The 53,688-nt window shown below is 66.9% G+C and carries 56 protein-coding genes (2 of these 56 running past the window's edge); 27 read left to right on the forward strand and 29 right to left on the reverse strand.

What is annotated here, in order from left to right:
* Positions 1 to 617, reverse strand: the 5' portion of a protein-coding gene (locus AC6CIE_RS18350) for a 16S rRNA (uracil(1498)-N(3))-methyltransferase (RefSeq protein WP_498093244.1). The gene continues 115 nt to the left of window position 1, outside the view; only the first 617 of its 732 coding nucleotides appear in the window; it begins with the start codon at positions 615 to 617; its stop codon lies off the left edge, out of view.
* Positions 618 to 824: 207 nt separating this feature from the next.
* Here AC6CIE_RS18350 and tkt point away from each other — a divergent pair, with 207 nt between their 5' ends.
* The 4 genes from tkt to AC6CIE_RS18370 all read left to right on the forward strand — a co-directional run bounded on the left by tkt (position 825) and on the right by AC6CIE_RS18370 (position 7,055).
* A complete protein-coding gene (gene tkt, locus AC6CIE_RS18355) occupies positions 825 to 2,861 on the forward strand; it encodes a transketolase (protein WP_498093246.1) in 2,037 nt (678 codons plus the stop codon).
* Positions 2,862 to 2,876: 15 nt separating this feature from the next.
* Positions 2,877 to 3,887, forward strand: a complete 1,011-nt coding sequence (gap, locus tag AC6CIE_RS18360; RefSeq protein WP_056570971.1) for a type I glyceraldehyde-3-phosphate dehydrogenase — start codon at positions 2,877 to 2,879, stop codon at positions 3,885 to 3,887.
* Positions 3,888 to 3,980: 93 nt separating this feature from the next.
* Positions 3,981 to 5,177 (forward strand): phosphoglycerate kinase, encoded by a 1,197-nt coding sequence (locus AC6CIE_RS18365; protein ID WP_175138191.1) that lies wholly within the window; start codon positions 3,981 to 3,983, stop codon positions 5,175 to 5,177.
* Between the two features lie 189 nt (positions 5,178 to 5,366).
* Positions 5,367 to 7,055: a SulP family inorganic anion transporter gene (locus AC6CIE_RS18370; RefSeq protein ID WP_498093248.1), complete on the forward strand. Its 1,689-nt coding sequence runs from the start codon at positions 5,367 to 5,369 to the stop codon at positions 7,053 to 7,055.
* Between the two features lie 83 nt (positions 7,056 to 7,138).
* On the opposite strand, the gene fabI is transcribed toward AC6CIE_RS18370, so the two are convergent.
* From fabI to AC6CIE_RS18405, 7 genes are all read right to left on the reverse strand, one after another.
* A complete protein-coding gene (fabI, locus tag AC6CIE_RS18375; RefSeq protein ID WP_175138193.1) occupies positions 7,139 to 7,912 on the reverse strand; it encodes an enoyl-ACP reductase FabI in 774 nt (257 codons plus the stop codon).
* Positions 7,909 to 9,093, reverse strand: a complete 1,185-nt coding sequence (locus AC6CIE_RS18380) for an acetate/propionate family kinase (protein WP_498093250.1) — start codon at positions 9,091 to 9,093, stop codon at positions 7,909 to 7,911. The genes fabI and AC6CIE_RS18380 overlap by 4 nt, the downstream gene beginning before the upstream one ends.
* A gap of 68 nt (positions 9,094 to 9,161) precedes the next feature.
* The gene (locus AC6CIE_RS18385) at positions 9,162 to 10,106 is read right to left on the reverse strand and encodes a phosphate acetyltransferase (protein WP_218343129.1); all 945 of its coding nucleotides are present in this window, start codon (positions 10,104 to 10,106) and stop codon (positions 9,162 to 9,164) included.
* A 5-nt stretch (positions 10,107 to 10,111) separates the two neighbouring features.
* A complete protein-coding gene (locus AC6CIE_RS18390) occupies positions 10,112 to 12,787 on the reverse strand; it encodes a DUF3141 domain-containing protein (RefSeq protein WP_498093252.1) in 2,676 nt (891 codons plus the stop codon).
* 152 nt (positions 12,788 to 12,939) lie between these two features.
* Complete coding sequence (locus AC6CIE_RS18395) at positions 12,940 to 13,347, reverse strand: VOC family protein (protein WP_498093254.1); 408 nt, start codon at positions 13,345 to 13,347, stop codon at positions 12,940 to 12,942.
* A gap of 25 nt (positions 13,348 to 13,372) precedes the next feature.
* The gene (gene yfcF, locus AC6CIE_RS18400) at positions 13,373 to 14,005 is read right to left on the reverse strand and encodes a glutathione transferase (RefSeq protein ID WP_239212817.1); all 633 of its coding nucleotides are present in this window, start codon (positions 14,003 to 14,005) and stop codon (positions 13,373 to 13,375) included.
* A gap of 131 nt (positions 14,006 to 14,136) precedes the next feature.
* Positions 14,137 to 14,466 carry a DHCW motif cupin fold protein gene (locus tag AC6CIE_RS18405; protein ID WP_498093256.1) on the reverse strand — a complete coding sequence of 110 codons (330 nt, stop codon included), beginning with the start codon at positions 14,464 to 14,466 and terminating at the stop codon, positions 14,137 to 14,139.
* Between the two features lie 204 nt (positions 14,467 to 14,670).
* Here AC6CIE_RS18405 and AC6CIE_RS18410 point away from each other — a divergent pair, with 204 nt between their 5' ends.
* The 5 genes from AC6CIE_RS18410 to AC6CIE_RS18430 all read left to right on the forward strand — a co-directional run bounded on the left by AC6CIE_RS18410 (position 14,671) and on the right by AC6CIE_RS18430 (position 17,810).
* The gene (locus AC6CIE_RS18410; RefSeq protein WP_218343317.1) at positions 14,671 to 15,612 is read left to right on the forward strand and encodes a DnaJ C-terminal domain-containing protein; all 942 of its coding nucleotides are present in this window, start codon (positions 14,671 to 14,673) and stop codon (positions 15,610 to 15,612) included.
* Positions 15,613 to 15,614: 2 nt separating this feature from the next.
* On the forward strand, positions 15,615 to 15,929 hold the full coding sequence (locus tag AC6CIE_RS18415) for a chaperone modulator CbpM (RefSeq protein WP_175124564.1): 315 nt from the start codon (positions 15,615 to 15,617) through the stop codon (positions 15,927 to 15,929).
* Positions 15,930 to 16,087: 158 nt separating this feature from the next.
* The gene (locus tag AC6CIE_RS18420; RefSeq protein WP_370632998.1) at positions 16,088 to 16,810 is read left to right on the forward strand and encodes an AzlC family ABC transporter permease; all 723 of its coding nucleotides are present in this window, start codon (positions 16,088 to 16,090) and stop codon (positions 16,808 to 16,810) included.
* Entirely contained in the window at positions 16,807 to 17,154 is a 348-nt protein-coding gene (locus tag AC6CIE_RS18425) for an AzlD domain-containing protein (RefSeq protein WP_218343133.1), read from the forward strand. The genes AC6CIE_RS18420 and AC6CIE_RS18425 overlap by 4 nt, the downstream gene beginning before the upstream one ends.
* Positions 17,155 to 17,198: 44 nt before the next feature.
* Complete coding sequence (locus AC6CIE_RS18430; RefSeq protein WP_175138198.1) at positions 17,199 to 17,810, forward strand: glutathione S-transferase family protein; 612 nt, start codon at positions 17,199 to 17,201, stop codon at positions 17,808 to 17,810.
* Positions 17,811 to 17,819: 9 nt separating this feature from the next.
* Here AC6CIE_RS18430 and AC6CIE_RS18435 read toward each other — a convergent pair whose 3' ends face one another.
* The 4 genes from AC6CIE_RS18435 to AC6CIE_RS18450 form a co-directional block, all read right to left on the reverse strand.
* Positions 17,820 to 18,476 (reverse strand): DsbA family protein, encoded by a 657-nt coding sequence (locus tag AC6CIE_RS18435; RefSeq protein WP_286940159.1) that lies wholly within the window; start codon positions 18,474 to 18,476, stop codon positions 17,820 to 17,822.
* A 108-nt stretch (positions 18,477 to 18,584) separates the two neighbouring features.
* Positions 18,585 to 20,060: an inorganic phosphate transporter gene (locus AC6CIE_RS18440; RefSeq protein WP_175125856.1), complete on the reverse strand. Its 1,476-nt coding sequence runs from the start codon at positions 20,058 to 20,060 to the stop codon at positions 18,585 to 18,587.
* Between the two features lie 83 nt (positions 20,061 to 20,143).
* Positions 20,144 to 20,269, reverse strand: a complete 126-nt coding sequence (locus AC6CIE_RS18445) for a hypothetical protein (RefSeq protein WP_255595213.1) — start codon at positions 20,267 to 20,269, stop codon at positions 20,144 to 20,146.
* The gene (locus AC6CIE_RS18450) at positions 20,266 to 21,390 is read right to left on the reverse strand and encodes a D-alanyl-lipoteichoic acid biosynthesis protein DltD (RefSeq protein ID WP_498093259.1); all 1,125 of its coding nucleotides are present in this window, start codon (positions 21,388 to 21,390) and stop codon (positions 20,266 to 20,268) included. Before AC6CIE_RS18450 ends, AC6CIE_RS18445 begins: the two co-directional genes overlap by 4 nt.
* A 350-nt stretch (positions 21,391 to 21,740) precedes the next feature.
* Here AC6CIE_RS18450 and mog point away from each other — a divergent pair, with 350 nt between their 5' ends.
* The 3 genes from mog (at position 21,741) to AC6CIE_RS18465 (ending at position 23,720) form a co-directional block, all read left to right on the forward strand.
* On the forward strand, positions 21,741 to 22,373 hold the full coding sequence (mog, locus tag AC6CIE_RS18455; RefSeq protein ID WP_481146769.1) for a molybdopterin adenylyltransferase: 633 nt from the start codon (positions 21,741 to 21,743) through the stop codon (positions 22,371 to 22,373).
* A 136-nt stretch (positions 22,374 to 22,509) separates the two neighbouring features.
* Positions 22,510 to 22,848, forward strand: a complete 339-nt coding sequence (locus AC6CIE_RS18460; RefSeq protein WP_279975375.1) for a hypothetical protein — start codon at positions 22,510 to 22,512, stop codon at positions 22,846 to 22,848.
* A gap of 5 nt (positions 22,849 to 22,853) precedes the next feature.
* Positions 22,854 to 23,720, forward strand: a complete 867-nt coding sequence (locus AC6CIE_RS18465; protein ID WP_498093262.1) for a peptidoglycan DD-metalloendopeptidase family protein — start codon at positions 22,854 to 22,856, stop codon at positions 23,718 to 23,720.
* A gap of 77 nt (positions 23,721 to 23,797) precedes the next feature.
* Here AC6CIE_RS18465 and AC6CIE_RS18470 read toward each other — a convergent pair whose 3' ends face one another.
* The 7 genes from AC6CIE_RS18470 to AC6CIE_RS18500 form a co-directional block, all read right to left on the reverse strand.
* Complete coding sequence (locus AC6CIE_RS18470) at positions 23,798 to 24,085, reverse strand: hypothetical protein (protein ID WP_175125861.1); 288 nt, start codon at positions 24,083 to 24,085, stop codon at positions 23,798 to 23,800.
* Positions 24,086 to 24,244: 159 nt separating this feature from the next.
* A complete protein-coding gene (gene infA, locus AC6CIE_RS18475) occupies positions 24,245 to 24,508 on the reverse strand; it encodes a translation initiation factor IF-1 (protein WP_056570934.1) in 264 nt (87 codons plus the stop codon).
* 534 nt (positions 24,509 to 25,042) lie between these two features.
* A complete protein-coding gene (locus AC6CIE_RS18480) occupies positions 25,043 to 25,582 on the reverse strand; it encodes an SRPBCC family protein (protein ID WP_175125862.1) in 540 nt (179 codons plus the stop codon).
* 36 nt (positions 25,583 to 25,618) lie between these two features.
* Positions 25,619 to 26,071 carry a GFA family protein gene (locus tag AC6CIE_RS18485; protein ID WP_218343138.1) on the reverse strand — a complete coding sequence of 151 codons (453 nt, stop codon included), beginning with the start codon at positions 26,069 to 26,071 and terminating at the stop codon, positions 25,619 to 25,621.
* A gap of 246 nt (positions 26,072 to 26,317) precedes the next feature.
* Positions 26,318 to 26,824 carry a GAF domain-containing protein gene (locus AC6CIE_RS18490; protein ID WP_286898019.1) on the reverse strand — a complete coding sequence of 169 codons (507 nt, stop codon included), beginning with the start codon at positions 26,822 to 26,824 and terminating at the stop codon, positions 26,318 to 26,320.
* Complete coding sequence (locus AC6CIE_RS18495) at positions 26,821 to 27,795, reverse strand: Bug family tripartite tricarboxylate transporter substrate binding protein (protein WP_175125865.1); 975 nt, start codon at positions 27,793 to 27,795, stop codon at positions 26,821 to 26,823. The genes AC6CIE_RS18490 and AC6CIE_RS18495 overlap by 4 nt, the downstream gene beginning before the upstream one ends.
* 57 nt (positions 27,796 to 27,852) lie before the next feature.
* Complete coding sequence (locus tag AC6CIE_RS18500) at positions 27,853 to 29,688, reverse strand: gamma-glutamyltransferase family protein (RefSeq protein WP_286940153.1); 1,836 nt, start codon at positions 29,686 to 29,688, stop codon at positions 27,853 to 27,855.
* 112 nt (positions 29,689 to 29,800) lie between these two features.
* On the opposite strand from AC6CIE_RS18500, the gene AC6CIE_RS18505 reads away from it, so the two are divergent.
* Positions 29,801 to 30,769 (forward strand): LysR family transcriptional regulator, encoded by a 969-nt coding sequence (locus tag AC6CIE_RS18505; protein WP_498093266.1) that lies wholly within the window; start codon positions 29,801 to 29,803, stop codon positions 30,767 to 30,769.
* A 186-nt stretch (positions 30,770 to 30,955) separates the two neighbouring features.
* Positions 30,956 to 31,390, forward strand: a complete 435-nt coding sequence (locus tag AC6CIE_RS18510) for a hypothetical protein (protein WP_175125868.1) — start codon at positions 30,956 to 30,958, stop codon at positions 31,388 to 31,390.
* 42 nt (positions 31,391 to 31,432) lie between these two features.
* Here the strand turns inward: AC6CIE_RS18510 and AC6CIE_RS18515 are convergent, their stop codons facing one another.
* Positions 31,433 to 31,819 (reverse strand): hypothetical protein, encoded by a 387-nt coding sequence (locus AC6CIE_RS18515; RefSeq protein WP_452001460.1) that lies wholly within the window; start codon positions 31,817 to 31,819, stop codon positions 31,433 to 31,435.
* A gap of 137 nt (positions 31,820 to 31,956) precedes the next feature.
* Positions 31,957 to 33,270, reverse strand: coding sequence for a dicarboxylate/amino acid:cation symporter (locus AC6CIE_RS18520; RefSeq protein WP_498093268.1), 1,314 nt, complete (start codon positions 33,268 to 33,270; stop codon positions 31,957 to 31,959).
* Positions 33,271 to 33,541: 271 nt separating this feature from the next.
* On the opposite strand from AC6CIE_RS18520, the gene AC6CIE_RS18525 reads away from it, so the two are divergent.
* Both AC6CIE_RS18525 and fba read left to right on the forward strand, forming a co-directional pair.
* On the forward strand, positions 33,542 to 34,441 hold the full coding sequence (locus tag AC6CIE_RS18525; protein ID WP_175125871.1) for an SMP-30/gluconolactonase/LRE family protein: 900 nt from the start codon (positions 33,542 to 33,544) through the stop codon (positions 34,439 to 34,441).
* 216 nt (positions 34,442 to 34,657) lie between these two features.
* Entirely contained in the window at positions 34,658 to 35,722 is a 1,065-nt protein-coding gene (gene fba / locus AC6CIE_RS18530; RefSeq protein ID WP_056326713.1) for a class II fructose-bisphosphate aldolase, read from the forward strand.
* A 105-nt stretch (positions 35,723 to 35,827) separates the two neighbouring features.
* On the opposite strand, the gene AC6CIE_RS18535 is transcribed toward fba, so the two are convergent.
* A complete protein-coding gene (locus AC6CIE_RS18535; RefSeq protein ID WP_239215972.1) occupies positions 35,828 to 36,280 on the reverse strand; it encodes a GFA family protein in 453 nt (150 codons plus the stop codon).
* Between the two features lie 244 nt (positions 36,281 to 36,524).
* On the opposite strand from AC6CIE_RS18535, the gene AC6CIE_RS18540 reads away from it, so the two are divergent.
* From AC6CIE_RS18540 to AC6CIE_RS18565, 6 genes are all read left to right on the forward strand, one after another.
* Positions 36,525 to 37,406, forward strand: a complete 882-nt coding sequence (locus AC6CIE_RS18540; RefSeq protein WP_175125873.1) for a phosphoribosylaminoimidazolesuccinocarboxamide synthase — start codon at positions 36,525 to 36,527, stop codon at positions 37,404 to 37,406.
* 188 nt (positions 37,407 to 37,594) lie between these two features.
* Positions 37,595 to 37,753, forward strand: coding sequence for a DUF5993 family protein (locus AC6CIE_RS18545; RefSeq protein ID WP_175138208.1), 159 nt, complete (start codon positions 37,595 to 37,597; stop codon positions 37,751 to 37,753).
* 10 nt (positions 37,754 to 37,763) lie between these two features.
* Positions 37,764 to 38,336, forward strand: coding sequence for a disulfide bond formation protein B (locus tag AC6CIE_RS18550; RefSeq protein WP_498093271.1), 573 nt, complete (start codon positions 37,764 to 37,766; stop codon positions 38,334 to 38,336).
* A gap of 103 nt (positions 38,337 to 38,439) precedes the next feature.
* A complete protein-coding gene (gene purE / locus AC6CIE_RS18555) occupies positions 38,440 to 38,961 on the forward strand; it encodes a 5-(carboxyamino)imidazole ribonucleotide mutase (RefSeq protein ID WP_175125876.1) in 522 nt (173 codons plus the stop codon).
* 5 nt (positions 38,962 to 38,966) lie between these two features.
* Positions 38,967 to 40,157: a 5-(carboxyamino)imidazole ribonucleotide synthase gene (locus AC6CIE_RS18560; RefSeq protein ID WP_175186257.1), complete on the forward strand. Its 1,191-nt coding sequence runs from the start codon at positions 38,967 to 38,969 to the stop codon at positions 40,155 to 40,157.
* Positions 40,158 to 40,168: 11 nt separating this feature from the next.
* Entirely contained in the window at positions 40,169 to 41,218 is a 1,050-nt protein-coding gene (locus tag AC6CIE_RS18565; RefSeq protein WP_498093273.1) for an L-threonylcarbamoyladenylate synthase, read from the forward strand.
* Between the two features lie 26 nt (positions 41,219 to 41,244).
* Here AC6CIE_RS18565 and AC6CIE_RS18570 read toward each other — a convergent pair whose 3' ends face one another.
* Genes AC6CIE_RS18570 through AC6CIE_RS18585 form a run of 4 tightly spaced genes read right to left on the reverse strand, consistent with a single transcriptional unit; the run spans position 41,245 to position 44,482 of the window.
* Positions 41,245 to 42,072, reverse strand: coding sequence for an IclR family transcriptional regulator domain-containing protein (locus AC6CIE_RS18570; RefSeq protein ID WP_452001445.1), 828 nt, complete (start codon positions 42,070 to 42,072; stop codon positions 41,245 to 41,247).
* On the reverse strand, positions 42,072 to 42,713 hold the full coding sequence (locus AC6CIE_RS18575; RefSeq protein ID WP_175125880.1) for a 3-oxoacid CoA-transferase subunit B: 642 nt from the start codon (positions 42,711 to 42,713) through the stop codon (positions 42,072 to 42,074). Before AC6CIE_RS18575 ends, AC6CIE_RS18570 begins: the two co-directional genes overlap by 1 nt.
* Positions 42,714 to 42,738: 25 nt before the next feature.
* Positions 42,739 to 43,419, reverse strand: coding sequence for a 3-oxoacid CoA-transferase subunit A (locus tag AC6CIE_RS18580; RefSeq protein WP_175186261.1), 681 nt, complete (start codon positions 43,417 to 43,419; stop codon positions 42,739 to 42,741).
* A 43-nt stretch (positions 43,420 to 43,462) separates the two neighbouring features.
* Positions 43,463 to 44,482 carry a Bug family tripartite tricarboxylate transporter substrate binding protein gene (locus AC6CIE_RS18585; RefSeq protein ID WP_498093275.1) on the reverse strand — a complete coding sequence of 340 codons (1,020 nt, stop codon included), beginning with the start codon at positions 44,480 to 44,482 and terminating at the stop codon, positions 43,463 to 43,465.
* Positions 44,483 to 44,836: 354 nt separating this feature from the next.
* Between AC6CIE_RS18585 and AC6CIE_RS18590 the strand changes: the two genes are divergently transcribed.
* The 5 genes from AC6CIE_RS18590 to AC6CIE_RS18610 all read left to right on the forward strand — a co-directional run bounded on the left by AC6CIE_RS18590 (position 44,837) and on the right by AC6CIE_RS18610 (position 51,788).
* The gene (locus AC6CIE_RS18590) at positions 44,837 to 45,859 is read left to right on the forward strand and encodes an amino acid ABC transporter substrate-binding protein (RefSeq protein WP_063953202.1); all 1,023 of its coding nucleotides are present in this window, start codon (positions 44,837 to 44,839) and stop codon (positions 45,857 to 45,859) included.
* Positions 45,860 to 46,046: 187 nt separating this feature from the next.
* Positions 46,047 to 46,565 carry a sigma-70 family RNA polymerase sigma factor gene (locus AC6CIE_RS18595; protein WP_105240177.1) on the forward strand — a complete coding sequence of 173 codons (519 nt, stop codon included), beginning with the start codon at positions 46,047 to 46,049 and terminating at the stop codon, positions 46,563 to 46,565.
* Positions 46,562 to 47,524 carry a FecR domain-containing protein gene (locus AC6CIE_RS18600; protein ID WP_498093277.1) on the forward strand — a complete coding sequence of 321 codons (963 nt, stop codon included), beginning with the start codon at positions 46,562 to 46,564 and terminating at the stop codon, positions 47,522 to 47,524. Before AC6CIE_RS18595 ends, AC6CIE_RS18600 begins: the two co-directional genes overlap by 4 nt.
* A gap of 97 nt (positions 47,525 to 47,621) precedes the next feature.
* Positions 47,622 to 50,030: a TonB-dependent siderophore receptor gene (locus AC6CIE_RS18605; RefSeq protein WP_498093279.1), complete on the forward strand. Its 2,409-nt coding sequence runs from the start codon at positions 47,622 to 47,624 to the stop codon at positions 50,028 to 50,030.
* A 198-nt stretch (positions 50,031 to 50,228) separates the two neighbouring features.
* Entirely contained in the window at positions 50,229 to 51,788 is a 1,560-nt protein-coding gene (locus AC6CIE_RS18610; protein WP_239215984.1) for an acetolactate synthase large subunit, read from the forward strand.
* Positions 51,789 to 51,843: 55 nt separating this feature from the next.
* Here the strand turns inward: AC6CIE_RS18610 and AC6CIE_RS18615 are convergent, their stop codons facing one another.
* The 3 genes in view from AC6CIE_RS18615 to AC6CIE_RS18625 are tightly spaced (each overlapping or abutting the next) and all read right to left on the reverse strand, a layout consistent with a single transcriptional unit that may run on beyond the window.
* Positions 51,844 to 52,554, reverse strand: a complete 711-nt coding sequence (locus tag AC6CIE_RS18615) for an ABC transporter ATP-binding protein (protein WP_279972351.1) — start codon at positions 52,552 to 52,554, stop codon at positions 51,844 to 51,846.
* Positions 52,554 to 53,315, reverse strand: coding sequence for an ABC transporter ATP-binding protein (locus AC6CIE_RS18620; protein WP_175186265.1), 762 nt, complete (start codon positions 53,313 to 53,315; stop codon positions 52,554 to 52,556). Before AC6CIE_RS18620 ends, AC6CIE_RS18615 begins: the two co-directional genes overlap by 1 nt.
* Positions 53,308 to 53,688, reverse strand: the final stretch of a protein-coding gene (locus AC6CIE_RS18625; RefSeq protein ID WP_239215986.1) for a branched-chain amino acid ABC transporter permease. It continues 750 nt past the right edge of the window; only the last 381 of its 1,131 coding nucleotides appear in the window; the start codon falls outside the window, past its right edge; its stop codon occupies positions 53,308 to 53,310. Before AC6CIE_RS18625 ends, AC6CIE_RS18620 begins: the two co-directional genes overlap by 8 nt.

A 53,688-nucleotide genomic window follows, 5' to 3' on the forward strand; every position in this document is an offset into this window, starting at 1 on the left:
AATTCCTTGTCCGACCAGCCGCCTTCCGGCCCCACCAGCAGGGTGATGCCCGCCTGATCCGATGCGCCTTGCAGCATGCCGGCCAGGTCTTGCTCGGCCTCGGGGTGGCAGAGCACGCGCAGGCCGTCGGCAGGCTGGGCCAGCCAGTCTTCCAGCGTCAGCGGCGCGTCGACGGTCATCAACCGGTTGCGGCCGCATTGCTCCGCGGCTGATTGCGCGATGCGCTGCCAGTGCGCGACGCGCTTTTCCAGCCGGGCGCCCGACAGCTGCAATACGCTGCGCTGCGCGGCGATGGGGCTGACCCGGGCCGCGCCCAGTTCCACGGCTTTCTCCACCACCCAATCCATCTTGTCGCCCGACGGCAGGCCCTGGGCCAGGATGATGCGCCCACCGAGTTCAGCTTCGCGCGGATTGAAGTCGCCCAGCTGGGCGAAGCCGGCCTTGCCCTCGACGTCCAGCACCGCGGGATACTCGCCGCCCTGACCGTTGAACAGCGTGACGGCTTCGCCGGCCCGCAGGCGCAGCACGCGCAGGGCGTGATGGGCAAGGGCTTCCGGCAGGGCGATGCGGGCGCCGGCGGTCAGCGGGGCGTCGCAGTAGAAACGAGGGGCGGGCATGACGTATTGCGGAATTCGGAGAGTGGGGGAGGTGACAAGTTCGCGTAGCTTACATTGCCCGCGCAATTCGCCCGAAACCCGCGATTACATAGGGCATCCGGCCGATGGCCTCCGGGAAATCCCCTGATGCTAAAATCTCCTGCTTCGCAACCTACTCAACCGGCCCTATTTCCTCTGTAGGCGCGCCGGTTTCAAAGAGCCTTCCGAATGAGCAATCCGACCGCCCCTAAACTTGCCTTGGCGGATGCCATCCGCGCCCTCGCGATGGATGCCGTGCAACAAGCGAACTCCGGGCATCCGGGTGCTCCCATGGGCATGGCGGAAATCGCCCAAGCCTTGTGGGCCGGCAACCTGCGCCACAATCCCAAAGATCCCGCGTGGGCCAACCGTGACCGCTTCGTGCTGTCCAACGGCCACGGTTCGATGCTGATCTACGCCCTGCTGCACCTGACGGGCTACGACCTGCCGATCGAAGAGATCAAGAATTTCCGCCAGCTGCATTCCAAGACGCCGGGCCACCCCGAAGTGGGCATCACCCCGGGCGTGGAAACGACCACCGGCCCGCTGGGCCAGGGCCTGGGCAATGCCGTGGGCATGGCGCTGGCCGAAGCGCTGCTCGCTGCCGAATTCAACAAGCCGGGCCACACGCTCGTCGATCACCACACCTACGCGTTCACCGGCGACGGCTGCCTGATGGAAGGCATCTCGCATGAAGTGTGCTCGCTGGCCGGCACGCTCAAGCTGGGCAAACTGGTCGTGCTGTACGACGACAACGGCATTTCCATCGACGGCCATGTGGAACACTGGTTCGCCGACGACACCGCCAAGCGCTTCGAAGGCTACGGCTGGAACGTCGTCCGCGGCGTGGACGGCCATGACGTCGCCGCTGTCGACGCCGCCATCAAGGCCGCGCGTTCGCAGTCGGACAAGCCCACGCTGATCGTCTGCCGCACCGTGATCGGCAAGGGTTCGCCCAACATGGCCGGCACGCACAACGTGCACGGCGCGCCGCTGGGCAAGGACGAAATCGCCGCCACGCGCACCGCGCTGGGCTGGTCGTCGGAACCCTTCCAAATTCCGCAAGACGTGTACGACGGCTGGGACGGCCGCAAGCAGGGCGCCGAAGCCCAGGCCGAATGGCAGAAGCGCTTCGACGCCTACGCCGCCGAATTCCCCGCCGAGGCCGCTGAATTCACGCGCCGCATGAAGGGCGAGATGCCCGCCGGCTACGCCGACCAGTTCAAGGCCTTCCTGTCCGCCACGCTCGAAAAGGGCGAAACCGTCGCCACCCGCAAGGCCTCGCAGTTCGCGATCGCCGCGCTGGCGCCGCTGCTGCCGGAAATGCTGGGCGGCTCGGCCGACCTGACCGGCTCCAACTTCACCGACTGGAAGGGCGTTGCCGCCGTCCGCGCCGGCGACAAGGGCATCCAGCTCGGCCGCCACATCAACTACGGCGTGCGCGAATTCGGCATGGCCGCCATCATGAACGGCATCGCGCTGCACGGCGGCTACCTGCCGTTCGGCGGCACGTTCCTGACGTTCTCCGACTACTCGCGCAACGCCATCCGCATGGCCGCGCTGATGAAGCAGCGCGTCGTCCACGTGTTCACGCACGACTCCATCGGCCTGGGCGAAGACGGCCCGACCCACCAGTCAATCGAACACGCGGCCAGCCTGCGCCTCATTCCCAACCTGTCGCTGTGGCGTCCTTGCGATACGGCCGAAACCGCCGTGGCCTGGAACGCCGCCGTGACGCGCCCGGCCAGCATCGGCATGGACGTGCATGACGGCGGCCCGACGGCCCTGTTGCTGTCGCGCCAGAACCTGCCGTTCGTGCCGCGCGACGCGGCCACGGTGGACGCCATCGCCCGCGGCGGCTATGTGCTGCGCGATGCCGAGGGCGCCCGCGCCGTCATCATCGCCACCGGCTCCGAAGTCGCCATCGCCCTGGACGCCCAGGCGCAACTGGCCAAGGAAGGCATCGCCGTGCGCGTGGTGTCCATGCCCAGCACCGACGTCTTCGACAAGCAGGACGCCGCCTGGAAGCAATCCGTGCTGCCCAAGGGTCTGCCGCGCGTCGCTGTCGAAGCCGGCGTCACCGCTTTCTGGCACAAGTACGTGGGCCTGGAAGGCGCCGTGGTCGGCATCGACCGCTACGGCGAGTCCGCACCGGCCGGCGCACTGTTCAAGTTCTTCGGGCTGACCGCCGACAAGGTGGCCGAGACCGTCAAGCAAGTTTTGTAAAAAAGGAGCTTAGTCATGACCATTCGCGTCGCCATCAACGGTTACGGTCGCATCGGCCGCAACATCCTGCGTGCCCACTACGAAGGTGGCAAGAAGCACGATATCGAAATCGTCGCCATCAACGATCTGGGCGATCCCAAGACGAACGCGCACCTGACGCGCTACGACACCGCCCACGGCAAGTTCCCGGGCACCGTTGAAGTCGACGGCGAGTTCATGGTCGTCAACGGCGACAAGATCCGCGTGCTGGCCAACCGCAACCCGGCCGAACTGCCGTGGGGCGACCTGAAGGTCGACGTCGTGCTGGAATGCACGGGCTTTTTCACCACCAAGGAAAAGGCCGGCGCGCACATCAAGGGCGGCGCCAAGAAAGTCATCATCTCGGCCCCCGGCGGCAAGGATGTCGACGCCACCATCGTCTACGGCGTCAACCATGGCGTGCTGAAGTCGACGGACACCGTCATCTCCAACGCCTCGTGCACCACCAACTGCCTGGCCCCGCTGGTCAAGCCGCTGAACGACAAGCTGGGTCTGGAAAACGGCCTAATGACCACCGTTCACGCCTACACCAACGACCAGGTCCTGACCGACGTCTACCACGAAGACCTGCGCCGCGCCCGTTCGGCCACGATGAGCATGATCCCCACGAAGACCGGCGCTGCCGCCGCCGTGGGCCTGGTCCTGCCGGAACTGAACGGCAAGCTGGACGGCTACGCCATCCGCGTCCCGACCATCAACGTGTCGCTGGTCGACCTGTCGTTCGTGGCCAGCCGCGACACGACCGCCGAAGAAGTGAACAGCATCCTGAAGGCCGCCTCGGAAGGCGAGCTGAAGGGCATCCTGGACTACAACACCGAACCCCTGGTCTCGGTCGACTACAACCACAACCCGGCCTCCAGCACCGTTGACGCGTCGCTGACCAAGGTCTCGGGCCGTCTGGTCAAGGTCTCGTCCTGGTACGACAACGAGTGGGGCTTCTCGAACCGCATGCTCGACACCACCGTCGCGCTGATGTCGGCCAAGTAAGCACACTGCCAGTCCATAAGGGGACGGATTTGTTTTCCGCCATTGCGGAAAATGGGTTCGTCCCCTTTGTTCGCCTACCGAAGGAATCCAAATATGTCCAAGGTCAAAACTTTGTCCGCGCTGGCCAAGGCCGGCGCCCTGTCCGGCAAGCGTGTGTTCATCCGCGCCGACCTCAATGTTCCGTTCGATGACGCCGGCCGCATCAGCGAAGACACCCGTATCCGCGCCTCGGTGCCCGGCATCCGCCTGGCGCTGGACGCCGGCGCCGCCGTGATGGTCACGTCGCACCTGGGCCGTCCGAAAGAGGGCGTCCTGACCGACGCCGATTCGCTCGCCAAGGTCGGCCAGCGCCTGTCCGAGCTGCTGGGCATGCCCGTGCAGCTGGTGCGCGACTGGGTTGACGGCGTGAAGGTCGATCACGGCCAGGTCGTGCTGCTGGAAAACTGCCGCGTCAATGTCGGCGAAAAGAAGGACGACGAGGCGCTGGCCAAGAAGATGGCTGCGCTGTGCGACGTCTACGTCAACGACGCCTTCGGCACCGCCCACCGCGCCGAAGCCACCACCCACGGCATCGCCCGGTTCGCGTCTGTGGCCTGCGCCGGCCCGCTGCTGGAAGCCGAACTCGACGCCCTGGGCCGTGCGCTGCACGAACCCAAGCGCCCGCTGGTCGCCATCGTGGGCGGCTCGAAGGTGTCGACCAAGCTGTCCATCCTGCAATCGCTGGCCGACAAGGTCGACCAGCTGGTGGTGGGCGGCGGCATCGCCAACACGTTCATGCTGGCCGCCGGCCTGTCCATCGGCAAGTCGCTGGCGGAACCCGACCAGGTGGATCAGGCACGCGCCGTGATCGACATCATGAAAAAGCGCGGCGCGGCCGTGCCGATTCCCGTTGACGTGGTGTGCGCCAAGTCGTTCGGCGCCGACGCCGAAGCCACCGTCAAGGCGGCCACCGACGTGGCCGACGACGACATGATCCTGGACATCGGCCCCAAGACCGCCGAGCAACTGGCCGGCATCCTGAAGCAGGCGGGCACGATCGTCTGGAATGGCCCGGTGGGCGTGTTCGAATTCGATCAGTTCGCCAACGGCACCGAAGTGGTGGCGCGCGCGATTGCCGATTCCGACGGCTTCTCGATCGCCGGCGGCGGCGACACCCTGGCCGCCATCGCCAAGTACAAGATCGGCGAGCAGGTCGGCTATATCTCGACGGGCGGCGGCGCATTCCTGGAATTCCTGGAAGGCAAGACCCTGCCGGCCGTGGCCGTGCTGGAAGCCCGCGCGGCGGGTTAAGTCTGGCTGTGTACGCCCCTTGCGAAGGGGCGGCGTGCGGCGGGCGTCAGACGCCCGCCCGCACCAAGCGTGCAGCACGCAAAGCCGCCGCCTTGATTCGCCGCGCGCCGCGCGGCTTGGGGTTGGTGTAGGCTTGGGCGGTCATCCCGCTGCTGGCGGGAATTCACTTGTGATCCGTCTCGCTGCACCATGAATCTCCGCTTTATTCCTGGCCTGGCCAACTTCCAGGGCATTACCCGCGAATCGGCGCGGCGTGACGTGACCGCAGGGCTGAGCGTCGCCGCCGTGGCCCTGCCGGTCGGTCTGGCTTATTCCGCCATGATGGGCGTGCCGCCCGTCGCTGGCCTGTGGGCGGCCATTGCCGGCATGCTGGCGTATGCGTTCTTCGGTTCGTCGCGCACCCTCATCGTGGGTCCCGACACCGCCACCTGCACCCTGATTGCCGCCACGCTGACCGGCATGGCGCTGACCACGCCGGAAGCGCGTCTGCTCGGCGCCACCAGCATTGCGCTGACCGTGGGCGTGGGCTGCCTCATCGCGCGCGTCCTGCGGTTGGGCGTGCTGGCCAATCTGCTGTCGCGGCCCGTGCTCATCGGGTATATGGCAGGCGTCGCGATCACGCTGGCGATGTCGCAGCTCAGCGGCCTGACCGGCGTGGGACTGCGCAACAGCGGCCTCATTCATCCGTTCATGGAACTGTCGCACCGCCTGTCCGAGATCCGGCTGCCGACACTGTTCCTCGGCCTGGCCTCTTGCATCTTCCTGGTCGTCGTCAAGCGCGTGCGGCCGTCGTGGCCCGGTCCCATCCTGCTGGTGGTGGCGACCTGCGTGCTGTCCTGGCTGTTCAATTTTCCGGCGCTGGGCATCGCGGTGGTCGGCGACGTGCCGGCCGGGCTGCCGTCCTTCAATCTGCCGGTCAGCCTGGAAGGCGTGGACGGCATCCTGCTGGGCGCGGCGGGCGTTCTGGTCGTCAGTTTTTCCAGCGGCATCGTGACCGCGCGCAGCTTTGCGGCGCGCACGGGCGAACACGTGGATCCCAATCGCGAACTCGTGGGCTTCGGCGCGGCCAACGTGGCGGCCGGGCTGTTCCAGGGCTATGTCGTGACGGGCGCGGACTCGCGCACGGCGGTCGGGCTGGTGGCCGGGGGCTCGTCGCCGCTGGTCAGCATCAGCGCGGCGGCTGCGCTGGCCGTCGTGGTGGGTCTGTTGAGTGCGCCGCTGTACTGGCTGCCGCAGTTTGCGCTGTCGGCCATCCTGCTGCTGGCTGCGGCCAGCCTCTTCGATTGGCAGGCCTTCAAGCGGCTGGCGCGCATTTCGCGGATCGAGCTTGCATTCGGCGTGTTGGCCGCCGTGGGCGTGGTGGGATTCGGCGTGTTGCAAGGCGTGGCCGTCTCGGTAGGCGCGACGCTGCTCTACGCCATGTACGTGTCCGGCAATCCGCGGGATGCATTGCTGGGCCGGCTGCCCGGTGAAACCGTGCTGGGCAAGCTGCACCTGAATCCGCAAGCCAAACCCGTCCCGGGCGCCGTGATCTGGCTGTTCGAATCTTCGGTCTGGTTCTTCAACGCGGACGCCTTCCGCCGCCGCGCCCGCGAAATCATCGAGCAGGCGGGCGACGTGCGCTGGTTCGTGCTGGATGCCGAGGCCATGACGCAGGCTGACGCGGACGCGGTCGAGGCGCTGTATGAACTGAAGCGCAATCTGGACGCGCGCGGCATCACGCTGCTGGTGGCCGGCGGCCACGGCAAGTTCCGCGAGGCGCTGCAGCGTTCGGGGCTGGTCAAGAAGATCGGGCCGGACAGAATCTTCGGCAGCCCGGAACAGGCGGTCGACGCCATCGAGCGCTGGCGCCAGGGCGGGCCGGCGACGCTGGCCTGACCTTCACATGACCGGGGTGTCTGACACCCTGGACAATGCCCTATGCGCCTCGACGCCGCATGCGGAGTGTCTGACACGCCGCGTCAATCGATGATGTGATACCCGCCGTCGATGTACAGCGTCTGCCCCGTCATCAGCCGCGCCGCATCCGTGGCCAGCCAGGCAGTCGCTTCGCCCACGTCGTCAATCGACACCAGGCTGCGCGCGGGCGCCTTGGCCTGCGCGCGATCCAGCATCGTGTCGAACTCCGCGATGCCGGACGCGGCGCGCGTCTTCAGCGGACCCGGCGAGATCGCATGCACGCGGATGCCTTGCGGACCCAGCTCGGCCGCCAGGTAACGCGTGGCGGATTCCAGGGCGGCTTTCACCGGTCCCATCATGTTGTAGTGCTCGACGACCATCTGCGAGCCGTAGTAACTCATGCAGAAGAGGGCGCCGCCATTGCGCATCAGGGGCTCGGCCAGCTTGGCCATACGGATGAAGGACCAGCACGACACGTCCATCGCCTGCAGAAAGCCCGCGCGCGAGCAGTCCGTGACGCGCCCGTGCAGATCGTCGCGCGGCGCGAACGCGACCGAATGCAGCACGAAATCCAGCTCGCCCCATTCGTCCGTGATGCGGCTGAAGACGGCTTCCAGCTCGCCGTCGTTCAGCAGGTTCATGGGCATCAGCAATGGCGCTTGAACCTGCTGCGCCAACGGCGCCACGTGCGGCAGGGCCTTGTCGTTCAGATAGGTGACCGCCAGTTCGGCCCCCATGGCACGAAACGCCTTGGCGCATCCCCACGCGATGGAGTCGGCGTTGGCGATGCCGGTCACCAGCCCGCGCTTGCCGGCCAGCGGCAGCTGCGCGCTCATCGCTGCCTCACGAGCGCGAGCGTGTGCTGCGCGATAACCAGCTCTTCGTTCGTGCGCACCACGTAGACGCCGATGCGGCTGTCGTCGGCCGAGATGCGCGGCCCGTGGCGGGCGTTGCGCTCGGGGTCCAGCTTGATGCCCAGCCAGCCCCAATGCTCGCTGATCGCCTGACGGATCTCGGCCGAGTTTTCGCCGACGCCGGCCGTGAAGACGATGCCGTCGATGCCGTTCGTCGCGCAGCCCAGGCCGATCATGCCTTCGGCCACGCGCCACGCGAAGTATTTCAGCGCCAGCTTGGCCGACGGCGCATTGCTCGCCAGCAATTCGCGCATGTCGTTGCTGATGCCCGACAGGCCCTTCATGCCGCAGTCGTGATACAGCATGTGCTCGATCCTGTCGTGGCTCATGCCCTGTTCCATCATCCACAGCACCACGCCGGGGTCCAGGCGGCCGGGGCGCGTGCCCATCGGCAGACCTTCCAGCGCGGTGAAGCCCATGGTGCTGTCCACGCTCTTGCCCTGGTGCATGACGCAAGCCGATACGCCAGAGCCCAGGTGGGCGACGACGATCTTGCCCATCGCGATGTCGGGCAGCGTCTGCTTCAGGCGCTGTGCGATGTATTCATAGGACAGCCCATGAAAGCCGTAGCGGCGCACGCCTTCCAGGTACAGGCGCTCGGGCAGCGCATAGCGGTCGGCCACGTCGGAATGACTGCGATGGAACGCCGTGTCGAAGCAGGCGACCTGCGGAATCCACGGCCGTCGCTCGCGAATGACGCGGATCGGCGCCAGGTTGTTGGGCTGATGCAGCGGCGCGAGCGGCGTGAAGGTTTCAAGCCGGGCCAGGATGTCGTCGTCGATCAGCACCGGCTCGGACAGATCCGGCCCGCCGTGGACCACGCGATGCCCCACTGCGAGCGGCGCGCCGCCCAGGTGGCCGCTCAGCCACGTGCCGACGACTTCCTGCGCGTTGGGCACGTCGGGCGCGTGGCTGGGCGCGATGTCGCGTTCGACCAGCGTCTCGCCCACCGCGTCGCGCACGCGCAGGCGCGGATGCGTGGTGCCGATGCCTTCAAGCTGGCCGCCCAGCCGGGGCGCCAGTTCATGCTTGTCGTCGATGTCGTACAGGTAGAACTTGATGCTGGAACTGCCGGCGTTGATGACGAGGATGGTGTCGCTCATGGCGGTGTGCTTCCACGTTGAGACAAGTCGCTCGGCGGCCCGCGGGGGCAGGCCGGGGCTGGGGATGTTCAGGCCAGCGGTCTGGCCTGCTGCTGGGCAAGGTGATTGGCGTAGATCGCCGCCACCGCGCACGACGCCAGGCGCGAACGCGGGCTGTCTGCGCGGCTGGTCAGGATGATCGGCACGCGTGCGCCCAGCACGATGCCGGCCGCCTCGGCGTTGGCGAGGAAGGTCAGATTCTTGGCCAGCATGTTGCCGGCTTCCAGATCGGGCACCACCAGCACCTGTGCCACGCCGGCCACCGGCGAGCGGATGCCCTTGATGCGCGCGGCGTCGGGGCTGATCGCGTTGTCCAGCGCCAGCGGGCCGTCCAGCACGCCGCCCGCGATCTGGCCGCGGTCGGCCATCTTGCACAGGGCGGCCGCCTCGATGGTGCTGGGGATGCTGGGGGTGACCTGTTCGACCGCCGACAGGATCGCCACGCGCGGTTCGCCCAGCCCCAATCCCAGATGCAGGTCGATCACGTTGCGGATGATGTCGGCCTTGGTTTCCAGATCCGGAAAGATGTTGATGGCCGCGTCGGTGATGAACAGCGGCTCGGCGTAGGTCGGCACTTCCATGATGAACACATGGCTGATGCGCCTGCCGCTGCGCAGGCCCGTCGTGCGCGCTACGACCTCGTGCATCAGCTCGTCGGTGTGCAGGCTGCCTTTCATCAGCAGGGAGGCCTCGCCGCTGCGCACCAGCGCCACGGCGGACTCCGCAGCGGCGTGGCTGTGCGGCGCATCGACGATGCGGGCGTCGCCCAGGTTCAGCTTGAACTGCGCGGCCGTGTCGCGGATCTTGCCTTCGGGACCGACCAGGATGGGCCGCAGCAGGCCCAGATCGCGCGCTTCCAGCGCGGCCGACAGCGACGGTTCATCGCAGGGATGGGCGATCGCGCAGGGCGCCGCCTCCAGCGTTTGCGCGCGCGCGATGAGTTTGTCGTAGTGCGTGGACGTCGGGAGGCTCATGGGTCTCAGGCCTTGGCGGGTTGACGGGCGGCGGTCGCGCGCTTGGCGGGCGCCTTGGCCGGGGTCGCGTCCGCGCCAGACTTGGATGCGGACTTGGCTGCGGACTTCGGTGCGGACTTGGACGCTGTCTTGGCGGCGCCATTGGCCGCAGTCTTGGCTGCAGTCTTGGCCGCAGTCTTGGATGCTTTAGCTGCCGGCTTTGCCGGGGACTTCGATGCCGTTTTGAACGCGCCGTTGGACGTGCCGTTGGACGCGGCGCTCGATGCGACCTTCTTCGACGCGGACGGCGCAGCCTTCGATGCAACCTTCTTCGATGTGGACGGCGCGGCCTTCTTGGCCGGCTCCGCCTCATTCACGGCCTTACCCGCCGCATCAGGATGCGGCCGGGCGGTCTTGGCGGGCACCTCGGCTGCCAGGTCGACCAGGTCCTGGACCGGATAGGGGGACTTCGTGGCGGCGGCGCCGCGCGACGCGGCAGGCGCCTGACCCTGTCCGCGCCGCTGCGCGCGGCGTTCGGCCGCTTCGAAGATGCGCTCCATTTCGTTCAGGCTTTCGCGCGCGGCGTCGCTCAGCGGCTCGGCGGCTTCCAGGACGCCCTTCATCGCGACCAGGCTGGCGCGGATCTCCGCGGCCGATGAGTCTTCCAGAAGACGCGGCATCGCTTGAATGGCGGCGTCCGAATCCAGCGTCATCATCAGGGCCTGTTCGCGGATCACGTCCTTGAAGGCCTCCAGCGTCAGCGCGTTGTCGGCTTCGGCGCGCATCTTGCGGATGAGCGCGAAGCTGCGCTCGTCCAGGCCGCCCTCGGCGCCGGACACATACAACAGCATCCGGATCGCGGCCACGCGCAGACCGCCTTCCTGCAGCATCGAGCGCAGTTCCGCGGCGCGGTCTTCCATGAAGCGGCGATGCTCCGGCGAGACGCCCGGGTGCCGGCGCGGCGGGCCGGACTTGGCGCCCAGGCCGGCCAGATCCTGCACGACCGGCGATCCATACACGCTCATGAAGGTGCGCTCGTCGGCGGAATCGCGCAGTTCCTGCCAGATGTTCAGGCTGGTCTCGATCCAGTTCGAGAACATTTCCTGCGCCACTACGAACGGATTGGTGGGCGCGGCCTGCTGCCGGTTCTCGCGCACCTGTTCGGCCACCTTGGCGATGGGCGCGATGACCGGGTTGCGGTCGGAAATCAGTTCGTAGGGCAGGCGCAGCGGGTGCATGCGCTGCATCCACTCGGCCGATTGCGGCGTGACCATGGCGCGCAGCCAGGGCTGCACGAAGCTGCGGTACATGCCCAGGTTGATGTCCGAGATGCGGGCCACCGCGGCAAAGCGCTGGTCGTCTTCTTCCTTGCGGTCGACGATGGCGCGCACGTCGTCCAGCTTGCGCTGTTCGAAGGACAGCACGTAGTTGCCGAAAGCCAGATCGGCGTTGGGCGTGTCGGGCGTCTTGTCGGCGATTTCGGCCTGGTAGATGCCCGGCGGCAGCACATCGATCATGTCGATGTTGGAGGTGAATTCCTGGTGTTCCTTGCGCGCCACGCTGCCGGACACGAAGATGCCCAGGTGGCCGATGCTTTCGTGGATGGCGTAGACGATGGTCTGGCCGTGGGCCAGGACCTCGGCTTCGTTCTGGTAGAGCTCGGGAATCCAGCCCAGCGCCTGAGGCGGCGGGGTGATGTTGTCGCCCTTGGAGCAGAACACCACGATGGGCGAGCGGATGTTGCGCAGGTCGATGCGGATGCCGTCGGAAGTCACCAGCCCGGCGGTCGCCAGGCGGTTGCCGACGAACAGGTTGTCGACGATGTACTGGATTTCGGGGCCATTCAGGAAGACGTGGCCGCCCCACCATTTTTCAAAGCTGAGGTAACGGTCGGCTTCGGTGTCGACCTTGGAATACAGGTTGTACTGCTTGGACCACAGGGTGTTGGCCGGATTGAGGTTTTCGAAGTTCTGCACCAGCCAGGCGCCGTCGAACTTGCCGTTGCCCAGGTCGCTGGTCATGGCCGTGAGCCAGCTTCCGCCCAGCAGGCCGCCCGCGTAGCGCATGGGATTCATGCCGCGCCAGCCCGCCCAGTACGAGAGCGGTGCGCCCGCGACGATGATCGGCCCGAACAGTTCAGGACGCACCGCCGCGGTCATCATGATCTGCCAGCCGGCCTGGCAATTGGCGACGACGACGGGCTTGCCCTCGGCATCCGGGTGCAGCGCAATGATTTCTTCCAGGAAGCGCGCCTCGGCCATCATCACGTCTTCGACGGTCTGGGTGGGCATGGGCTGCGGCAGGAACGTCGCAAAGTAGCAGGGATGCCCCGCGCGCACGGCCACGCCGATTTCGCTTTCCGGCTTGAAGCCGCCAATGCCCGGCCCGTGGCCCGCGCGCGGATCGACCACCAGGAAGGGGCGCTTGATCGGGTCCGTTTCCACGCCGGCCGGCGGTTTGATCCGCAAGAGACCGTAATTGACGGGCCGGGGCAGCTCGCGGCCATCCAGCACCAGCTCGAATTCCATGCTCAGCACGTTCGGCGCGCGCTTGGCCATGTGTTCGTGATACTGGTTGCCGCGCTGGCGCATCACGTCTGCGTAAAGCACGCCGCGCTGCCAGGCGTCCACGGCGTATTCGTAGGCGGCCGTCCAGGGGTTGAGGGACGGGGCGAGCGTGTGATCGGTGCCGGATGCGGCCATGGCGATCTCCTGTAATGAGCTGCCGGCGACAGATGGCCGCCGAGCCGGTCCTCAGTGGAACCGGCGAAATTGACCTCCCCATTACACCGCAACGGATGGTGCGGTGCAACATCGGAACGTTTGCGGCGTGTCAAAACGGGCACCAGGCCCGCTCAATCGGACCGATGGCAGACCGCTTCGACGCGATTGCCGTCGGGGTCCAGCAGAAAGGCAGCGTAATACAGGGGATGGTAATGCGCGCGCACGCCGGGTGCGCCGTCGTCTCGGCCGCCGTGCGCCAGGCCGGCGGCATGGAAAGCGTCGACGGCCGCCCGGGTGGGCGCCTTGAAGCACCAGTGGCGCCGGGCGGCGGATGCGGGATCGGGAGAAGCTTCGGGGGTGGCGAACACCGACAGATAGGTATGGCCGCTGTCGCCGGGACCGCAGCGCTCGCCGTATCCCAGCGCGTCGGGACGGTCGTAGACCTTGTCCGCGCCCAGCGCCCGCATGATGGCGTCGTAGAACGGCCGGGCGGCGTCCAGGCGGGCGACGGTGATGGAGACGTGATCCAGCAGCTGCATCGCGACGCCTTGGATGAGGGTCAGGTCACCGCGCGGCGGCGTTGTGTTCCAGCCATTTCTGGACGGCGGGCCGTTGCCATTGGGCGTCGGCGTAGGCGCGCAGCGTGTCGGGCAGGTCGTCGTTCGACAGGCGCTTGAGCATGACCGCCAGATCGGTGTCGGCGATGCACCATTTGTCGAACAGGGTCGTCTGGCCGACGCCGACCAGATAGCTGGCCACGCGGATCAGCTTGGCGGCGGCTGCATGGGCGTCGTCGGACAGCGGCGGGCCGGCTTCGCCGTAGAACACGGTTTCCGTGGGACGTTCCTGGCGCAGGGCGCCCAGGTCGCTGCGCAGCCAGGCCTGCAACTGGCGCGCGCGGGCGCGTTCCTGCAGGGCGGACGGAAACAGGGCGGTGTGTTCGGGCGGGGGAAAGGCTTCTTCCAGGTATTCGGCGATGACGCTGGATTCGGTCAGGTTGAAGTCCGCGTGGGTCAGCGCCGGCACTCGCGAGGTGAGTGCGCGGCACTGGAACGGCTGCATGCGCTGTTCGCCGGCACTCAGGTCGATGGGACGCACTTCGAAAGGCAGTTGCTTTTCGGTCAGCGCCACATAGACCGACATGGCGTACGGGCTGAGAAACAGGGAATCGACGTATAGCGTAATCGGGGCGCCCAAAGCTTGTCTCCGGTCAGGCGAAGTAACGTATGGTCAGGCCGCGCGGGGCGGCTGGTTTGCAAAGCGTAACGCAAGTGCAATGCGGACGTGTCGCGCGGGCGCGTCAGTCCGCAAAGGTCAGCCTGCAAAGGTCAGTCCACAATAAAGAGCTTGGCGCCGGTCTGCGTGGACGAGCGGTGCGGTTCGGCCTGATCGGCCACCTGATAGCTCATGCCGGGGGTCAGCACGAACTGGCGGCCGTCTTCCAGTTCGGTGTGCAGTTCGCCTTCCAGACAGAACAGGATGTGGCCCTCGGTGCACCAGTGGTCAGCCAGGTAACCGGCGGTGTATTCCACCATGCGCACGCGCAGGTCGCCGAATTGGCGGGTACGCCAGTACGCCGTGCCAGTTTCGCCGGCGTGTTCGGTGCGTTCCACTTCGGACCAGTCGGTGGTGCCGAAGGGGATGTTGCTCATCTTCATCGTGGATCCTGCAATGTGGGTCCGCCCCCAGAATGCCGGGCGAAAAAACACATACTACGCCAATCGGGCTACCGGCTTTCCGCGGCCGGCCCCTGGCGCGCGGCCGCACATTGAAAAATCGGTCCATAACCCCTATCTTCTGGCTATTCAAGGCCGGATCCGGCTGTGCCGGACGCGGCCTCAACCCTCTACGTGAGCTGGAACATGGAGTTCAAGGACTACTACAGCATTCTCGGGGTGGAGCAGGGCGCATCCGACGACGATATCCGCAAGGCATACCGCAAGCTCGCCCGCAAATATCACCCAGACGTCAGCAAGGAAAGCGACGCCGAAACCCGCATGCGCGACGTCAACGAAGCCTACGACGTGCTGCGTGACGCCGAAAAGCGCCAGGCCTACGACAATCTGGCCGCGGGCGTCTCGCCCGAGGGCGGCTTCCAACCGCCGCCCGGATGGGACGAAGGCTTCGAATTCCACCGCGGCGCCGCGGCCGGCGACGAAGCCCAATTCAGCGAGTTCTTTTCGTCACTCTTTGGTGGCCGGGGCGCCAGGCACGGCGGACGCCAGCAGGAATTCCGCACGCGCGGCGAAGACCATCACGCCGCCATCGAAGTCGACCTGGAAGACGCCATCAAGGGCGCGACGCGCGACATCAGCCTGCGGTCCATGCAGATGGACGACCAGGGCCGGCCGCACATGCAGAGCCGCACGCTCAGCGTCAAGATCCCGGCCGGCGTGCGCGAAGGCCAGTACATCCGGCTGGCCGGACAGGGCATGCCCGGCTATGGCGGCGGCGAAAGCGGCGATCTGTATCTGGAAGTGCGCTTCAAGCCGCATCCGCGCTACCGCGCCGAAGGGCGAGATCTCTACATGACCTTGCCGGTTGCCCCGTGGGAAGCCGCGCTGGGCGCCAGCGTCAAGGCGCCCACGCCCGGCGGCACGGTCGAAGTGTCCGTGCCGCCCGGGTCCAGCAACGGCCGCAAGCTGCGGCTGCGCGGGCGCGGCATCCCCGGCGATCCGCCGGGTGATCTGTACCTGGTCCTGGATCTGGTGCTGCCGCCGGCGGACAGCGAAGCCGCCAAGGCCGCTTACCGCAAGCTGCAGCAGGATCTGCCCTTCAACCCGCGCCGCAATCTCGGGGTCTGAGCATGAAGAAGATAGTGATCACCAGCGCCACCGTCGTCGGCAAGTCGCAGCCGCTCAACGCAGACGACCTGGCGCGCGCCTGCGGCGCGGAAGTGGAATGGGTGGCCCGGCTGGTCGAAGTCGGCATCGTCAATGCCAGCGGCAGCGGCCCGGCGGAATGGCGTTTCTACAGCGTGGACCTGCAACGCGCCTTGCACGCGCGGCGGCTCGAGCATGACTTTGGCGCCGGCCTGGACGCCGTCGCGCTCATCCTGGACCTGAGCCAGGAGGTGCGCCGTCTGAAGTCGCAGTTGCGGGCGCTGGGCGCGACGCCTTGACGGCGCGGGGCGTCTGATCGAGCCGCGTTCCGCTGGGCTGAGTTGGCGGCGATTCGCGCTGAACCGCGCCAAGCCGGTTCGACCCAATCCAAGCCGCCCCAATCCAAGCCGCCCACACCGCTGAGTAAAATGGGCGCCCGCCGCAACAAGTCAAAGCGATGAGCGCCTTGGAGACTCCCCCCGCCGCCGCGCGCGCCCCGTCCGGCGGCGCGCATATCGATGGCCTGAAATCCTGCCTGCCGGTCATGATCGGCTACTTCCCGGTTGCCGTGACGTTCGGCATCGCCGGTATCGCGGCTGGCCTGACGCCGTTGCAGGTCATCCTGATTTCCGTGCTGGTGTACGCGGGCGCCAGCCAGTTCCTGCTGCTGGCCTCCATCAAGGCCGGCACGCCGTGGCTGTGGGTGGTGGCGCTGTGTTCGCTGCTAAATGCGCGGCACCTGCTCTATGGCCCGCTGCTGTCGCGCTTTTTGCCGGCGGCGCTGCGCGATCGCCTGAAGGTTGCTTTTCTTTTGACCGATGAAGTCTTCGCCACCGCCTTCAACCGGTTGCAGGGCGTGGAACCCGCCCGGCGCCAGGGCTGGATGGTCGCGCTGGGCTTGGGCGCCTGGCTGACGTGGATCGCCGGCACCGCCGTGGGCGTGTACGCCGGCGACGGCCTCGAGCGGCACTATCCGATGCTGTCGCAAGTCATGCGCTTTGCGCTGCCCGCGCTGTTCATGGCGCTGGTGTGCCAGAGCGCCCGGCGCGGCATGGGACTGCCCATCCTGGCCGCCGTCATCGGCGCCGGACTGGTGGCTGCGCTGGGATACACCAGCCTCGCCATCCTGGCAGGCGCCGTCATCGGCTGCGCCGCCTATCGATTCAGGAGGCCCGCATGAACGCCAGCGGATTGGAATTCTGGGGCGCCGTCATTGCGATGGCGGTCATTACCTACCTCACGCGCGCCCTGCCGTTCATGCTGTCCGAGCGCAGCCGGCTGTTGCGGCACCTGTCCCGCGAGGGCTCGGCGCTGTCGGCGCTGGGTCCGTCGCTGCTGGCGGGCATCGCCGCCGCCGTCATCGTTCCGGATCTGCTGGGCGCGGCCGACGAGGCCGCTCACATGGCGCCGTACGTGGGCGGGCTTGTCGTCACGGGCGTGGCGGCGCGCCTGGTCAGCAACACGGGCGTGGCCGTGCTGCTCGGCATGGGCGGATACGGGATATTGCTGGCCTTGGCGGCGTAGCGGCCCGCAGGGCAAAATGGTCCGATCCCCCAAGGAGACCGACCATGCTTACGCTCTACCACGCACCGCGTTCGCGGTCGTTCCGGATACTGTGGCTGCTCGAGGAACTGGGCGTGCCCTACGACACCGAGATGGTGTCGATCCGCGGCCACGACAGCACGGGGCACATGCCTGCCGATTACATCGACATCCATCCGCACCGCAAGGTGCCGGCGCTGGTGCATGACGGCGTGCCCGTGTTTGAAACGCCCGCCATCGCGGTGTACCTGACCGACCTGTTTCCGCAGGCGGGGTTGGGACCGGTCGTGGGCGACCCGCAACGCGGTCCCTATCTGACGTGGCTGGCGTATTCCACGGGCGTGTTCGAGCCTGCGATGGTCGAGCGGGCGTTCAAGACGCCGCATCAGGCCGCGCTGGGATGGGGGTCGGCCGACGAGGTCGAAGAGGTGCTGACGCGGGTGCTGCAGGCGCGGCCGTTTTTCCTGGGCGACAGGTTCTCCGCTGTGGACATCGTGCTGGGCGGCTCGCTGCAGTACATGATGCGGATGAAGATCGTGCCCGAAACGCCCGTGTTCAATGCGTACGCCGAACGCCTGGGTGAGCGTCCGGCGATGCACCGCGCTTTGCAGCGCGACGGGGATATCGAAGAGTCCTGATCCGGGGCGTCAGGCGCCGCCCTGGATGCGCGCCGTCAGGTGGTCGCGCCATTGCTCGGGACGGCCGAGGTACCGGCTGGGTTCCAGCAGCGTGAAAGCGCCGTTGCGCTCCAGCGCCAGCGTCGGAAAGCCCGTGCCCCCGACTTGCGCCAGCAGCCGGCGGCTGGCGGCAATGTGGGCGGCAGTCTCGGCGCCCTGTGCCTGTTCGTAGGCAGCGTCGAAGGCCTCGGCGTCCAGGCCGATCTCCACAGCCAGCGCCCGCAGGACGGCAGGATCGGCGATGCGCCGGCCTTCCACGTAATGCGCACGCTGCAGCCGGTGCAGCAGGTCCAGGCCGCGGCCCGCCAGCGTTTGCGCGGCCAGGATGGCGGTGGTGGGCGGTTCGGAATCGAACACGGCGCCGCTGTCGCGCAGCAGGCCGTCGAAGTAATCGGCGCCGAACGGCTGGCCGGTGAGGCCCGCAATGCGCTCGTCGTGCGGCATGACGTAGCGGCGCAGGGCGTCGGTGACCGGCTGGCGGTTGCTGCCGGTCATCATGCCGCCGCCATGCGGCTCGATGTTCAGGCCCGGCACGGCGCGGGCGGCCTCCACCAGCGGCGCGGCGCCGTAGCACCAGCCGCAAAGCGGATCGAAGATGTAATGCAGGGTAGGGGATGCGGGTGTCATGGCGCCATCGTAGACGGCGCCGGGCGCGGGCGCATAGGCCGGCGCGCTACCCAGAGTGTTGCAGCGGCCGTGCAGATTGCCTGCACGGCCGAATCGGTCAGGCTGCGATCAGCCCGCTATCTGTACGCCGATCCAGAACAGGCCGGCGGCCAGCAGCATCGAGGCGGGCAGCGTCAGCACCCAGGCCAGCAGGATGTTGCGCACCGTGTTGCCCTGCAGCCCCGTCTTGTTGGCGATCATGGTGCCCGCCACGCCCGAGGACAGCACGTGGGTGGTGGACACCGGCAGGCTGAAGACGTTGGCAAGACCGATGGCGCCCACGGCGGTCAGCTGCGCCGACATGCCCTGCGCGTAGGTCATGCCCTGCTTGCCGATTTTTTCGCCGACGGTCAGAACCACGCGGCGCCAGCCGACCATGGTGCCGGCGCCCAGCGCCAGCGCCACGGCCACGATCACCCAGAAGGGCGCGTATTCGGTGGTGGCGGTCAGGTCCGCGCGCAAGCGTTGCAGGTCGGCGGCCTCGCGGGCGGGCAGGCCTTCCAGGCGCGCCACCTTCTTGGCGGTGTCGTCCAGGCACAGCAGGTAGCGGCGCACGTCGATGCGCTTTTGCGCGGACAGGTCGGCGTAGTTGGAAACCCCGTGCAGGTCCTTTTGCAGCGCCATGATGGTCGGTACGGTCAGGGCGGGGTCGCAACGGAAATTGGCGGGCAGGTCTTCCTGGATGTCGACGCGGCGCAGCGCCAGGAAATCGCCCAGCAGCGCTTCGTTGCGCTGGTAGAACACCATCAGGTGGTTGGCGGCGTCGCGGGTGCGTTCGATCTGGTAGGTGGTGCTGTGGGTGTCCAGCACGAAGTTGGCCGGCACGATGCCGATCAGCACCAGCATGATGAGGCCGATGCCCTTCTGGCCGTCGTTCGAGCCGTGCACGAAGCTCACGCCCATGGCCGACAGCACCAGCACCAGGCGGTTCCAGAACGGCGGGTGCTTCTTGTTGTCGATGGCGCGGCGCTGTTCGGGGGTCTTGTGCATCTTGGACAGCGGCAGCCAGCGCTTGAGCGCCAGCAGCAGCAGGCCTGCCACCGCGAACCCGGCGATGGGCGAGGCCACCAGCGACAGGCCGATGTCGATGGCCTTGCCCCAGTTCACGCCTTCGCCCAGCGGCAGGTCGGTGATGAGCGCATTGGCCAGGCCCACGCCCAGGATCGAGCCGATCAGCGTGTGCGAGCTGGACGCCGGAATGCCGAAGTACCAGGTGCCCAGGTTCCAGGCGATGGCCGCCGCCAGCATGGCGAAGACCATTGCCAGCCCGCGGCCGGTGTCCACGTTGATCAGCAGTTCGACGGGCAGCAGATGGACGATGGCATAGGCGACGCCCACGCCGCCCAGCAAGACGCCCAGGAAGTTGAAGATGCCGGACAGGACGACCGCCAGATGCGGCGGCATGGCCTTGGTGTAAATGACCGTTGCCACGGCGTTTGCCGTGTCGTGAAAGCCGTTGATGAATTCGAAGGCCAGGACGAATGTCAGGGCCAGCACAAGACTGAGGCCAACCCAAAGGTCTAGGCCGTGGAAGAGGTCGAACATGGGGGAGGGGGCGAGGTTCCGGCGAGAATGCCCCGATTATTGCAGATTTATGACCTGTCCCTGAATGAAGCGGCCCCCAAATCTTAGAACTTCGAATACTGGAATTCGATCTCCATGGGCTTGCCCAGATTGGCGGACGTATCCGCCTGGATGACCATCACGGCCAGGATTCCCAGGTACAGCATGCAGAGCCACAGCGTTCTTTTCATGGGCGGAATACCTCGGCGATCTTCTGGTTGACGCGCAGCCAGCCCAGCTCGCCCAGATGCTGCACGTCGCGCAGCGTGCCGACCTCGAAGGGCGCGTCGTACATGTCCATGCAGGTCATCGCATAACGCTGGCACAGGCCGGCGACCTGCTGCTGGATCGGGTCGAACCGGGCCAGGTCGTTGAAGACCATCGGGTGCAGCGGCTGCATGACGAACAGCGCATTGACGTGATGCTGGTGCAGCAGCGCCATCAGGGCGTCGAGTTCGCGCAATTCCTCGCGGCCGGTCAGGGGCTGGGGCTGGTAGGCGGTCTTGCCGCCCTCGGGGATGCTGCGCAGGTACTTGTTGAAGAATTCGTCACGCACGGCGTAGCGGTTGTCCGTCATGAGCGCCTGCTCGGCGGCCTGCGCCTGACCGGCCAGGGCGTCCCAGTCCACCACGCGCGCCGCCGCCGCGGGGCCTTCGCGTTCCCGTTCGGGAATGGGGGCGGCGTAAGCCGGCGCCCACAGGCTGGCCAGCCGTTGACGGAACACGTATGCCTGCTCGGCCGCCATCGACCAGTACACGCCCGCGTCGCCCTTGGCGTCCAGCCACCGCAAGACTTCAGACCTGCCATCGGGTTGGCGCAGCAGCCGGGGCAGCAGCGGGTTGGCGTGCTCCTTGAACTCGTCGGGCCCCAATCCACCCTCGCCGTCGAACCAGCCCGGCGACAGCATCACGACCACGCGCGAGGCCGGCGACAGATCATCGGCCAGCGCCGCCAGCACGAACTGCATGCCCAGCGACTGGAACCCGGAATGGCCGTACGCCAGGACGGGCATCTGCAGCTCGTCGGCCAGGAAGCGGTAGGGCACGAAGCGCAGGTCGTTGCTGGTGAGCTCCGACGATCCCAGGATCACCAGGCGATCGCCCGTGCGCAGCGCCTGGCTGAGCCGCGACAGATTGCGTGTCTGTTCGTCCAGCGTATTGCCCAGGTTTGGGATGTAGATGCCGGGTGCGGCCGCGGGCACCGGTTCGGTCTTCAGGGCCAGCGTGTGCAGGGCCGCCCAGCCGGCCACGGCCGCGGCGGACAGGGCCAGCGCCGCGGCAAGCGCGTGCTGCCGAAGGGTGCGTTTGAACATGGGAAACCCGAAAATGCGTCGCGCCGGGACAAAGGGGCGGTATTGTTAGCGGATGTTATCCAGCGGCCATGACGCAAACAAGCGCGGGAAACCCTGGGCGGCGCGCCGATTCCCCTTTTTGCGACACTTGGTCCCGGCCGCCCCGGCCCACCCCAGCCACCCCAGCCACCCCAGCCACCCCAGCCACTCCGGCCCGCCCCGGTCGCACTCCGCTCAGACCCCGCCCGCGCCCGCCGCATGCCGCCTAGCAGAATGCGATAGCATCGATGTCGCGCGGCCGTCCGGGGCCCCTGGCCCGCCGCGCCGCCTGCCGCCGCCGCGGCGCTTCACCGCCGGATTTCCCCTTCGCCATGACCGACCTTGCCCGTATCGCCCGCAGCCACCCCGACGAACTCATCGTAGGGCTGGTGTCCGTTTCCGACCGTGCCTCCACCGGTGCCTATCAGGATCAGGGGCTGCCCGCGCTGCGCGAATGGCTGGGCGGCGCGCTGGTGTCGCCTTGGCAGGCGGTGGAGCGGCTGATTCCCGACGAGCCCGCCCGCATCTCCGAGACCCTGATCGAACTGGTCGACGGCTGCGGCTGCGACCTCGTCCTGACGACCGGCGGCACCGGCCCCGCCCGGCGCGACGTCACGCCCGAGGCCACGCTGGCGGTCGGCACCAAGGAAATGCCGGGCTTTGGCGAGCAGATGCGCCAGATCAGCCTGCGTTTCGTGCCCACGGCCATCCTGTCGCGGCAGGTGGCAGTCATCCGCGAAACGGACGGCCATGCCGCCCTGATCGTGAACCTGCCGGGCCAGCCCAAGTCCATCCGCGAGACGCTGGAAGGACTCAAGGGCGACGACGGGGCCGTGCTGGTGCCCGGCATCTTCGCTGCCATTCCGTATTGCATCGACCTCATCGGCGGCCCGTACACCGAAACGCGCCCCGAGGTCATCGCGGCCTTCCGCCCCAAGTCCGCCCGGCGGCCCGCGCAAGCGTAGCGCAGGCGACAACGCCGCATCGCCTTGCGCGGTGGCTGGCCGTCGCGGCACACCATGGCGGGGCCTCGCCCCGCCAAGACCGTGCGGTATAGTTGGCCGCCCCGATCAACCCTGCTGACCGAGAGTTTTCATCGTCATGAAGGTTCGTACCATCCTGTCCCTTACCGCCCTGGCTGCCCTGACGGCCTGCGCCAATGTCAAAGACGTCCGCGACCGCGATCCCGTGTTCTACGGATCCACGCAGCGCACCGCCCAGGACTACACGCAATGCGTGGCGGACGCCTGGAAGGGACTGGACGTCAACTTCGAACAGAAGCCGGTGCGCAACGGGTACGAGCTCGTCCTGCACGGCAGCCTGGGCGTCGAGGCCGTCCTGACGACCACGCACTGGAAGGGCAAGACCGAGGCGCGGCTGTCGACGCGCATTGCCCGCCGCGACCAGACCATCATTGAACCGGCCAACCTGTGCCTGTAAACGTCATGGTTGACCGCCGCGACGTCCTGCGCGCCGGGCTGGCCGCCGCTGCCGTGTGCCTGGCCTGGCCCGCGCGGGCGCAGCAGGCCAGTTACATCACCCGCAAGCTCGACGCCCGCGTGCCGGGCGGCGTGGCCGTGCTGAGCCTGGGCGACGGCGCGGCCGCGCCCCAGGTCACCTACCTGGACCGGCCCGTGCTGGTGGTGCGGGAAGCGGGCAAGCAGTGGATCGCCGTGGTCGGCATTCCGCTTACCGTCAAGCCTGGCCAGGAACAGGTGCAGGTCAAGGACGGCGGCGGCACGCGTCAGGTGGCGTTCACGGTCGGCGCCAAGGATTACGTGGCGCAGCACATCACGCTCAAGAACCGGCGTCAGGTGGATCCGAATCCGGACGACCTCAAGCGCATTGAGCGGGAACTGGCCGAACAGGTCGAGGCCTACCGCGGCTTTCGCGCGGGCATCACGCCCAGCAACCTGATCCTGGATCGTCCGGTCGACGGCGGTCGCCTGTCCAGCCCCTTTGGCCTGCGCCGCTTCTTCAACGGCCAGGAACGCAATCCGCATTCGGGCCTGGATTTCGCCGTGCCGGCCGGTACGCCCATCAAGGCGCCCGCGGCCGGGGTGGTGGTGCTGGTGGGGGATTATTTCTTCAATGGCAAGACGGTGTTCCTGGACCATGGCCAGGGTTTCGTCAGCATGTTCTGCCACATGTCGGCGATCTCGGTGAAGGTCGGCGACGAGGTGCCGCGCGGCGGCGTGGTGGGCAAGGTGGGGGCGACCGGGCGGGCGACGGGCCCGCACCTGCACTGGAACGTCAGCCTGAACGATGCGCGCATCGATCCGGCGATCTTCATCGGGGCGTTCAAGCCCTGACGCGTATGGGCTTTGATGCGTTCAAGGGTTGACGGGCTCAAGCTCTGACGAGTGCCGCTCTGACGGGGCGGCGGCGCTCAGGCCTTCTCGGCCTCGAGCGCGATGCGCTTGAGCACATACTGGTGCATGCGCTCGGCGTATTCCATCTGCTGTTGCACGTTGCGCTGACCGGCTTCCTGGTCGTCCAGGCAGTTGTCGTACTTGGTCTTGGCTTCGGCGTAGGTCAGGCCGGTATTGCGCAGGCTGTTGATGAACGCCTCGCGCGACTGGCGCAGCAGGCGCAGGCCTTCCTCGCCCTTTGCGAAACGTCTTCGCGAGAGGGCAAGCTGGTCTGCGGCGGCTTGCAATTCTTCTTTCAGGTCCATCGTGCTTCGTGCGTATCCGACCTGGCGTTGCGCCAGGCGAGGAGCGCCATTCTTTCATGAACAGGCGATCCACGCATTACGGCAGTGCGCGAATCCTGCTTAAGGATCCGCGAAAAGAGGGAGCCGGGCGCCGGCAAGAAGCCGGCCCGGGCGGCCGGCTTAGCGGCGGTGGTGCTGGGGACGCTGCATCGTGGGGGCGCGCTCGTCCTTGTGGCGGAAATTGATACGGCCCTTGGTCAGGTCGTACGGGGACATTTCCAGGGTGACGCGATCGCCCGCGAGGATGCGGATGCGGTGCTTGCGGATACGGCCCGACGCGTAGGCGCCGACTTCGATGCCGTTGTCCAGTTTGACGCGGTAGCGGCTATCGGGCAGCACTTCGTCAACAATGCCATCCAATTCGATGAGTTCTTCTTTAGCCATCTTCTACTCCTTGATCAAAACGCGCAGGCATGCCTGCGGCATGTCGCGCCGCGCAAGGCGGCAAGCGCGTCGGACTCGGATAAACCGGTCCAGCGGTTTGAACGCAAAAAAACGTTCGGGCAAGCGTGGGTATGGGCCACGGCATCCGGGCGGATGTCTGAAATGGCGGATACTCGCGCCCTGAGGTAAGTGCGCGCGATGCGCGCTGTGGTCGCGGCGGGGGTGCTGCGGGCACCTTGCCGGATGAAGCGGGGTTGCCGAGTCTGCGGCAACGCCGGGCGCCACGGGGACTGCAGCGGCGTTCTGGGCAGTGACGGGGTGCACCCAACAGGGGCGGCCCCAATAAAAAACCGGATCTCGTTCGCGTCGCTGACGTTCATTCAGTAGCGCCCTTTCTTGGGCGCTACAGGTTGGCACGCAGGATGACCGAAGTCCGGTTTTTGCGGAAAAATCACGGGTTTATGTTACTGCAAAGCCGGCGGTTTAGCCAGCTTTTATCCCGGATTCGGCCGCGATAGTTGCGCTTGAACGACTCTATCGGCGCGGGATGCGGCGCTGGTATTCGGCTTCCCATGCAGCGTTGGCCGACCAGAAGGGGCCCGGGTCGCGTCCGGCCAGACGGGCTGCCAACACGTTCAAGTGCGTGTGCCAACCGCCCGCCACGTCCACCATGTCATCCCGCGTGGCGAGTTTGCGATGAGTAAGCACCAGCCGCGCGCCGTCGTCTTCAGGGGACACCTCGAAGGTCACTTCGGACGGGGCGCCCGCCGAGCCGCCCCAGGTGTAACTGAGCACGTGCGGCGGTTCACACCGGGTGATCAGGCCCTGCGTGGTCAGGCCTTCCTCGTAGGGCTTGTAGGCCTCGGGCGTCGGTTCGCGCACGGAGGACAGGTCGGCATGCAGGAAGCGCAGGGTGACGCCGCCGCCCTCCATCAGGTCCATGTCGCCGAATGCCAGCCACTGGCCGCGCTTGTCGGATTCCGTCAGCCAGGCCCACACCTCCTGCACGCTCGCAGGCAGCCTGCGCGTGAATTGCAAGGTGGTCGGGTCCAGTACGACGCCGTAGTCGCTCATATCAGTCTCCTGTGAAGTCCGGAGCCGGACGTGGGTTCATCTTCCGTGCGAAAAGGTCAGCGGCGATACCTGCGGCTCGTGCTCCGGGGCTTCGTCCATGGCGCCGGGGTGCTGGGGCAGCGCGTCCGTGATGTCGTACCACGGCGCCTTGCTGGCGACGTGGTAATGCGCCTGGGGCTTGACGCCCGGATCGTCGTCCAGCGCGCCGAGCGGCAGGCCGTAGACGTCGGGCGTCTGGTCAAAGCGGCTGAGCAGCGGCGTGCCGCAAGCCTCGCAGAATCCCCGGTAATTGCCGGGCGACGACGCGTACCAGGTCACGTGGTCTTCGCCCTGCGTCCAGGCGAAATCCTTCGACTGGACCGTCGCTCGGCTGCGGAAGGCCGCGCCGTGCGTCTTGCGGCACATCACGCAATGGCAGTTGAGGGCATCGGTGAGCGGACCGTTGATCTCGTAGGCAACGCGGCCGCAGAGGCAGGAACCTTTGATCATGATGAGCGCCAGGCAATGGGGGAAATAGGTCCAATATACCTGCGGCGCCGTCCCGCGACTTCGGCATTTGTGACAGATGTCTTTCAGATCGTTGCCGGGGCGGGCCTTTCCCGGGGCGGGCCTTTCCCGGGGCGTGCGATTGCCGTGGCGGGCATTCCCGCGGCGGGAGTTGCCGACGGCGGAAGTTTCCGACGGCGGGCGTCGGCGGCAGATACCGTAACGTTCACGGCATCTGCGCCTCCTCCTTCACGCCGCCCGTTGCAGCGCCTGGAACGCCGGCAGCGCCAGCAGACCCGCCACGCGCGCCGCGTGAATGTCGTCGTCAGACACCGCCGGGCGTGGCATCAGGAAGTTGACCGTACCCAGGCACACGCCGTCATACGCGACCGGCACGTTGATGACCGATTGCAGTCCCAGACTGCGGATCGCATCGTGGTCGTTGAAGAATTCGCGGATGGCCGCCTCTCCCTCGCCCACGAACACCCGCTGTTCCAGCAACACGTGCCGGCCCCATGCCGTGCCGGTCTTGTCCTTGCTGCCGCCCGGCGGGTACGCCTGCGGGTTCGAACTGTACAGGCGCACCACGCGCATGGCGTCGGCATCGTAGCGATTCACGGTGCACAACGCGTGCGCCAGGTGCAGGCGCGCATAGTCGTCGATTGCCTGGAAGGCGGCGGCCGGCTGGCCGTCCGCGTAGGCGCGGGCGATGGCCTGCACGCCGGCCAGCGCCGGGCTGGGAGATGCGTCCGTCATTCCGCCGTGATTCCCAGTTCTTTGATCAGCTTGCCGTACTTGTCGGCATCGCGCGCCAGGATCTGGCCGAACTGCTCGGGCGTGGTTTCGGTCAGCAGCACGCCCATGTCGCCCATTTTCTTGATGACGTCGGGCCGCTTGAGGATCACGTTGATCTCGCGGTTCAGCCTGGCAGCCAGTTCCGGCGGCATGCCGGCCGGACCGAACGCGCCGTACCAGACCGCCAGCTCATACCCCGGCAGCGTTTCGGCCACGGTGGGCACGTCGGGCAGCAGCGGCGAGCGTTGTTCCTCGGTGACGGCCAGCAGCTTGAGCTTGCCCGACTGCACGTGCGGCAGCGTCTGCGTGCCGGCGCTGAACAGCACCTGCGTGCGGCCTGCCACCGTATCCAGAACCGCAGGCGCACCGCCGCGATACGGGATGTGCATCATCTTCACGCCGGCGGCCTTTTCGAAGAGCACCGCGCTCAGGTGGTTGGTCGAGCCCTGGCCCGCCGAGGCATACGCCACGGTGTCGGGATTGGCCTTCGCGTACGCGATGAATTCCTTCAGGTTGGATGCCGGCACCGACGGATGCACCACCATCGTGTTGGTCACAAGGGCCAGCTCGGCGATGGGCGTAAAGTCCTTCACGCCGTCGAACGGCATGTTGGAATAGAGCGCCTGATTCATCGTGTGCGTGCTCATCGAGCCCACCAGCAGCGTGTAGCCGTCCGGCTTGGCGCGCGCGACGAAGGCGGTGCCGATATTGCCCGATGCGCCCGAGCGGTTCTCGACAATGACCGGCTGGCCCAGCGATTGCGTCAGGCCTTCGGACAGCACGCGCGCCAGGATGTCGGTGGAGCCGCCGGCGGCCCACGGCACGACCAGCGTGATGGGCTTTTCGGGCCAGGCGGCGTGCGAGAGGGCGGGCGCGGCCATCGCCAGGCCCAGCGCGAACGTGCGCAGCAGTCGTTTGAAGTGCAGTGTCATGGTGTTTACCCCTTGCGTTGTGTCCGGCTTCTGAGAGCCGGTCGTATGAAAATCGATTCAGCGGCCGACGGCATAGCCCTGCATTCCGCGGGGATTGGCCGCCGCGCGCAGCAGCATCTGTCCGCCCGCGGCCGGCTCGCGCGTGCAGGCGCTGATGCGGCCTTCGGACCAGTCCGGGCCGACCTTGACGTCATGGCCGGCGGCGCGCAGCGCGTCCAGCGTGGCGGCGGGCATGCGCGATTCCACCGTCAGCCGGTTCAGCGTCTGCGAACGCGGCCAGAACGAGCCGGGAAAGTGATCAATGTGCCAGGACGGCGCGTCGATGGCCGCCTGCAGGTTCATGCCCATGGCATGGCGCAGAAAGAATGCGACGGTCCATTGGTCCTGCTGGTCGCCGCCGGGCGTGCCGAATGCCATGTACGGCAGCCCGTCGCGCAGCGCCAGGCCGGGCGACAGGGTGGTGCAGGGACGCTTGCCCGGCTGCAACTGGCCCGGCACGCCGTCGTCCAGCCAGGTCATCTGCAGACGGGTCGTCAGCGAAAAGCCCAGCTCGGGCACGACGGGGCTGGACGACAGCCAGCCGCCCGATGGTGTGGCGGCCACCATGTTGCCGTCACGGTCGATGACGTCGATCTGGCAGGTGTCGCCCACGAACAGTTCGCGCGTCGCCCACTCCGAGACGGGCGGCAACGCGGCAAAGGTCGGTTCGCCCACGCCGTAGCGCGTGTCCGACGCGGCCAGCGTGCGGATCGCGGCATCCAGGTCCGGCAGGCGCGGCGCAAGTCCGCCGGGGCTGCCCGGCTGCAACGTGGCCGAGGCGCGTTCGCCGATGCCGGCGGCGCGCGCCCGCGCATAGTCGTCGCTGAGCAGGGCCGCGAGCGGCACCTGGACGTGATCGGGATCGCCATACCAGGCGGTGCGGTCGGCGAATGCCAGCTTGGCGGCCTCGGCGACGCGGTGCACGAACTGCGGCGACAGCGGGTCCAGTTTGTCGACGTCCAGATGGCGCAGCAGCGCGAGCTGTTGCAGGTGCACCGGCCCTTGCGACCACACACCGCATTTGGCCACCGTGTAGCGGCCATATTGCGTGGTCAGCGGTTCGTCGTACGTGGCGCGCCAGTCGGCCAGATCGGATTTGCGCAGCAACCCGGGGTTGCGCTGGCCCGTGGTGTCGAGCACGGCCTCGTTCGTATAGAAGCTGTCGATGGCGTCGGCCACGAAACCGCGATACCAGACGTCGAGCGCGGCGTCGATGCGGCCGCGCCGGTCGGTGCTGGCGGCGTGCGCTTCATCAAGAATGCGGGTGTAGGTGGCCGCGATGGCGGGCGTGCGGAACAGCGCGTCGGGGGCGGGCACGCGGCCGCCCGGCAGCCAGACGTCGCCCGAGCTTTTCCATTCGTCGCGGAACAGCGCCTGCACCGCCAGAATCGCCTGCGAGATCCGCGGCACCAGCGGAAATCCGTCGCGCGCATAGCCGATGGCCGGCTGCAGCACGTCGGCCAGCTCCCACGTGCCGTAGTCGCGCAGCAGCGTCAGCCAGGCGCCGAACGCGCCGGGCACCGTCGCGGGCAGCAGGCCGATTCCCGGCACCAGGTCCAGCCCCATCTTGCGAAAGTACGTCGGCGTCGCCAGCGCGGGCGCCGGGCCCTGTCCGCACAGCGCGCGCATGCGTTGCTCGCGCTCGCTCCAGAACAGGATGGGGACTTCGCCGCCCGGCCCGTTCAGGTGCGGTTCGACAATCTGCAGCACAAAACCGCCGGCCACGGCGGCGTCGTAGGCATTGCCGCCGCGTTCCAGCACGCTCATGGCTACTTGCGATGCCAGCCAGTGCGTGGACGACACCACGCCGAACGTGCCGCGTATTTCAGGTCGGGTGGTGAAGGACGGATTCATCGGGCGGTTCCCGCAAGACTGAAGAGGATGCAAGCAGTATAGGTGCCTGAAATAACTGGTTTTATCTTTGTGGGCATAATTGCATAACCAAACGGTTATAGAGATAACTGCCATGAGCCCGGATGCCGTCCGTCTTGCCAACCGACTCAAGCACCGTCATCTGACGCTGCTGGTGAACATCGACCGCCATAAATCGCTGACGCGGGTCGCCGCGCAGACCGGCATCAGCCAACCTGCGGTCACCAAGGCGCTGGCCGAAATGGAGGACATTTTTGGCGCGCCGCTGTTCCTGCGTACGGGCAGCGGGTTGCAGCCGACCGCCCTGGGCAATCTGGCGCTGGTGCGCGCGCGGCACATGCTCAGTGACCTGGATCTGTGGGAGCGGGAGGTCGAGGCGCTGCATGCCGGGCGGTCGGCGCATCTGCACGTTGGGGTGGTGCCGTACGTGTCCAGCGCCTTGCTGACCGCCGCCATCAGCCGCCTGCATCAGCGCCACGGCGTGACGCTGAGCCTGCACCGCGCCACGACGGACCACCTGGTGCCGATGCTGCGCCAGCACGAGCTGGACTGCATCATCAGCCGCGCCACGTCCACGGTGATGCACGAAGACCTGATGCATCGCGTGCTGTATCGCCAGCGGCCCCGTCTTATAGCGCATGGCAGGCTGGCCCAGCGGCTGGCGCGGCGCAAGCCGGACTGGGCTGCCGTCGCGGCCTTGGACTGGGTGCTGCCGGCGGCCAACACGCCGACGCGGCAATTGATCGTGGAGCATTTCATCCGCGCCGGGCTGCAGCCGCCGTCGCCGGTGCTGGAGGCCTACTCCACGGACGTGATCGAGGGCATCCTGTCGCTGAACGAATCGTCGATCTCGGTGGTGCCCGAGGACATCGCGCGCGAACTGTGCCAGCGCGGCAGGCTGGGCATGGTGCCGTGGGATTTCGGCTGGGAGCTGCCGCCGATCAACCTGATCCGGCGCAAGCGGGAACAGGCGCTGACGGCGGAATCGCAGTTTTCCGACATTCTGCTGGACCTGTGCGCGAATGCGGCGGCGCCTGCGCAGGCGGGAGACGAGGGCAGATAACGCCAGGGGCGGTCCGCGCCTTGCCCCGCGCCGGTCTGGCAAGACGTGCGCATGTCCTAGGCGCAAAAACGTCGCTTCCCGCCACAGACGCGGGAGCCGGCATCTGGTTAAATGGCTGAAAGGTCTCACGGCCTAGGGCAAGCCGCTGCCTTTTCCGGCTTGCCGTTTCAATTTACGGAGCCCCCGATGGCACGATTCAATTTCACCCAGGACCTCGAAGAACCCGATCTGTGGGCGGCGGAAAACGTCCCCGCCGGAGAGGGTCGGCCCCCCATTCACGTCATGATCCAGACGGACGGCGAAGAGCCCCTTGCCGGCGCCTCCAAGGTGGTCAAGGCCATCATTGACAACCTGGACGAACAGATTCTTGCCGCGGCCGAGTTCCTCCTCGACAACTATTCGTACGAGCACTACAAAAAGCTGGGCATCGAAGACGACCAACTCCTGGCCGAAGAAACCGCCGAAGCCATGGCCGAAAAAGCCGTGCTGCGCGCGCTGTGGCTGTTCGACGAAGACGGCGATGGCTACGAACTGTGGTTCACGCTGCCCTGGGATCCTGTGCACACCTACGACGTGGAATTCGAAGACGGCGCGCCCGTGTCCTGCTCGGTTAATGACTGATACCGCGCGACTGATACCGCGGTCAGGACACCGGGGGCAGGCTCAGCGCGCCAGTTCGTATTTGGTTGCCAGCGTCTGCCCCAGCGATTCGTCGTACTTGTAGCGCACCTTCAAGGGCTTGCCGCGCATAATGTTGCGCGCGGCCACGTTCTCCAGCACCACGTCGACGTCCTTGTTCACAAATTCGGCGCAGTCGGTGTCGGCTCGTTCGCCGTCCGGTATGTCGGCAGCCTTCACCTTCAGCTTGAACAGCACCTGTGTCAGTTCCGTGCCGTCGGTGCGGAATTGGCGGAAGGTGGTGGGAAACGTGGCAACGGTGCCGGCAAGGTCGCACGAAATGCGGGTCCAGCCATACGCGGCGGGTACCGCCGCAAAAAGGCCGGCGGCAAGCGCGGCGGCCGCGGCCGCCCGGGTAGACAGAAGATTCATGGTGTGCGGGCCAGACGCGGCGCCCATGCGCGCCGCGCCGGTACGTGGTCGAAATGGGCCTTTATGTTGCGCCCGGCCGCCCGCGCCGGTCAAGCGGGCGCCTCCCATGTAAAACGGGCCATTGCGGCCCGTTTTGCTTATGCGTTCTGGCTGGCGGGTCGGCTGGGCGGCGCCTCGTTCGAAGCCTGCGCGGACGCGGCATCATCGGTGCCTTCTTCGCTGCCTTCTTCCGTGCCTTCCAGCTTGGCGATCACGGCCGTGGCCAGGCTATTGCCGACCACGTTCGTGGCGGTGCGGCCCATGTCGAAGAACTGGTCGATGCCCATGATGAGCAGCAGGCCGGCTTCCGGCAGATGGAACATCGGCAGCGTCGCGGCCACCACGACCAGCGAGGCGCGCGCCACGCCGGCCATGCCCTTGCTGGTCACCATCAGCACCAGCAGCAGGGTCAGCTGCTGCGTGAAGCTCATCTCGATGTTGTAGGCCTGCGCGATGAACAGCACCGCGAACGACTGATACATCATCGAGCCGTCCAGGTTGAACGAATAGCCCAGCGGCAGCACGAAGCCCGAGATGCGCTTGGACACGCCAAACCGCGACAGCGCCTCGATCGTCTTCGGATAGGCCGATTCGCTGCTCGCGGTCGAGAACGCCAGCAAGGTCGGTTCCTTGATGAGCCCGCCCAGGCGGAACGTGGACTTGCCCAGGAACAGGTAGCCGACGCCGAACAGAATGGCCCACAGCAGCGCCAGACCCAGGTAGAACTCGCCGATCAGCTTGCCGTAACTGACCAGCACGCCCAGGCCTTCGGTCGTGATGGCGGCGGCCATGGCGGCAAACACGCCCAGCGGCGCAAAGCGCATCACATAGTCGGTCACGCGGAACATGATCTTGGCCAGTTCATCGATCATGTTGTAGATCGTGTTGTGGCCCTTGCCGCGGATGAACGACAGCGCCGCGCCGAAGAACAGCGAGAACACCAGGATCTGCAGGATCTCGTTGTTGGCCATCGCTTCGGCAATGCTCTTGGGGAACACGTGCGCGATGAACGCCTTCAGCGTGAAATCGCCCGTCTTCAGGCCCGAAGTCACGCCCGCGTCCGGGATCGCCAGGTTCATGTGCGCGCCGGGCTGGAAGATGTTGACCAGCGCCAGGCCCAGCAGCAGGGAAATCGCCGAGGCGGCGATAAACCAGATCATGGCGCGCATGCCGATGCGGCCCACCGCGCTGGCGTCGCTCATGCTGGCCAGGCCGGTCACCAGGGTGGCGAACACGAGCGGCGCGATGATCATCTTGATCATGCGCAGGAAGATGTCGGTGATCAGGCTGAAATACGAGGCGATCTGCTTCGCCTCTTCCGGGGTCTGCGCGAACTTGTTGCAGACATAGCCCACCACGATGCCCAGCACCATGGCGATGCCGATATAACGCGTCAGCTTCTTAGTGTTCATTTGAAAACGGGATAACGGGGAGCCGCCGCTTGGCCCAGAGGGCCAGGCCCGCCGGCATGAGGCGGGGCAGACGGTCCGGTGACGGACATGCCAGGGTCCAGGTGCTGCTCGGGTTAACCCTTGGGGCGCGATGTTAACGCCGTGAACCTGACAGCGAGTTGTCGGTTCGGGGACAGATCAGCCGTGCCAGAATGCCCCTTCCGGCCTCGTCAGGAAGGCCGGGCGCCACCTGGGAACCAGCCCCGCGCGGGGCGACAAAGGAGACAAAGCAATGCCGAATCGCGAATTGTCCGTACTGGCTTCCGGCTACACCTATCTGGAAGGGCTGCGCTGGCACGAAAACCGCCTGTGGGCCTCGGACTTCTACACGGGGCAGGTCATTACCGTGACGCTCCAGGGGGCGGTGGACCGCGTCTGTCTGGTCCCGCAGCAACCGTCGGGGCTGGGTTGGCTGCCCGACGGCCGCCTGCTGATCTCGTCCATGAAAGACCGCAAGGTGCTGCGGCGCGAGGCGGACGGCACGCTGTCGGTGCATGCCGACCTGTCCGCGCTGACCGGCGGCCATATCAATGACATGGTGGTGGACGCGCAGGGCCGCGCCTACGTGGGCAATTTCGGATTCGACATCATGGCGGGCGAACCCGTGCGCACGACGACGCTGGTGCGCGTGGATCCGGACGGTGTGGCGCAGGTGGTGGCGGACGGCCTGTGCTTTCCCAACGGCTCGTTCATCACGCCCGACGGCAAGACCCTGATCGTCAACGAGACCTTCGCCAACCGCATATCCGAGTTCGACATCGAGCCCAACGGCGTGCTGGGGCCGCGCCGCGACTGGGCCAATTTCGGCGAGCTGCCTGAAACCGACGACCTGACCGCCGTGATCGCGGCGTCCAAGATTGCGCCGGACGGCGGCGCGCTGGACGAAGAGGGCGCGTTGTGGGTGGGCGACGCCATCGGCAAGCGCATCGTGCGCGTTGAACGTGGCGGACGGATTCTCGAGCAGATCGACACCGGCGAATTCGGCATCTTCGCGGCCGCGCTGGGCGGACCGGACGGCAAGACGCTTTTCATGGCGGCCGCGCCGGATTTCGTGGAAGCCAACCGGCGCGCCAAGCCGCAGGCCCGCATCCTGATGACCCGGGTGGATGTGCCGCACGCGGGCAGGCCCTAGGCCACAAGCGGGGGAAAGCAGATAAAGGGCGCCGCGGCCGTGGGCCGCATGGGCTGGGCCGCAAGGCGGATATCAGCCGGGCTAGGGCGTCCGGTTTCACCTGAATGGATAGGATACCGGCCGTTGCAAGACCTTTCTTCGATTCCCCCGTAAAATCACGCCATTCAGCAAGGCTTCAACCATCTCTCAATAGACAGTACCTAAGGAGGACCACTCATGGCCCTAGTCTCCATGCGCCAGTTGCTCGACCACGCCGCCGAGCACGGCTACGGCATTCCGGCTTTCAACGTCAACAACCTGGAACAGGTCCAGGCCATCATGGAAGCCGCGGCGGAGACCGACAGCCCGGTGATCATGCAGGCCTCGGCCGGCGCGCGCAAATACGCGGGCGAAGGCTTCCTGAAGTACCTGATCCAGGCCGCCGTTGAGTCCTACCCGCACATCCCCGTGGTCATGCACCAGGATCACGGCCAATCGCCCAAGATCTGCCAGGGCGCCATCGACCTGGGCTTCTCCAGCGTCATGATGGACGGCTCGCTGAAAGAAGACGGCAAGACCATCGCCGACTACGACTACAACGTCGAAGTCACCAAGAAGGTCGTGGACATCGCGCACAAGCTGGGCGTGACCGTCGAAGGCGAACTCGGCTGCCTGGGTTCCCTGGAAACCATGGAAGGCGACAAGGAAGACGGCCACGGCGCCGACGGCAAGCTGACCATGGATCAGCTGCTGACCGACCCGGAACAAGCCGCCGACTTCGTGCGCCGCACGCAACTGGACGCCCTGGCAATCGCCATCGGCACCAGCCACGGCGCCTACAAGTTCACGCGCAAGCCCACCGGCGACATCCTGTCGATCTCCCGCATCAAGGAAATCCACGCCCGCCTGCCCAACACCCACCTGGTGATGCACGGCAGCTCCAGCGTGCCGCAGGAACTGCTGGCCGAGATCCGTGAATTCGGCGGCAACATGAAGGAAACCTACGGCGTGCCCGTCGAGGAAATCCAGGAAGCCATCAAGTACGGCGTGCGCAAGATCAATATCGACACCGATATCCGTCTGGCCATGACCGGCGCGATCCGCCGCTTCTTCGCCGAGAACCCCGAGAAATTCGACCCGCGCGAATACCTCAAGCCCGCCCGCGCCGCCGCCAAGGCGATCTGTGTCGCTCGCTACACGGAATTCGGCACCGCCGGCAACGCCAGCAAGATCAAGCCGCTGCCGCTGACCGAAATCGCCGCGCAGTACGCGTCGGGCAAGCTGTCGCAAGTGGTGCAATAAGGTCCTCGCCCATGCCGCCTTCTTGCGAAGGCGGCGCAGGCAGAAAAAGAGCTGGCCCGCGAGGACCAGCTCTTTTTGTTTTTGCGGCCATGACGGACGCGCGCGCTACGCCGGCGAATTCTTCCCGAAGCTTGGCACCGACCGATCCACGTGATGCCATGAAGGCGCCGAGTCCGTCCACAGGCTTGCCTTGGAATGAAACGCTTCGGGGTCATCCAGCGACCCTGCGCGCACGACTTCGTAGCCCATGCCTTCCGAATTGCCGAACAGCGGCGTGCCACACGCCGCACAGAAGCTGCGCATGACGGTGTGACCGGAGTCGCCCTGGTAGCGGTGCTCCTTGGGTTGTCCGCGCAGCAGCGTGACGGCGCCCGCGGGAAAGATCAGGGCGTGGGCCGGCGCGCCGCCGCTGGAGTACTGGCAGTCGCGGCAGTGACAGGTGGCGGCGGTGATGGGCTCGTCGGTGAGGGCGTAGCGGATGGCGCCGCACTGGCAGCCGCCTGTCATGTGGACCTGCGCGTCGGCGTGGGGCATGCGTTTGGGGGAAGCATCCTGCATACGGCTTTGTCTCCGGGCGGTGTTGCGCCGTGACGCTCGGGGGCGGCCGGCGCGAATCATGGATGGGAAAGAAAGCCTACCCCGCGCCCGGAGCGGCGGCAAGACGAACTTATTTGCAGTAATCTATGCGCTTTGCGGAAGCTGCCGTCCGGCGCCGCCTCCGCCTGGTGCCCGATTTCGTTTCCCTTCCCGCCCTGGCGTCCGCCCGCGGCGGGAATGTTCATTTTTGCCATAGGCCATTCCCGTGACTTCTGCTTTGCATGAATCCAGCATCAAGTCCCTGCCGCTGCTGGGACGCGGCAAGGTGCGCGATATGTACGCGGTCGGCGACGACAAGTTGCTGATCGTCGCGTCGGATCGCATCTCCGCATTTGACGTGATCCTTGACGACCCCATTCCCGGCAAGGGACAGGTGCTGACCGAACTGACCGAATTCTGGTTGCAGAAGCTGTCGCACATCCTGCCCAACCACTCGACCGGCGTGAAGCCCGAAGACGTGGTGGCGCCCGACGAAGTGGATCAGGTGCGCGGCCGCGCCGTGGTGGTCAAGCGTCTGAAGCCCATCCTGGTGGAAGCGGTTGCCCGCGGCTACCTGATCGGTTCGGGCTGGAAGGACTATCAGGCGACCGGCGCGGTTTGCGGCATCAAGCTGCCGGCCGGCCTGCAACAGGCCAGCAAGCTGCCCGAGCCCATCTTCACGCCCGCCGCCAAGGCCGAGTTCGGCATGCACGACGAGAACGTGGACTTCGCGCACGTGGTCAAGGAAGTCGGCCAGGAAATGGCCGAGCGCATCCGCGACGTGACGCTAAAGCTGTACGCCGAAGCCGCCGCCTTTGCCGCCACCAAGGGCATCATCATCGCCGACACCAAGTTCGAGTTCGGCCTGGACGACAACGGCACGCTGCACCTGATGGACGAAGTGCTGACGCCCGATTCGTCGCGCTTCTGGCCCGCCGACGGTTACCGCGTCGGCATCAGCCCCCCGTCGTTCGACAAGCAGTTCGTGCGCGACTGGCTCGAGACGCAAACGTGGGACAAGACCCCGCCCGCGCCGCGCCTGCCGCAGGAAGTGCTGGAAAAGACGGCCGCGAAGTACCGCGAAGCCCTGGACCGCCTGATCGCCTGATCGCGTCCACACCAAAAAAGCCGCTCGTCGTCCGAGCGGTTTTTTTTTTCGCCGGCGGGTCTCGACGTGGCGCCGCAGGCTGACGCACCCCACGGGCAAACCCGCATTTTCAGCGCGAAATTATTTCGGATTGTTACGCTATACTCGTCCGCTGCTTGATACGGGATTTCCGAGAAAAGGAGCGCCGCATGGTGATGATGCTGCCCTTTGTGACTGGGACGCTGGCAGTGTGGTTTGGACTCGTGGGCCGGCGCCGTCCGTGCGTGACCTTCTGGCTGCTGACCCTGGCCATCTTTGCCGCCTGGTGCAAATACCATATGACCAGCCCGCTGGCGTTGTCCCTGTGAAGCGGCGGCAATGATCTTCTCCAGCAATCCGGCGCGCGGCTCGCGCATCCTCAATGCCCTGGCGCTGCTCGGGGTCACCGGCCTCCTCTGCATCGCCTTCGCCTGGCAATTCGCCTACGACGAATTGCCGTGCCCGTTATGCCTGCTGCAGCGCGTGGCGCTGATCCTTGCGGGTGTGGGTTTCCTCTTGAACATGCGACTCGGACCGTCGCCGATGCACTATGCAATGAGCATTGCCGGCGCGCTGGCCGGCATGCTGGCCGCGGGACGCCAGGTGCTGCTGCACATTGCCCCGGGCGACGCGGGCTACGGCACGCCCTTTCTGGGCGTGCACTTCTATACCTGGGCCTTCGTTGCCTTCACGGCGATCATCGTGTTCTGCGTCGTCATGCTGTGCGTGGACCGCAAGTGGGGCGACAGCATGCTCAAAAAGCCCGTCTCGATGCTGGGCATGGTGGTCATGGCCCTGTTTTTCGTCGTCGCCCTGGCCAATGCCGGCAGCACCACGCTGCAGTGCGGTTTCGGACCCTGCCCGGACGATCCGGTCAGCTACCTTTGGCTGAAAAGCGCCACGTTGCCGTAGCAGTCTTCAGCGCCGGGTAAAATAGCGGGTTTCGCGGGCTGGTCCCGCGGTCCCCCGACATTTCGCGGCGCGTGCGCCGTGTCTCAACTACTAGACACCGGTTATGACAGACCAGACTTCCGCAGCGGCGCAAGCCTCCCCCGTGGTGGGCGTGATTATGGGATCTTCCAGCGATTGGGAGGTCATGAAGCACGCGGTGACGATGCTGGAGGATTTCGGCGTGGCCTACGAGGCGCGCGTCATCTCCGCGCACCGCATGCCGCAGGACATGGCCGAGTACGGCGCCGCGGCGCACCAGCGCGGCTTGCGCGGCATCATCGCCGGCGCCGGCGGCGCGGCGCACCTGCCGGGCATGATGGCTGCCCTGACCGAAGTGCCGGTGTTCGGCGTGCCGGTCCCCTCCAAATACCTGCGCGGCGAAGACTCGCTGCTGTCCATCGTGCAGATGCCCAAGGGCGTGCCGGTGGCCACCTTTGCCATCGGCGAAGCCGGCGCCGCCAACGCCGCGCTGCACGTGATCGCCACGCTGGCGGGCACCGATGCCGGTCTGCACGCAAAGCTCGTGGCGTTCCGCGCCCGCCAGACGCAGGTCGCGCGCGACATGAAGGTTCCGCCCGAGGCCTGATGCGAATGACTCAATCGACTCCTTTCCTGATCGCGCCCGGCGGCTGGCTGGGCATGCTGGGCGGCGGCCAACTGGGCCGCATGTTCTGTCACGCGGCGCAAAGCCTGGGCTACAAGGTCGCGGTGCTGGACCCGGCCGCGGAATGTCCGGCCGGCATGGTGGCCGACCTGCACATCCAGGCCGCCTATGACGACGAGGCCGGTCTGGCCCGCCTGGCGCAGACGTGCCAGGCCGTCACCACTGAATTCGAAAACGTTCCCGCGGACAGCCTGCGCGCGCTGGCTACCCAATGCCGCGTGAGCCCGGCTGGCGACGCCGTGGCCATCGTGCAGGACCGCATCGCTGAAAAGACCTTCATTGCCGCGCAAGGCATCCCGGTCGCGCCGCACGCCGCCATCCGCAGCGAAGCCGATCTGAACGCCGCATCGGACGCGCTGTTCCCCGGCATCCTCAAGGTGGCGCGCCTGGGATACGACGGCAAGGGCCAGGCCCGCATCAACACCCGCGAAGAAGCCATCGCCGCCTTCGCCGAATTCGGCGGTGTCGCTTGCGTGCTGGAAGCGCTGATGCCGCTGGACTACGAAATCTCGGTCGTGCTGGCGCGCGGCTTTGATGGTGCCAGCGTGGTGTTTCCCGTGGCGCGCAACGTGCATGTCGACGGCATCCTGGCCGTGTCCACCGCGGCGCCCGTGCAGCAGGATGCGGCCCACGCCGAACGCCAGGCCCGCGCCACCGAAGCCGCGCAGGCCATCGCGCAGGGGCTGGGCTATCACGGCGTGCTGTGCGTGGAATTCTTCGTGCTCAAGGACGGCAGTCTGATCGTCAACGAGATCGCGCCGCGTCCGCACAACAGCGGTCACTACACGATCGACGCCTGCGTCACCAGCCAGTTCGAGCAGCAGGCGCGCGCCATGGCCGGCCTGCCGCTGGGCGGCACCGACCTGCTGGCGCCCGCCGTCATGCTGAACATCCTGGGCGACATCTGGTACGCCGATGCCACGGGTGACGCCCAACGCGAGCCCGATTGGGCGGCCGCGCTGGCCGTGCCCTCGGCCAAGCTGCACCTGTACGGCAAGCGCGAGGCGCGCCGTGGCCGCAAGATGGGCCACATCACGATCGTGGCGGCCACCTTGCAGCAGGCCCGCGACGACGCCGCCCGCGTGGCCGCCGCGCTGGGCATGCAGGCGCCCGAGTAAGCGGCAAACCGATGTCCTCATCTCCGTCCGTCTCCGCCAGCGCCGCGGAAATCGCCCACGCCGCCCAGCGCATGCTGGACGGCGAACTGGCCGCCTTTCCGACCGAGACCGTTTACGGCCTGGGCGCGGACGCTGAAAACCCGCAGGCCGTCGCCAAGATCTACGCGGCCAAGGGCCGGCCCTCGAACCATCCCGTCATCGTGCATATCGCGCCGCAGGGCGACGTGGCGTATTGGGCGGCGCACGTGCCGCCCGAAGCGCAATTGCTGATCGACGCGTTCTGGCCGGGTCCGCTGACCTTGATCCTGAAGCGCGCGCCGCACATCGTCGACACGGTGAGCGGCGGGCAGGACAGCATCGGCATCCGTTGTCCGTCGCATCCGGTGGCGCAGGCGCTGCTGGCGGCGTTTGCGGCCGGCAAGCCGAACGGGCAGGGCGGCGTGGCGGCGCCATCGGCCAACAAGTTTGGCCAGGTGTCGCCCACCCGCGCCGAACACGTCCGCAACGAGTTTCCCGATGAAGTCGCGGCCGGCATGCCCGTGCTGGAAGGCGGCGCGTCGGACGTTGGCATCGAATCCACCATTCTCGACCTGTCGCGCCTGGATCGCGGCGCGGGGCCCGTGCTGCTGCGGCCCGGCCACATCAGCGCCGCGCAGATCGAGGCCGTGCTGGGCGTGCAGGTCTTTGCGCCCGACGCCGCGGCGCCGCGCGCGTCCGGCACGTTGAAGGCCCATTACGCGCCGCGCACGCCGCTGGAACTGGCCAACGAGGCCCGCATGAACGATGTGCTGGCCGGACGCAATCTGCCCGAAGGCCGCGTGGTGCTGGTGGCCTACGGCCCGCAACCCGCCGCAGCCGATCCCCGCGTGCAGTGGCAACCGGTATCCGCGGACCCGGCGCGCTATGCGCAGGCGCTGTACGGCCTGCTGCGCGATCTGGATGGTCAGGGCTATGCGCGCATCATCGTGCAGGCGCCGCCCGCCACCGATGACTGGCACGCGGTCAACGACCGCATCGGCCGCGCCGCCGCGGCCTTCACGCTGGACACCACCGGCCTGTAGCCTGCTGGCCGCTCACACCTGACCGCTCACGCGGCCAGGAATTCCCCGATCCGTTCCACGGCCTGCCGCAAGGGCGGCAGGAAGTCGTCTTGCAGGCGGCTGAGCGGCACGCGCGCCGCCTTCACGCTGACGTTCACCGCCCCGCAGGCCTTGCCGCTGGCCGATCGCACGGCCACCGAGATCGCGCGCACGTTCAATTCCAGTTCCTGGTCGACGACCGCATAGCCCTGCTCGCGGATGCGCGCCAGTTCCGCGCGCAGCTTTACCTCGGTGGTCAGCGTGAACTCGGTATAGGGCTGCAGGTCGGTCGCCGCGAAATACCGCGCCAGCGCAGGCTCCGGCAGTTCCGCCAGCAGTACGCGTCCGATGGACGTGCAATACGCGGGCAGGCGGCTTCCCAACCCCATCGACGTGGCCAGCAGGCGGTTCACCTCGGACCGCGCGAGGTAAAGCATTTCATGGCCTTCCATGATGGCGAGCGCGCAGGTCTCGTTCACGGTCGCGCTCAATTCTTCCAGCACGGGCTGCGCCAGCGAAACGAACGGCGTGGACGAAAAGTACGCGTAGCCCAGCCCCAGAATGCGCGGCGTCAGCACGTAAAGCCTGCCGTGCTGCTCGGCCATGCCCAAGAGGATCAGCGTGTGCAGGCAGCGTTGCACGACGGCGCGCGGCAGGCCGGCGCGCCGGCTCAGTTCGGCCGCGGTCTGCGGATGGCGGCGCGTGCCGAAGGCGCGGATGACGTGCAGGCCGCGCGCCAGCGTCAGCATATAGTCCGGATCGCCGCGCAACTGGTCCGGATGGTCTTCGGCCGTGGGCGGCGCGGCGTAGCCGGGAGCGGGCAGGTTGGGCAGCATCAGGCTGCGCGCAGGGGCGCGCCGGTGCGCGTCTGCAGTTCGGTCAGCGTCATGCCGTCGATCATATCCCGGACCACCAGGCCGTCCGGCGTGACGTCGATGACCGCGAGGTCCGTGTAGATGCGGTCCACCACGCCCGCGCCGGTCAGCGGATAGGTGCAGCGTTCGACGATCTTGGGATCACCGTTCTTGCTGTTGTGCTCCATCATGATGAACACGCTGCGCGCGCCCACGGCCAGATCCATCGCGCCGCCGACGGCCGGCGCTTCGCCGGGCTTGTTCAGCGACCAGTTCGCCAGATCGCCGTTGGCCGCAACCTGCATGCCCCCCATCACGCAAATGTCCAGATGGCCGCCGCGCATCATCGCGAACGAGTCCGCGTGATGGAAATACGAGCCGCCGGTCAGCAGGGTCACCGGTTGCTTGCCGGCGTTGATGAGGTCCAGGTTGATGTCGGCCTCGGCCGGGGGCGGCCCCATGCCGAGGATGCCGTTCTCGCTGTGAAGCACGATCTCTCGGCCCTCGGGTAGATGGGCGGCCACCAGCACCGGCATGCCGATGCCCAGGTTCACGTAGCTGCCGTCGGGAATGTCCAAGGCCAGGCGGCGCGCCATGGCTTCGCGGGTCAGGGGATGAAACATGCGGACTCCTTCAAGCGGAATGGCGTCAACTGGAAAAGGCGGCGTTGGGCACTTCGGTCACGCGCTTGACGAAGATGCCCGGCGTCACCACGGCCTCGGGCGGCAGTTCGCCCAGTTCAGCCTTGGCGCGCACCTGCACGATGGTCGTCTTGGCGGCCATGCACATGATGGGGCCGAAGTTGCGCGCGCTCATGTTGTAGGTCAGGTTGCCCCAGCGGTCGCCGCGGTCGGCCTTGACCAGCGCAAAGTCGCCATGCAGCGGCTCCTCGAACACGTGGCCGCGGCCGTTGATGATGCGGGTCTCCTTGCCGCGCGCAAGCTCGGTGCCGTAGGCGGTGGGCGTGAAGAAGCCGCCCAGTCCCGCGCCGGCCGCGCGCAGGCGTTCGGCGATGGTGCCTTGCGGCACGCATTCGAGTTCGATGCGGCCTTGCCGGTACAGCTCGTCAAAGACCCACGAGTGCGAGGCCTTTGGAAACGAGCAGATCACCTTGCGCACGCGCCCGGCCTTGACCAGCGCGGCCAGGCCCGTCTCGCGATTGCCGGCGTTGTTGCTGACCACGGTGAGTTCGCGCGCGCCCTGGTCGATGAGGGCGTGGATCAGTTCGGTGGGCATGCCGGCGCCGCCGAACCCGCTGATGAGCACGATGGCGCCGTCATGCACATCCGCAACGGCGGCTTCCGGCGTGTCGATGAACTTGTCGATCATGGGAGGGCTCCGATGAGGCGGACGCCGCGGCGCCCGGCCCCGCTCAGTTCACGGTGATGTTGGCCTGCTTGATGATCTCGGCGTAGCGTGCCGAGTCCTTCTTCATCAATTCGGCAAACTCCGCCGGCGTGCCGCCCACCGGCAGAAAGCCCGCATCCACGAACTTCTGGCGCACGTCCGGCTCCTTGACGATCTCGCTGATCTCGCGCGCCATGCGTTCGATGATCGGCTTGGGCGTGTTGGCCGGCGCCATCAGGCCGGCCCATGAGCCGGTGACAAAGCCCGGCATGCCGGCTTCTTCCATGGTGGGAATGTCCGGTTCCGTGGGCCAGCGTTCCTTGCCCGTGAACGCCAGCGCCTTCAGGCGGTTCTGCTTCACGTATTGCATCGGCACCAGCACGGGATCGAACACCATGCTCACGCGGTTGCCCAGGATGTCGGTCAGGATCGGCGCGCTGCCCTTGTACGCCACGTGCGTCATCGTGATCTTGTTCTGCAGCGCAAAGTCGGCGCCGGTCAGGTGCGCGCTGGAGCCGTTGCCACTGGATGCGTAGGTGAGCTTGTCCGGATTCTTGCGGGCATACGCGACCAGCTCCGCCACGGTCTTGACGGGAAGCTCGTTCGCCACGAACAGGAACAGCGGCAGGTCCGCCATCTGCACAACGGGCGTCAGGTCCGCGGGCGTGTAACCCAGCTTGTAGAGATGGAAGTTGATGATGTAGGCCGGCAGCATCGACAGGAACGTATAGCCGTCGGGTTCCGCCTTGGCGGCTAGCGCCGACCCCAGGCTGCTGTTTGCGCCGGGGCGATTCTCGACGACGATGGTCTGGTTCAGCCGCGGTCCCAGCTTTTCCATCACGATGCGCGTCACGATGTCGGTGGAACCGCCCGGCGTGTACGGCACGATGATCTTGATCGGCTTGCTGGGCCAGTTATCGGCCGCGTGGGCGGTGCCGGTGGCCACGCCGGCCGCCGCCAGCGCGGCGAACAGCACGTGTTTGATAACGCGGCGGCGGTCAGTGGCCGCCGGGTGATGAGGCTGCGACTTGCATGCATGTGCCATGGACTTGTCTCCTCCATGAATCGGCCGATTTGCCGCTGCGCGTCCGGGTTTTTATGTGACGCGACGGCTTTTAAGGGTCTGCGGCTTTGCCGGCTATCGGACAAAGACGCAAAAAAAGTATGGCACGGGGAAATCGGCACGACGGCGCATGTCTCCGTCAAAAAAGTTCGATCACCGGACAAGCGGTTCGTGTTGACCGGTGCGCCGTTTTTACGGGTTTTCACTAGGGATTGGCGCGTTGTTCACGCTGTGGACATGCCTTAATCTGGCGGCCGGTCCGGTAAGGCAGGACCTGGTTTCAACTGTCCCCGGCTACAAGCCCAGGGCGGTCATCTATCTCAGGAGAAGCAGAACATGAAGCGGAAATTGATGGTTGCGGCCGGCGCGATTGCCCTGGCCTGCGCGTCCCAGGCGGCGATGGCCGGTCCCACGCTGGACGCGGTGAAAAAGAAGGGATTCGTGCAATGCGGCCTGACGGACGGGGTCTCCGGATTCTCCGCGACGAACAGCAAGGGCGAATGGGAAGGCATGGACGTGGACATCTGCCGCGCGGTGGCGGCGGCGGTGTTTGGCGATGCCTCGAAGTTCAAGGGCACCGCGCTGTCCACCCAGCAACGCTTCACCGCGCTGCAATCGGGCGAGGTCGACGTGCTGCTGCGCACCGTGACGCTGACCCAGACGCGCGACACGTCGCTGGGCCTGTCCGCAGTTGCCGCCAGTTTCTATGACGGCCAGGGCATCCTGGTGAGCAAGAAGCTGGGCGTCAAGAGCGCCAAGGAACTGAACGGTGCCACGGTCTGCGTGCAGCCGGGCACCACCACCGAACTGAACCTGGCCGACTGGTTCCGCGCCAACAACATCGAGTTCAAGCCGGTCGTGATCGACAAGGTGACCGAAGTCGTGCGCGCCTTTGAATCCGGCCGCTGCGACGCCTTCACCGACGACGCCTCGCAACTGGCCGCCGTGCGCGCCACGCAGGTCGCCAACCCGAACGACTACGAGATCCTGCCGGAGCGTTTCTCCAAGGAGCCGCTGGGTCCCATGGTGCGCCAGGGCGACGAGAACTGGCTGGGCATCGTGCGCTGGACGCTGTTTGCGCTGCTGGAAGCCGAGGAATACGGCATCACGCAGAAGAACGTCGACGAAATGCTCAAGAGCAAGAACCCCAACGTGCTGCGCATCCTGGGCGTGACGCCGGGCGCCGGCAAGAATATGGGCCTGGATGAGAAGTGGGCCTACAACGCCATCAAGGCGGTAGGCAACTACAGCGAGGTGTTCGAGCGCAATGTGGGCAAGGACAGCAAGCTGGGCCTGCAACGCGGCACCAACGCGCTGTGGAACCAAGGCGGCGCGATGTATCCGTGGCCGATCCGTTGATGGGTAATCACCCATAGCGGAAGGACAAACCCGTCCGATGTGATCGCGCAAGGCCTCCTTCGGGAGGCCTTGCCGTTTCCGGGCGCGGCCCGAACGTGAACAGAGGGCGCCTCGGAAACGGGACGCCCTGGCACGTCTGCGATAGAATGCGAGCGATTCCCATTTGCAGATAACCGCCCGCCGCGCCATGCTTCCGCCTTCCACGCTTACCTCGGACCATCCTCTGCTGGCCCGGATCTACACCGAAGACAGGCCATGGCTGCTGGGCCGCCTTTACACCCGGCTGCGCAACCTCGAAGACGCCGAAGACGTCGCGGGCGACACGTTCGTGCAGCTCATCCAGACGCCGCGGCTCGCCTCCGTGCGCGAGCCGCGCGCCCTCATCATCACCATCGCGAAACGTCTGGTCTGGAAACTGTGGCGCCGCCGCGAGCTGGAAGCCGCGTGGCTGGAAAGCCTGTTCCATCAGGGCGAGCAGTTTGCGCCGTCGCCGCAGGAACAGCTTGCCATCCTGCAGACGCTGCAGCAGGTGGACCAGATGCTCGATGGCCTGTCGGCGAAGGCGCGCGCGGCATTCCTGTACAGCCAGCTCGACGGCCTGACGCACAAGGAAATCGCCGCCGCGCTGGGCGTGTCGGTCAGCATGGTGCGCCAGTACATCGCGCAGGCGCTGCAGCGCTGCTACGCGCTGGCGGACGCGCCATGAGCCGCGAGCAAAGCGCGGCCGAGGCCGGGGACCGCGCGATCGGCTTCTGGGTCAAGCTGACCTCGGGCGAGGCGACCGACGCCGATCACGCCGCCTGTGCCGCCTGGCGCGCGGCCGACCCGGTCCATGAACATGCCTGGGCGCGGCTGCAGCAGGGCCTGAGCCAGTCGGTGGGGCGGCTGGAAACGGTCATGAAGAACGAGCATCACGCGTTGCGGCGCACGCTGGTGCGCCCGGCGCGTCGCCGCGTGCTGCTCAACGCGGCCGCCTTGGCCGGCGCCGCAGCGGCCGGCGGCTGGGTGGCCAACCGCATCACGCCGTTGGGCAATCTGATGGCCGATCTGGGTACGGCCACGGGTGAACGCCGGACCTTCACGCTGCCGGACGGCAGCCTGCTGACCCTGGACGCGCGCAGCCGCGTGGATCTGGATTTCACGGCGGACGCGCGCAACGTGCGGCTGCTGGAGGGGGCGCTGGTGGTGCAACCGCGCACCGGTCTTTCGTCGATGTTCGCGGTGCATACGGCGCACGGGCAGGTCCGCAGCGCGGGCGCGGGCTGCATGGTGCGGCTGGTACAAGAGGCCAGCCTGGCCGTGGCCTTGCAGAACAGCATCGAGGTCCTGCCGCGCGAGTCTGCGCCCCTGACGCTGGCGATGGGGCAGGGCGCGCGCTTCGGCGAGGGCTGGGCGGACCGTCCGCAACCGATGGACGACGCCGCCGCGTGGCGCGAGGGGTGGCTGAAGGCGCGCGACCAGCCGCTGGGCGAAATTGCCGCGGCGCTGGCCAGCTACCGCACGGGCGTGCTGCGCGTCAGCCCGCAGGCCGCCCGCCTGGCCGTGTCCGGCCTCTATCCGCTGGACGACACCGACCGCGCGCTGAGCGCGTTGGAGCATACGTTGCCGATCACCATCAGCCGCTACACGCGCTGGCTGACCGTGATCGACGTCCGCGCCGCTTGAACGGCCTTTTTCATTTTTTTTCGCACGAGGACTGTCACTTTTCCGATCTCGCGGCACATACCCACATATCACTGTGCGCAACGTATCGGAGACCCTCATGCGCGTTTTGCCTGTTCCCCACGTCCTTAGCCTTGCCGTGGTCCTGGCGGCATCCAGCCTGGGCCAGCCGGCCCACGCCCAGCCGCGGGCGCCCATCGCGTTTGACCTGCCCGCCGGCAGCCTGGACGCCACGCTGACCGAAATCGCGCGGTTGACCCGGACCGTGGTGTCCTACGACCCGCAGCTTGTGCGCGGCCTGAATGCCCCGGCCGTGCAAGGCGTCTACACGATGGATGCGGCGCTGCGCGTCGCACTGGCCGGCAGCGGCCTGGAATCCACCCGGGCCGCCGACGGCACGCTGACCTTGCGGCGCGCGCCGGGCGCGCAGACCACGACGCTGGCGCCGGTCACCGTATCCGGCATGCTGCCGCCGGTGGACACCAGCGGCACGTACGTGGTGCAGGTCACCAACAGCGCCACGCGCCTGAACCTGTCGCCGCGCGAAACGCCGCAGTCCGTCACGGTGGTGACGCGCCAGCGCATGGACGATCAGTCCATGCAGAACCTGGACGACGTGCTGCAGGCAACCACCGGCATTTCGGTGGTGCAGAACGGCTCCGAACGCTCGGTGTACCAGGCGCGCGGCCAGTTAATCGACAACCTGCAGATCGACGGCGTGCCGGCCAACATCAGCAACGCGTATTCGTTTGACGCCATCAACAAACCCACCACCGAGATCTATGACCGCGTGGAGGTCGTGCGCGGCGCCACGGGCCTGTTGGAAGGGGCGGGCAATCCGGCTGCCGCCATCAATCTGGTGCGCAAGCGGCCCGGCTACGAGACCACAGGCGTCATGACGCTGTCGGCGGGGTCGTGGGACGACTATCGCACCATGCTGGACGTGTCCTCGCCCTTGAACGAGGCCAAGACGCTGCGCGGCCGTGCGGTGGTGGCCTACACCAACGCGGGCGACTTCCAGCAACGGGCGGGCAAGGAGAACTCGCTCTTCTACGGCATCCTGGAGGCCGACATCACGCCCGCCACCACGGTGACGGCGGGCCTGACCTACCAGAAGGACCGCAATCAGGGCTACGACTGGTCCGGACTGCCGACACGGGCTGATGGTTCTTTCTACCCGATGTCGCGCAAGACCGCCCTGGTCGGCGACTGGAATTACCTGAACAAGCGCAACACCAATCTGTTCGCCGACATCAAGCACGAATTCGGCAATGGCTGGAAGCTGACCGTAGCCGGCAACTGGCTGTCCGCCAAGTCGGACTTCCTGGGCAACTACACGCAGCGCACGACGGGCGATATCTTCACGCTGAATCCGCGCCTGTTCCAGTACGACGACACGCAGTGGGGCGTGGACGCCTACGCGTCCGGCCCGTTCCAGCTGCTGGGCCGCCAGCATGAGCTGGTGGTGGGCGCCACCACCCGCAAGGACGATTTCAGCTATCACGGCGGGCGCGACGCCGGCTATCGCTATCTGGTCGACATGAATGACCTGGGCGCCTTCAATCCGCCCGCGCCGACCGGGCTGGACGCGCATATGTGGCAGTACAACATCACGCAGAAGCAGCAGGGCATCTACACCGCGGGCCGCTTCAGCCTGACCGACAGCACGACCTTCATCCTGGGCGCGCGCATGAGCTGGTTCGAATTCGACCGCTTTGCGCAGACCACCGTGCGCACCGAAAGCCGGTACGAGCAGCGCGGCAAGGTCACGCCGTATGCGGGCGTGGTGCAGGACCTGAACGAAAACCTGTCGGCCTACGCCAGCTATACCGAAATCTTCAAGCCGCAGGAAAACATCGGCGTCGATGGCGGCGTGCTGCCGCCGATGACGGGGCAGAACTACGAAATCGGGTTGAAGGGCGAGTTCATGGACCGCCGGGTGAACGCCGCGCTGGCGCTGTTCCAGACGGACCAGAAGGGCCGGGCCGACCTGATCCAGGACAGCGACCTGTGCCCGCCGGGCATCTTCTCCTGCTACCGCGCTGCCGAGAAGGTGCGCAACCGCGGGGTGGACTTCGAGGTCAACGGCGCCATCACGCCAGCCTGGAACGTCAGCCTGGGCTACACCTACACGCAATCGAAGTACGCGCAGGGGCCGCAGTCCGGCCAGGTGTTTGCCAGCACCTACCCCCGCCACCTGCTGAAGGTGTCCACCGACTACCGTCTGCCGGACCAGTGGAACAAGCTGCGCGTGGGCGGCTCGGTGTACGCGCAGAGCGGCATCTTCAACGCCAGCGGCCCGGACGAAGACGAGTACAAGATCTCGCAGGGCGCGTACACGCTGGTCGGCCTGCATGCGGTCTACGACGTCAACAAGAACCTGGCGGTGCAGTTCAACGTGGACAACCTGTTCGACCGGAATTATTACCAGTCCGTGGGCAACACCAACTACTGGAACTACTTCGGCCAGCCGCGCACCTTCCGCCTCGCGCTGCGCGCCACGTTCTGACGGCGCCTGAACCCGGCGCGGCCGTCCGCGCCCCGGACGCCGCCCTGGTTTGTTCCGCCAAACGGAATCCCGCCTGGAATGGTTCCATGCGCGCAAGCGGAAATGGCACTATCGCGAATCCGCCAGGCTCCCTATGATGTCCGTTGCGCGGGTGGCCTTGCCACCCGCCTGCCATTGATAACTACCAGGGAAACAACGATGAACGGCGCCGACAGCCTCTGCGACACCTTGCTTGCCAATGATGTGGACGTTTGCTTTGCAAATCCGGGCACATCCGAGATGCACTTTGTGGCGGCCCTGGATCGCAAGCCCAAGATGCGCTGCGTGCTGGGCCTGTTCGAAGGCGTGGTGACGGGCGCGGCCGACGGCTATGCGCGCATGGCCGATAAGCCGGCAGCCACGCTGCTGCACCTGGGCCCGGGCCTGGGCAACGGTCTGGCGAACCTGCACAACGCCAAGCGCGCCCGCACCCCGATGGTCAACATCGTGGGCGACCACGCCACCTATCACGTCCAGTACGACGCGCCGCTGACCAGCGACGTGGAAGGCGTGGCGCGGCCGATGTCGCACTGGGTCAAGCGCACGATGACGGCGTCGGCCCTGTCCGCGGATGCCGCCGAGGCCGTGGCCGTGGCGCGCCGTTCGCCGGGCAACATCGCTACCCTGATCCTGCCGGCCGACACGGCCTGGACCGAACTGCCCGACAACGCGCCCGCGCCCATCGTGGCCAAGGACGAGCCGCTGGCGCAGACCACGGCTGAGGCCGTGCGCGCCGCCGCTGCCGCCATCCGTTCGGGGGAAGTCACCGTGCTGATGCTGGGCGGCGCCGCGCTGCGCGAGCGCGCCCTGAATGCCGCCGGCCGCATCGCGCGGGCCACGGGCGTGCGCCTGGTGTCGGAGACGTCGAACCGCCGTATCGAGCGTGGCGGTGCGCGCACCCCGGTGGACCGTCTGCCGTATCCGATCGACCTGGCCGTGGCCAAGCTGAAGGATGTGAAGCATCTGGTGCTGGCGGGTGCAAAGTCGCCGGTCGGTTTTTTTGCCTACCCCGGAAAGCCCAGCCTGCTGGCCCCGCAGGACAGCAACCAGCTCGTGCTGGCCACCGCCGACCAGGACCTGCCGCACGCGCTGGAATGGCTGGCCGACGAACTGGGCATCGCCGCCGACGCGCCGCGGCTGGTGGCGCCCGCGCCCAGCTACGAAGTGCCTGCGTCCGGCAAGCTGACCGGCGCCGCGGTCAACATCCTGGTCGCGCACCACCTGCCCGAACAGGCCATCGTCTGCGACGAGTCCATCACGCAGGGCCGCGAATTTCCGCTCTACAGCGTCAACAGCGCGCCGCACGACTGGCTGATGCTGACCGGCGGCGCCATCGGCATCGGCCTGCCGATGGCGACGGGCGCGGCAGTGGCGTGCCCCGATCGCAAGGTTGTGACCCTGCAGGCGGACGGCAGCGGCATGTACACCTTGCAGGCCTTGTGGACGCAGGCGCGCGAGAATCTGGATTGCCTGACCATCATCCTGGCCAACCGTTCCTACGCCACGCTGCACGGCGAGATGAAGAACGTGGGCGTGCAGGAACCGGGCCGCAACGCGCGCCGCATGCTGGACCTGCAGGATCCGCATCTGGAATGGACGCACCTGGCGCGCGGCATGGGCGTTGAAGCGGTCAGCGTGGATACGGTCGAAGGCTTTGCGCGTGCGCTGGCCGAAGGCTTGAAGCGCCGCGGCCCCTTCCTGATCGAAGCGGTGATCTGACGATTGCCGCATTGGCGCGTGCGCTTGGCGAACAGTCTTCGCACGCGCCCCGCTGCTACACCCCCAGATAGCGCGTCAACTGCTCCGGCTGCCGGGCCAGCGACGCGCTATCGCCATCCTGCACGATCAATCCCTTCTCCATGACCAGACACCGATCGGTGTGTTCCAGCACCGCGCGGTAGTTGCGGTCCACGATCAGCGTGGACATGCCGGTCGCGCGGATGTCGCGGATGATGCGCCATATCTCTGCCACGATCAGCGGCGCAAGGCCTTCGGTGGCCTCGTCCAGGATCAAGAGGTCGGGATTGGTCATCAACGCCCGGCCGATGGCCAGCATCTGCTGCTCGCCGCCCGACAACTGCTGACCGCCGTGGCCCAGGCGCTCGCGCAGGCGCGGAAACGTGTCCAGCACGCGCGCATACGTCCAGTCCTGGCCGGCGCGCTTGCCCGGCCTTGCGGCGACCTGCAGGTTCTCGCGCACGTTCAGGTTGGGAAAGATGCCGCGCCCCTCGGGCACGTAGGCCACACCCATACGCGCAATCGCGTGCGGCTGCGCATGCGTGCAGTCGTTGCCCCGCACCCGCACGTTGCCCTGTGCGCTTTTCACGTGGCCCATCAGGCTGCGGATGAGCGTGGTCTTGCCCATGCCATTGCGGCCCACCAGACCCACGGATTCGCCCGGTGCGATGTGCATGTCCACGCCTCGCAGCACATGGCTGGCGCCGTAGTAGACGTGCAGGCCGCCGGCTTCGATCAGCGTGTGCATCAATGCGCTCCTTGTCCGTCTTCGCCCAGGTAGGCGGTGCGCACCTCGGGATTGGCGCGGATCTGAGCCGGCGCGCCGCTCGCGATCGCGCTGCCGTTGACCATCACGGTGATGGTTTCGGCGATGCGGAACACCGCGTCCATGTCGTGTTCGACCAGCAGGATCGCGTGGCCGGCCTTCAGCGTTTGCAGCAGGTCGAGAATGCGGTCGGTTTCCTCGGGTCCCATGCCCGCCAGCGGTTCGTCCAGCAGCAGCACTTGCGGTTCGCCCGCCAGGCACATCGCGATCTCCAGCTGGCGTTTGCGGCCGTGGGCCAGCAGACCGGCGGGTTGCATCGCGTCGCCCGTCAGGCCCGTGCGGTCCAGCGCCTCGCCGGCCAGGTCGGCGCTGCGGCGGCAGCTCGCGGCGTCGCGCCACCAGTGCCAGAACCGCTGCCGGCTGGCCTGCGCCGCAAGCCGGCAGTTCTCGAACACGCTGAGTTCCGGAAAGATCGTGGATCGCTGGTAGCTGCGGCCCAGCCCGGCGCGTGCCCGTTCGGGTTGCGGCCAGGCGGTGATGTCGCGGCCCGCCAGCGTGACCTGCCCGCTGCTGGCCGCCAGTTCGCCCGACAGGATGTTGATGAGCGTGGACTTGCCCGCCCCGTTGGTGCCGATCACGGCGTGCACCTGGCCGCGCTGCAATTGCAGCGACACGCCGTTGACCGCCGTGAGACCGCCGAATCGGCGCGTGACCGCGGTGGCGGCGAGCAGGACATCAGACATGGCGTTCTCCCTGAATCGGCAGGCGGGGGGCGGGTGTCTTGGAGGGCGCGCGTGACGGCGTGATGGCGTCTCGGCCGGGGTCGCTTCGGGTGTCGCTTCGGTTGTCGATTCGGGTGTCCTTGCCTGCGCCCTTTCCAGCATCCGCCAAGCGCGCCTGCCGGCGCTCGCGCCATTGCGCCGGCAATCCTGCCAGCCCGTTCGGCAGCAACGCCACCAGCGCAATGATCGCGATGCCCAGCGGCAGATGCCAGTGGCGCGCGTAGTCGCCAAACAACTCCTGCGACTGGAACAGTTCCTGCAGCAGCACCATCGTCACCGTGCCCAGCACCGCGCCGCCCAGACTGCCCATGCCGCCCAGGATGACCATCAGCAG

It is taken from the genome of Achromobacter sp. GQ309, from assembly GCF_059759315.1.

What these genes read in the sequence shown, in the direction of transcription:
- tkt (WP_498093246.1), top strand. Translation starts at nt 825, where the DNA reads ATGAGCAATCCGACCGCCCCTAAACTTGCCTTGGCGGATGCCATCCGC.
- gap (WP_056570971.1), top strand. Translation starts at nt 2,877, where the DNA reads ATGACCATTCGCGTCGCCATCAACGGTTACGGTCGCATCGGCCGCAAC.
- AC6CIE_RS18365 (WP_175138191.1), top strand. Translation starts at nt 3,981, where the DNA reads ATGTCCAAGGTCAAAACTTTGTCCGCGCTGGCCAAGGCCGGCGCCCTG.
- AC6CIE_RS18370 (WP_498093248.1), top strand. Translation starts at nt 5,367, where the DNA reads ATGAATCTCCGCTTTATTCCTGGCCTGGCCAACTTCCAGGGCATTACC.
- fabI (WP_175138193.1), bottom strand. Translation starts at nt 7,912, where the DNA reads ATGAGCGCGCAGCTGCCGCTGGCCGGCAAGCGCGGGCTGGTGACCGGC.
- AC6CIE_RS18380 (WP_498093250.1), bottom strand. Translation starts at nt 9,093, where the DNA reads ATGAGCGACACCATCCTCGTCATCAACGCCGGCAGTTCCAGCATCAAG.
- AC6CIE_RS18385 (WP_218343129.1), bottom strand. Translation starts at nt 10,106, where the DNA reads ATGAGCCTCCCGACGTCCACGCACTACGACAAACTCATCGCGCGCGCG.
- AC6CIE_RS18390 (WP_498093252.1), bottom strand. Translation starts at nt 12,787, where the DNA reads ATGGCCGCATCCGGCACCGATCACACGCTCGCCCCGTCCCTCAACCCC.
- AC6CIE_RS18395 (WP_498093254.1), bottom strand. Translation starts at nt 13,347, where the DNA reads ATGCAGCTGCTGGATCACGTCTCCATCACCGTCGCCCGCCTGGACGCC.
- AC6CIE_RS18405 (WP_498093256.1), bottom strand. Translation starts at nt 14,466, where the DNA reads ATGAAGATGAGCAACATCCCCTTCGGCACCACCGACTGGTCCGAAGTG.
- AC6CIE_RS18410 (WP_218343317.1), top strand. Translation starts at nt 14,671, where the DNA reads ATGGAGTTCAAGGACTACTACAGCATTCTCGGGGTGGAGCAGGGCGCA.
- AC6CIE_RS18415 (WP_175124564.1), top strand. Translation starts at nt 15,615, where the DNA reads ATGAAGAAGATAGTGATCACCAGCGCCACCGTCGTCGGCAAGTCGCAG.
- AC6CIE_RS18420 (WP_370632998.1), top strand. Translation starts at nt 16,088, where the DNA reads ATGAGCGCCTTGGAGACTCCCCCCGCCGCCGCGCGCGCCCCGTCCGGC.
- AC6CIE_RS18425 (WP_218343133.1), top strand. Translation starts at nt 16,807, where the DNA reads ATGAACGCCAGCGGATTGGAATTCTGGGGCGCCGTCATTGCGATGGCG.
- AC6CIE_RS18430 (WP_175138198.1), top strand. Translation starts at nt 17,199, where the DNA reads ATGCTTACGCTCTACCACGCACCGCGTTCGCGGTCGTTCCGGATACTG.
- AC6CIE_RS18435 (WP_286940159.1), bottom strand. Translation starts at nt 18,476, where the DNA reads ATGACACCCGCATCCCCTACCCTGCATTACATCTTCGATCCGCTTTGC.
- AC6CIE_RS18440 (WP_175125856.1), bottom strand. Translation starts at nt 20,060, where the DNA reads ATGTTCGACCTCTTCCACGGCCTAGACCTTTGGGTTGGCCTCAGTCTT.
- AC6CIE_RS18445 (WP_255595213.1), bottom strand. Translation starts at nt 20,269, where the DNA reads ATGAAAAGAACGCTGTGGCTCTGCATGCTGTACCTGGGAATCCTGGCC.
- AC6CIE_RS18450 (WP_498093259.1), bottom strand. Translation starts at nt 21,390, where the DNA reads ATGTTCAAACGCACCCTTCGGCAGCACGCGCTTGCCGCGGCGCTGGCC.
- mog (WP_481146769.1), top strand. Translation starts at nt 21,741, where the DNA reads ATGACCGACCTTGCCCGTATCGCCCGCAGCCACCCCGACGAACTCATC.
- AC6CIE_RS18460 (WP_279975375.1), top strand. Translation starts at nt 22,510, where the DNA reads ATGAAGGTTCGTACCATCCTGTCCCTTACCGCCCTGGCTGCCCTGACG.
- AC6CIE_RS18465 (WP_498093262.1), top strand. Translation starts at nt 22,854, where the DNA reads ATGGTTGACCGCCGCGACGTCCTGCGCGCCGGGCTGGCCGCCGCTGCC.
- AC6CIE_RS18470 (WP_175125861.1), bottom strand. Translation starts at nt 24,085, where the DNA reads ATGGACCTGAAAGAAGAATTGCAAGCCGCCGCAGACCAGCTTGCCCTC.
- infA (WP_056570934.1), bottom strand. Translation starts at nt 24,508, where the DNA reads ATGGCTAAAGAAGAACTCATCGAATTGGATGGCATTGTTGACGAAGTG.
- AC6CIE_RS18480 (WP_175125862.1), bottom strand. Translation starts at nt 25,582, where the DNA reads ATGAGCGACTACGGCGTCGTACTGGACCCGACCACCTTGCAATTCACG.
- AC6CIE_RS18485 (WP_218343138.1), bottom strand. Translation starts at nt 26,071, where the DNA reads ATGATCAAAGGTTCCTGCCTCTGCGGCCGCGTTGCCTACGAGATCAAC.
- AC6CIE_RS18490 (WP_286898019.1), bottom strand. Translation starts at nt 26,824, where the DNA reads ATGACGGACGCATCTCCCAGCCCGGCGCTGGCCGGCGTGCAGGCCATC.
- AC6CIE_RS18495 (WP_175125865.1), bottom strand. Translation starts at nt 27,795, where the DNA reads ATGACACTGCACTTCAAACGACTGCTGCGCACGTTCGCGCTGGGCCTG.
- AC6CIE_RS18500 (WP_286940153.1), bottom strand. Translation starts at nt 29,688, where the DNA reads ATGAATCCGTCCTTCACCACCCGACCTGAAATACGCGGCACGTTCGGC.
- AC6CIE_RS18505 (WP_498093266.1), top strand. Translation starts at nt 29,801, where the DNA reads ATGAGCCCGGATGCCGTCCGTCTTGCCAACCGACTCAAGCACCGTCAT.
- AC6CIE_RS18510 (WP_175125868.1), top strand. Translation starts at nt 30,956, where the DNA reads ATGGCACGATTCAATTTCACCCAGGACCTCGAAGAACCCGATCTGTGG.
- AC6CIE_RS18515 (WP_452001460.1), bottom strand. Translation starts at nt 31,819, where the DNA reads ATGAATCTTCTGTCTACCCGGGCGGCCGCGGCCGCCGCGCTTGCCGCC.
- AC6CIE_RS18520 (WP_498093268.1), bottom strand. Translation starts at nt 33,270, where the DNA reads ATGAACACTAAGAAGCTGACGCGTTATATCGGCATCGCCATGGTGCTG.
- AC6CIE_RS18525 (WP_175125871.1), top strand. Translation starts at nt 33,542, where the DNA reads ATGCCGAATCGCGAATTGTCCGTACTGGCTTCCGGCTACACCTATCTG.
- fba (WP_056326713.1), top strand. Translation starts at nt 34,658, where the DNA reads ATGGCCCTAGTCTCCATGCGCCAGTTGCTCGACCACGCCGCCGAGCAC.
- AC6CIE_RS18535 (WP_239215972.1), bottom strand. Translation starts at nt 36,280, where the DNA reads ATGCAGGATGCTTCCCCCAAACGCATGCCCCACGCCGACGCGCAGGTC.
- AC6CIE_RS18545 (WP_175138208.1), top strand. Translation starts at nt 37,595, where the DNA reads ATGGTGATGATGCTGCCCTTTGTGACTGGGACGCTGGCAGTGTGGTTT.
- AC6CIE_RS18550 (WP_498093271.1), top strand. Translation starts at nt 37,764, where the DNA reads ATGATCTTCTCCAGCAATCCGGCGCGCGGCTCGCGCATCCTCAATGCC.
- purE (WP_175125876.1), top strand. Translation starts at nt 38,440, where the DNA reads ATGACAGACCAGACTTCCGCAGCGGCGCAAGCCTCCCCCGTGGTGGGC.
- AC6CIE_RS18560 (WP_175186257.1), top strand. Translation starts at nt 38,967, where the DNA reads ATGACTCAATCGACTCCTTTCCTGATCGCGCCCGGCGGCTGGCTGGGC.
- AC6CIE_RS18565 (WP_498093273.1), top strand. Translation starts at nt 40,169, where the DNA reads ATGTCCTCATCTCCGTCCGTCTCCGCCAGCGCCGCGGAAATCGCCCAC.
- AC6CIE_RS18570 (WP_452001445.1), bottom strand. Translation starts at nt 42,072, where the DNA reads ATGCTGCCCAACCTGCCCGCTCCCGGCTACGCCGCGCCGCCCACGGCC.
- AC6CIE_RS18575 (WP_175125880.1), bottom strand. Translation starts at nt 42,713, where the DNA reads ATGTTTCATCCCCTGACCCGCGAAGCCATGGCGCGCCGCCTGGCCTTG.
- AC6CIE_RS18580 (WP_175186261.1), bottom strand. Translation starts at nt 43,419, where the DNA reads ATGATCGACAAGTTCATCGACACGCCGGAAGCCGCCGTTGCGGATGTG.
- AC6CIE_RS18585 (WP_498093275.1), bottom strand. Translation starts at nt 44,482, where the DNA reads ATGGCACATGCATGCAAGTCGCAGCCTCATCACCCGGCGGCCACTGAC.
- AC6CIE_RS18590 (WP_063953202.1), top strand. Translation starts at nt 44,837, where the DNA reads ATGAAGCGGAAATTGATGGTTGCGGCCGGCGCGATTGCCCTGGCCTGC.
- AC6CIE_RS18595 (WP_105240177.1), top strand. Translation starts at nt 46,047, where the DNA reads ATGCTTCCGCCTTCCACGCTTACCTCGGACCATCCTCTGCTGGCCCGG.
- AC6CIE_RS18600 (WP_498093277.1), top strand. Translation starts at nt 46,562, where the DNA reads ATGAGCCGCGAGCAAAGCGCGGCCGAGGCCGGGGACCGCGCGATCGGC.
- AC6CIE_RS18605 (WP_498093279.1), top strand. Translation starts at nt 47,622, where the DNA reads ATGCGCGTTTTGCCTGTTCCCCACGTCCTTAGCCTTGCCGTGGTCCTG.
- AC6CIE_RS18610 (WP_239215984.1), top strand. Translation starts at nt 50,229, where the DNA reads ATGAACGGCGCCGACAGCCTCTGCGACACCTTGCTTGCCAATGATGTG.
- AC6CIE_RS18615 (WP_279972351.1), bottom strand. Translation starts at nt 52,554, where the DNA reads ATGCACACGCTGATCGAAGCCGGCGGCCTGCACGTCTACTACGGCGCC.
- AC6CIE_RS18620 (WP_175186265.1), bottom strand. Translation starts at nt 53,315, where the DNA reads ATGTCTGATGTCCTGCTCGCCGCCACCGCGGTCACGCGCCGATTCGGC.